General features: G+C 60.5%; 49 protein-coding genes and 1 pseudogene (1 of these 50 running past the window's edge). 13 read left to right on the plus strand and 37 right to left on the minus strand.

All coding sequences use genetic code 11. From position 1 onward, the window contains the following. The first annotated feature begins 593 nt into the window (after positions 1 to 593). Positions 594 to 1,592, plus strand: a complete 999-nt coding sequence (locus FHX16_RS24915; protein WP_259130910.1) for an MBL fold metallo-hydrolase — start codon at positions 594 to 596, stop codon at positions 1,590 to 1,592. Between the two features lie 92 nt (positions 1,593 to 1,684). On the opposite strand, the gene FHX16_RS24920 is transcribed toward FHX16_RS24915, so the two are convergent. Next, positions 1,685 to 2,029: a hypothetical protein gene (locus FHX16_RS24920; RefSeq protein WP_259130911.1), complete on the minus strand. Its 345-nt coding sequence runs from the start codon at positions 2,027 to 2,029 to the stop codon at positions 1,685 to 1,687. Between the two features lie 185 nt (positions 2,030 to 2,214). Beyond that, positions 2,215 to 2,508: pseudogene (locus FHX16_RS24925) on the minus strand (ATP-binding protein); the annotation flags it as partial. 1,200 nt (positions 2,509 to 3,708) lie between these two features. Between FHX16_RS24925 and FHX16_RS24930 the strand changes: the two are divergent. Then, on the plus strand, positions 3,709 to 4,158 hold the full coding sequence (locus tag FHX16_RS24930) for a DUF411 domain-containing protein (RefSeq protein WP_183757403.1): 450 nt from the start codon (positions 3,709 to 3,711) through the stop codon (positions 4,156 to 4,158). A gap of 323 nt (positions 4,159 to 4,481) precedes the next feature. On the opposite strand, the gene FHX16_RS24935 is transcribed toward FHX16_RS24930, so the two are convergent. Then, complete coding sequence (locus FHX16_RS24935) at positions 4,482 to 6,377, minus strand: ABC transporter ATP-binding protein (RefSeq protein ID WP_259130913.1); 1,896 nt, start codon at positions 6,375 to 6,377, stop codon at positions 4,482 to 4,484. Positions 6,378 to 6,390: 13 nt separating this feature from the next. After that, positions 6,391 to 8,199, minus strand: coding sequence for an ABC transporter ATP-binding protein (locus FHX16_RS24940; protein WP_183757402.1), 1,809 nt, complete (start codon positions 8,197 to 8,199; stop codon positions 6,391 to 6,393). Positions 8,200 to 8,639: 440 nt separating this feature from the next. Here FHX16_RS24940 and FHX16_RS24945 point away from each other — a divergent pair, with 440 nt between their 5' ends. After that, positions 8,640 to 10,046, plus strand: coding sequence for an FAD/NAD(P)-binding protein (locus FHX16_RS24945; protein WP_259130915.1), 1,407 nt, complete (start codon positions 8,640 to 8,642; stop codon positions 10,044 to 10,046). On the opposite strand, the gene FHX16_RS24950 is transcribed toward FHX16_RS24945, so the two are convergent. Genes FHX16_RS24950 through cyoA form a run of 5 tightly spaced genes read right to left on the minus strand, consistent with a single transcriptional unit; the run spans position 10,047 to position 15,116 of the window. After that, positions 10,047 to 10,802 carry an SURF1 family protein gene (locus FHX16_RS24950; protein ID WP_259130917.1) on the minus strand — a complete coding sequence of 252 codons (756 nt, stop codon included), beginning with the start codon at positions 10,800 to 10,802 and terminating at the stop codon, positions 10,047 to 10,049. Positions 10,803 to 10,849: 47 nt separating this feature from the next. After that, on the minus strand, positions 10,850 to 11,251 hold the full coding sequence (gene cyoD, locus FHX16_RS24955; protein ID WP_028827810.1) for a cytochrome o ubiquinol oxidase subunit IV: 402 nt from the start codon (positions 11,249 to 11,251) through the stop codon (positions 10,850 to 10,852). Continuing rightward, complete coding sequence (cyoC, locus tag FHX16_RS24960) at positions 11,248 to 11,868, minus strand: cytochrome o ubiquinol oxidase subunit III (RefSeq protein ID WP_183757343.1); 621 nt, start codon at positions 11,866 to 11,868, stop codon at positions 11,248 to 11,250. The genes cyoD and cyoC overlap by 4 nt, the downstream gene beginning before the upstream one ends. A 4-nt stretch (positions 11,869 to 11,872) precedes the next feature. Next, positions 11,873 to 13,876 carry a cytochrome o ubiquinol oxidase subunit I gene (gene cyoB / locus FHX16_RS24965; RefSeq protein WP_028827812.1) on the minus strand — a complete coding sequence of 668 codons (2,004 nt, stop codon included), beginning with the start codon at positions 13,874 to 13,876 and terminating at the stop codon, positions 11,873 to 11,875. Positions 13,877 to 13,922: 46 nt separating this feature from the next. After that, positions 13,923 to 15,116 carry a ubiquinol oxidase subunit II gene (gene cyoA, locus FHX16_RS24970; RefSeq protein WP_183757342.1) on the minus strand — a complete coding sequence of 398 codons (1,194 nt, stop codon included), beginning with the start codon at positions 15,114 to 15,116 and terminating at the stop codon, positions 13,923 to 13,925. A gap of 379 nt (positions 15,117 to 15,495) precedes the next feature. On the opposite strand from cyoA, the gene FHX16_RS24975 reads away from it, so the two are divergent. Then, the gene (locus tag FHX16_RS24975; protein WP_259130922.1) at positions 15,496 to 16,830 is read left to right on the plus strand and encodes an MFS transporter; all 1,335 of its coding nucleotides are present in this window, start codon (positions 15,496 to 15,498) and stop codon (positions 16,828 to 16,830) included. 96 nt (positions 16,831 to 16,926) lie between these two features. Here FHX16_RS24975 and FHX16_RS24980 read toward each other — a convergent pair whose 3' ends face one another. The 10 genes from FHX16_RS24980 to FHX16_RS25025 all read right to left on the minus strand — a co-directional run bounded on the left by FHX16_RS24980 (position 16,927) and on the right by FHX16_RS25025 (position 31,558). Beyond that, positions 16,927 to 17,397: a cyclic nucleotide-binding domain-containing protein gene (locus tag FHX16_RS24980; RefSeq protein ID WP_028827815.1), complete on the minus strand. Its 471-nt coding sequence runs from the start codon at positions 17,395 to 17,397 to the stop codon at positions 16,927 to 16,929. 93 nt (positions 17,398 to 17,490) lie between these two features. After that, positions 17,491 to 20,205, minus strand: a complete 2,715-nt coding sequence (locus tag FHX16_RS24985) for an ABC transporter ATP-binding protein (RefSeq protein ID WP_259130925.1) — start codon at positions 20,203 to 20,205, stop codon at positions 17,491 to 17,493. Positions 20,206 to 20,400: 195 nt separating this feature from the next. After that, complete coding sequence (locus FHX16_RS24990) at positions 20,401 to 21,534, minus strand: glycosyltransferase family protein (RefSeq protein WP_259130926.1); 1,134 nt, start codon at positions 21,532 to 21,534, stop codon at positions 20,401 to 20,403. After that, the gene (locus tag FHX16_RS24995) at positions 21,531 to 22,778 is read right to left on the minus strand and encodes a glycosyltransferase (RefSeq protein ID WP_259131015.1); all 1,248 of its coding nucleotides are present in this window, start codon (positions 22,776 to 22,778) and stop codon (positions 21,531 to 21,533) included. Before FHX16_RS24995 ends, FHX16_RS24990 begins: the two co-directional genes overlap by 4 nt. Positions 22,779 to 22,789: 11 nt before the next feature. Beyond that, positions 22,790 to 23,998, minus strand: coding sequence for a glycosyltransferase family protein (locus FHX16_RS25000; protein WP_183757338.1), 1,209 nt, complete (start codon positions 23,996 to 23,998; stop codon positions 22,790 to 22,792). Positions 23,999 to 24,087: 89 nt separating this feature from the next. Further along, a complete protein-coding gene (locus FHX16_RS25005) occupies positions 24,088 to 25,260 on the minus strand; it encodes an ABC transporter permease (protein ID WP_183757337.1) in 1,173 nt (390 codons plus the stop codon). After that, positions 25,261 to 26,259: an ABC transporter permease gene (locus FHX16_RS25010; RefSeq protein ID WP_016557565.1), complete on the minus strand. Its 999-nt coding sequence runs from the start codon at positions 26,257 to 26,259 to the stop codon at positions 25,261 to 25,263. It abuts the gene before it with no gap. A 3-nt stretch (positions 26,260 to 26,262) separates the two neighbouring features. Beyond that, positions 26,263 to 28,176 (minus strand): ABC transporter substrate-binding protein, encoded by a 1,914-nt coding sequence (locus FHX16_RS25015; RefSeq protein ID WP_259130929.1) that lies wholly within the window; start codon positions 28,174 to 28,176, stop codon positions 26,263 to 26,265. Continuing rightward, positions 28,170 to 30,062 carry an ABC transporter ATP-binding protein gene (locus FHX16_RS25020; protein ID WP_259130931.1) on the minus strand — a complete coding sequence of 631 codons (1,893 nt, stop codon included), beginning with the start codon at positions 30,060 to 30,062 and terminating at the stop codon, positions 28,170 to 28,172. The genes FHX16_RS25015 and FHX16_RS25020 overlap by 7 nt, the downstream gene beginning before the upstream one ends. A 134-nt stretch (positions 30,063 to 30,196) precedes the next feature. Further along, positions 30,197 to 31,558 carry an adenylate/guanylate cyclase domain-containing protein gene (locus FHX16_RS25025; RefSeq protein ID WP_183757334.1) on the minus strand — a complete coding sequence of 454 codons (1,362 nt, stop codon included), beginning with the start codon at positions 31,556 to 31,558 and terminating at the stop codon, positions 30,197 to 30,199. A gap of 466 nt (positions 31,559 to 32,024) precedes the next feature. On the opposite strand from FHX16_RS25025, the gene FHX16_RS25030 reads away from it, so the two are divergent. Next, complete coding sequence (locus FHX16_RS25030; protein WP_259130934.1) at positions 32,025 to 33,365, plus strand: nucleotide sugar dehydrogenase; 1,341 nt, start codon at positions 32,025 to 32,027, stop codon at positions 33,363 to 33,365. Here the strand turns inward: FHX16_RS25030 and FHX16_RS25035 are convergent. Next, positions 33,355 to 34,533 carry a DUF3095 domain-containing protein gene (locus FHX16_RS25035; RefSeq protein WP_183757332.1) on the minus strand — a complete coding sequence of 393 codons (1,179 nt, stop codon included), beginning with the start codon at positions 34,531 to 34,533 and terminating at the stop codon, positions 33,355 to 33,357. The genes FHX16_RS25030 and FHX16_RS25035 overlap by 11 nt on opposite strands. 126 nt (positions 34,534 to 34,659) lie before the next feature. On the opposite strand from FHX16_RS25035, the gene FHX16_RS25040 reads away from it, so the two are divergent. Further along, on the plus strand, positions 34,660 to 35,139 hold the full coding sequence (locus tag FHX16_RS25040) for a class I SAM-dependent methyltransferase (RefSeq protein ID WP_183757331.1): 480 nt from the start codon (positions 34,660 to 34,662) through the stop codon (positions 35,137 to 35,139). Between the two features lie 239 nt (positions 35,140 to 35,378). On the opposite strand, the gene FHX16_RS25045 is transcribed toward FHX16_RS25040, so the two are convergent. Further along, entirely contained in the window at positions 35,379 to 36,263 is an 885-nt protein-coding gene (locus tag FHX16_RS25045) for an FkbM family methyltransferase (RefSeq protein ID WP_259130937.1), read from the minus strand. Beyond that, positions 36,260 to 37,981, minus strand: coding sequence for an adenylate/guanylate cyclase domain-containing protein (locus FHX16_RS25050; RefSeq protein ID WP_259130939.1), 1,722 nt, complete (start codon positions 37,979 to 37,981; stop codon positions 36,260 to 36,262). Before FHX16_RS25050 ends, FHX16_RS25045 begins: the two co-directional genes overlap by 4 nt. Positions 37,982 to 38,171: 190 nt before the next feature. Between FHX16_RS25050 and FHX16_RS25055 the strand changes: the two genes are divergently transcribed. Both FHX16_RS25055 and FHX16_RS25060 read left to right on the plus strand, forming a co-directional pair. After that, the gene (locus FHX16_RS25055) at positions 38,172 to 39,257 is read left to right on the plus strand and encodes a glycosyltransferase family 4 protein (RefSeq protein ID WP_259130941.1); all 1,086 of its coding nucleotides are present in this window, start codon (positions 38,172 to 38,174) and stop codon (positions 39,255 to 39,257) included. Next, a complete protein-coding gene (locus FHX16_RS25060; protein WP_259130943.1) occupies positions 39,254 to 40,069 on the plus strand; it encodes a polysaccharide deacetylase family protein in 816 nt (271 codons plus the stop codon). The genes FHX16_RS25055 and FHX16_RS25060 overlap by 4 nt, the downstream gene beginning before the upstream one ends. 647 nt (positions 40,070 to 40,716) lie before the next feature. Here FHX16_RS25060 and FHX16_RS25065 read toward each other — a convergent pair. From FHX16_RS25065 to pcaD, 13 genes are all read right to left on the minus strand, one after another. Then, positions 40,717 to 41,157 carry a GNAT family N-acetyltransferase gene (locus tag FHX16_RS25065; RefSeq protein ID WP_259130945.1) on the minus strand — a complete coding sequence of 147 codons (441 nt, stop codon included), beginning with the start codon at positions 41,155 to 41,157 and terminating at the stop codon, positions 40,717 to 40,719. 75 nt (positions 41,158 to 41,232) lie between these two features. Further along, a complete protein-coding gene (locus FHX16_RS25070) occupies positions 41,233 to 41,511 on the minus strand; it encodes a DUF1778 domain-containing protein (RefSeq protein ID WP_259130947.1) in 279 nt (92 codons plus the stop codon). 429 nt (positions 41,512 to 41,940) lie between these two features. Beyond that, positions 41,941 to 42,771, minus strand: coding sequence for an MBL fold metallo-hydrolase (locus FHX16_RS25075; RefSeq protein WP_183757322.1), 831 nt, complete (start codon positions 42,769 to 42,771; stop codon positions 41,941 to 41,943). A gap of 345 nt (positions 42,772 to 43,116) precedes the next feature. Further along, positions 43,117 to 43,833, minus strand: coding sequence for an ABC transporter ATP-binding protein (locus FHX16_RS25080; protein WP_183757321.1), 717 nt, complete (start codon positions 43,831 to 43,833; stop codon positions 43,117 to 43,119). Continuing rightward, positions 43,814 to 44,578 (minus strand): ABC transporter ATP-binding protein, encoded by a 765-nt coding sequence (locus tag FHX16_RS25085; protein ID WP_183757320.1) that lies wholly within the window; start codon positions 44,576 to 44,578, stop codon positions 43,814 to 43,816. Before FHX16_RS25085 ends, FHX16_RS25080 begins: the two co-directional genes overlap by 20 nt. Then, the gene (locus tag FHX16_RS25090; protein ID WP_405049318.1) at positions 44,575 to 45,585 is read right to left on the minus strand and encodes a branched-chain amino acid ABC transporter permease; all 1,011 of its coding nucleotides are present in this window, start codon (positions 45,583 to 45,585) and stop codon (positions 44,575 to 44,577) included. The genes FHX16_RS25085 and FHX16_RS25090 overlap by 4 nt, the downstream gene beginning before the upstream one ends. A 1-nt stretch (position 45,586) precedes the next feature. Further along, entirely contained in the window at positions 45,587 to 46,450 is an 864-nt protein-coding gene (locus FHX16_RS25095; protein WP_183757318.1) for a branched-chain amino acid ABC transporter permease, read from the minus strand. Positions 46,451 to 46,544: 94 nt separating this feature from the next. Beyond that, positions 46,545 to 47,717, minus strand: a complete 1,173-nt coding sequence (locus FHX16_RS25100) for an ABC transporter substrate-binding protein (RefSeq protein WP_259130951.1) — start codon at positions 47,715 to 47,717, stop codon at positions 46,545 to 46,547. A gap of 127 nt (positions 47,718 to 47,844) precedes the next feature. After that, positions 47,845 to 48,894 (minus strand): 3-carboxy-cis,cis-muconate cycloisomerase, encoded by a 1,050-nt coding sequence (locus tag FHX16_RS25105; RefSeq protein ID WP_259130953.1) that lies wholly within the window; start codon positions 48,892 to 48,894, stop codon positions 47,845 to 47,847. 15 nt (positions 48,895 to 48,909) lie between these two features. Then, positions 48,910 to 49,524, minus strand: coding sequence for a protocatechuate 3,4-dioxygenase subunit alpha (pcaG, locus tag FHX16_RS25110; protein ID WP_259130955.1), 615 nt, complete (start codon positions 49,522 to 49,524; stop codon positions 48,910 to 48,912). Beyond that, entirely contained in the window at positions 49,524 to 50,273 is a 750-nt protein-coding gene (gene pcaH / locus FHX16_RS25115; protein WP_183757314.1) for a protocatechuate 3,4-dioxygenase subunit beta, read from the minus strand. The genes pcaG and pcaH overlap by 1 nt, the downstream gene beginning before the upstream one ends. Before the next feature lie 3 nt (positions 50,274 to 50,276). Beyond that, complete coding sequence (pcaC, locus tag FHX16_RS25120) at positions 50,277 to 50,690, minus strand: 4-carboxymuconolactone decarboxylase (RefSeq protein ID WP_183757313.1); 414 nt, start codon at positions 50,688 to 50,690, stop codon at positions 50,277 to 50,279. Next, the gene (gene pcaD, locus FHX16_RS25125; RefSeq protein ID WP_183757312.1) at positions 50,687 to 51,496 is read right to left on the minus strand and encodes a 3-oxoadipate enol-lactonase; all 810 of its coding nucleotides are present in this window, start codon (positions 51,494 to 51,496) and stop codon (positions 50,687 to 50,689) included. The genes pcaC and pcaD overlap by 4 nt, the downstream gene beginning before the upstream one ends. Before the next feature lie 148 nt (positions 51,497 to 51,644). Between pcaD and pcaQ the strand changes: the two genes are divergently transcribed. Next, positions 51,645 to 52,568 (plus strand): pca operon transcription factor PcaQ, encoded by a 924-nt coding sequence (gene pcaQ, locus FHX16_RS25130; RefSeq protein ID WP_259130959.1) that lies wholly within the window; start codon positions 51,645 to 51,647, stop codon positions 52,566 to 52,568. A gap of 68 nt (positions 52,569 to 52,636) precedes the next feature. After that, on the plus strand, positions 52,637 to 53,065 hold the full coding sequence (locus tag FHX16_RS25135) for a lipocalin-like domain-containing protein (protein WP_183757310.1): 429 nt from the start codon (positions 52,637 to 52,639) through the stop codon (positions 53,063 to 53,065). A 422-nt stretch (positions 53,066 to 53,487) separates the two neighbouring features. Here FHX16_RS25135 and pobA read toward each other — a convergent pair whose 3' ends face one another. After that, the gene (pobA, locus tag FHX16_RS25140; RefSeq protein WP_259130961.1) at positions 53,488 to 54,660 is read right to left on the minus strand and encodes a 4-hydroxybenzoate 3-monooxygenase; all 1,173 of its coding nucleotides are present in this window, start codon (positions 54,658 to 54,660) and stop codon (positions 53,488 to 53,490) included. 114 nt (positions 54,661 to 54,774) lie between these two features. Here pobA and FHX16_RS25145 point away from each other — a divergent pair, with 114 nt between their 5' ends. After that, positions 54,775 to 55,662 (plus strand): helix-turn-helix domain-containing protein, encoded by an 888-nt coding sequence (locus tag FHX16_RS25145; protein ID WP_259131017.1) that lies wholly within the window; start codon positions 54,775 to 54,777, stop codon positions 55,660 to 55,662. Here the strand turns inward: FHX16_RS25145 and FHX16_RS25150 are convergent. Then, positions 55,659 to 56,414 carry an IclR family transcriptional regulator C-terminal domain-containing protein gene (locus tag FHX16_RS25150; protein ID WP_259130963.1) on the minus strand — a complete coding sequence of 252 codons (756 nt, stop codon included), beginning with the start codon at positions 56,412 to 56,414 and terminating at the stop codon, positions 55,659 to 55,661. The two genes, FHX16_RS25145 and FHX16_RS25150, sit on opposite strands and share 4 nt — an antisense overlap. A 128-nt stretch (positions 56,415 to 56,542) precedes the next feature. Between FHX16_RS25150 and FHX16_RS25155 the strand changes: the two genes are divergently transcribed. Further along, positions 56,543 to 57,391 carry a CoA transferase subunit A gene (locus FHX16_RS25155; protein WP_183757306.1) on the plus strand — a complete coding sequence of 283 codons (849 nt, stop codon included), beginning with the start codon at positions 56,543 to 56,545 and terminating at the stop codon, positions 57,389 to 57,391. A gap of 11 nt (positions 57,392 to 57,402) precedes the next feature. Continuing rightward, positions 57,403 to 57,671, plus strand: the beginning of a protein-coding gene (locus FHX16_RS25160) for a CoA-transferase subunit beta (protein ID WP_183757305.1). It continues 514 nt past the right edge of the window; 269 of the gene's 783 nt are visible here — the first part of the coding sequence; its start codon is at positions 57,403 to 57,405; its stop codon lies beyond the right edge, outside the window.

Consider the following 57,671-nt stretch of genomic DNA (forward strand, 5'->3'; position numbering starts at 1 on the left):
TCTCGGATACCATGAAATCACCTTCCTGAACGTCGGCGAAACGATAGTATTCCGAGACGGAATGACTAGATGGAAATTGCGCAACAGAGTTTTGCGGTGAAGCCACTGATCGCGCTCGGAAGGGGCTAATTTTGAAAAAGAGCCCACCGATCCATGCCACAGTGAGCAGTGCCGCGAGGATCAGTCAACCCGAAACGAGTGCCGATTCCTGGGGACAGGCGAGGGGGCCATTTTGGTCGTCAATCAAGGTGACGGTAGCATTCAACGGATTGATGCAAGAACCAATGAGCTGTTGGCAACGATAGAGGCGGATACAGCCGGCGGCGTTGGCGATGTCGCGGTTGGCGGCGGTTTCGGGCGCATCGCTCGTTCCCATCAACCCAGTATAAATAGTAAACCATGCCTCGCGTCGGTTGTCGGGCCGCGAGGGCAGCCAAGTCCCCGAACGGGCCGTCGAGCCCCTTGATTGAGTCGGCTCATGGTTTTGGGCGAGTTGCAACATTGCAGAATAGCGACAATCCCGGAGGTGGGGTGTAGCATAGCCCTCACTGGTTGCGGTTGTCCTCGCAGTGTCTGCAGGATCGGAGGGTCTTATGGACGGCCTCGAAGCAGTCGATAGTGTTGAGGTTCTGATCCTTGTCGATAACGCGACGGATAACCTCTCCACAGTCCCGTCATTTGTCGAGACCGAGTTTGCCGCACTGGAACGCCGACGCCGCGGAACGTGGGTTATGGGCGGGAAATGCATATGCTGCGCGGCCCATGGCCTTGCATGTCTCATTTCCGTTCGTAAGGGGAGCAACACGAGAACGATCCTGTTCGATACAGGCCCTGAAGACGGCACCTTCGAACAAAATGTCTCCCGCCTGGGAGTGGATCTCGGGCCGGTCGAGGCGATCGTGCTATCGCATGGTCACTGGGATCATGCCGGTGCGGTGCTGCGCGCCTTGCAACTGATCCGCGATCGCAATGGCGGCCAGCTGGTTCCCTGTTACCTTCACCCAGACATGTTCCGGACCCGGGCTATCAAGAGGCAGGATGGGTCGATGAAGCTCATGGAAGCGGTGCCTGGGATCGACGAGTTGACCTCGTACGGGGCGTCGGCCATCAATACGGCTGAGCCGCAGCTGCTAGCAGGCGGAACGGCCTATCTGAGCGGTGAAATCCCGCGGGTGACAGCGTTCGAACGCGGCTTTCCCGGCCAGTGTCGGTTGATCCTCGACGGTATGGGATGGGAACCTGACGAACTGATCATCGACGAGCGTTTCGTGGCGGTGAATGTGAAAGAGAAGGGCCTGGTGGTCTTTACTGCCTGCTCGCACGCGGGTGTGATCAATGTTCTGACACACGCGAAATCTTCCTTTCCCGATCTTCCGCTCCATGCTCTCTTGGGAGGATTGCATCTTGTCGGACAGAACGGGCGAATTATCCCGGAAACGGTCAAAGCAATGGAAGCGTTCGATCTCGACATTATCGCCGCCGGTCACTGCACCGGTTGGCGCGCCATGACCGCATTGGCAAATTCGTTTGGCAACGGCAAGCTTGTCCCCTTATCCGTTGGGAAGCGTTTTTTGTTTTCAGCCGGCGCGTAAGTACCCCACAACGCAGGCCGTCATCCCTTTGGAAGCCGCCAATGTGGGCAAGGGCCGGGTTCCATGTCCTGACTCGGCCGCCATCGATCCGGTCAAACAACGTGCGGCGTGGCAGCCGTTACTCTATGGCCGGGGATTGGCCGCGGAGTAATGGATTTCGCGAGATGCTGCCGCACCAGTTTAATTTTCACAGTAGCATCATGCCGGAGATGGCGCGTCTCTTCGAGCGCGAAGTCGAGCCCCCTGATACCGGTCACAAGGGCATTAGCCAGCAGGATCACGCTTATGATTCCAAGGGCAAACTGCATCGTCACCGCCTGCAATCCGTGTGCCCAGAGGTCATAGACAACGACGGCCGCGCAGGAGAGCGGAAAGGCGACAAAGATACCTTGAATGACGATGTTCATGAGCGTGGTGGCGAACGATCTGTCTTTCATGCTGTGCACTCACGTTGCAATTCATCTTCGCTCTCGAGCGTATGACCGGCAACATGAACTGGGTGTGAAAGGTGCGTTCAGGACTGGTGGGCTCTCTCGCGCTTATGATCCAGTTGTTGTTTCTACGCGGACTGAGCCGGTTTTTTCACCGAGAAGTGAGCCAGCTATTAAGTATGGTTTTCTGATCAGGGTTTGGTCAAGGGATTTGCTTCTTCTCCTCTTTTCCGGGCTGCGGCGGCCGAGCTGGCCTTGAAGCGGAAGCCGTCGTTTCCGGCTTCCTGGATATGGCAACGGTGGGTTAGACGGTAGAGCAGAGCTGTGGTCATCTTGGCTCTGTCGAAGACAGTCGCCCATTCGCTGAAGTGGAGATTGGTCGTGATGATGACGCTGGTGCGTTCGTAGAGCTTGCTCAGCAGGTGGAAGGGCAGCGCTCGTCCCGAGGCACTGAACGGAAGGTATCCAAGCCCATCAAGGATCATCGAGGCGAACCAGCGGCTCAAGGGCGAGTCCAGCCAGGCAGGTGGCAAGTCCCAATCCCCAGAGGCTCACGTGGTCGCAATCGTAACCACAGAAACGTGTCAGCGCAGATCGCTCGTCTTAACTCCTCAATCGGAGCCGAAACGCGTCTTCGCACACGTCCGGACCTGCGCATGAGCCCGATCCCGACCTATGCGATAGTGTGAAATCGACAAGGGAACGTCGGTCGATGACCCGATCCTCGGGGATGGGGATTTGTCTGCGGCCCGACCCCGACCGCATGCCCGGACTTTGGCCATATGGCATCAGTCCGAGAAGGGCCTAGGATTTTAGACATCCGCTCCCGAGGATGGACGGAAGCCTGGCGGCTGGGGATCAGACATCACGCTGATACCAGGGTTCGCTCCTGTCGCCGCGAACAGGGCGGCTCGGAAAACTGGCCGACATGGACCAGGGCCCATCCGGACGATAGCGTTCCCGGAAGGCAGGCGAATATTGAGGCTCCTGCCTGCAATGAATTCACGGAAAGCCACCAAGTGCCTGCGTCGTTCTATAATAAACCTTGGTACGTAATGAGATTTGGATGCTGAATTCTTCAATATATAGCGTTTTCAATCCGTCTAACTTATAGTTTTAAATAATCTACTTCAAGTATACATTGAGTAACTCGAAAATCTTGCTATGGTTATGCCTTCGAGCCAAAGGTAAGACTGGCCCGATGAGGGGAATATCAGGTCAATCAGCAGAACTTTCGAATGGATGTGTCTACATCCATTTTCGAGATTGGTGCGACGATGGCGATCCCCGCCGACAACTGAGCGCATCCCGGCCTGCAAAGCTGCGTCGAGCAGTTGCGGACGATGCTTCAGCGCTATGCGGACGATTGTGAAAGGGCAAGGGCCTCCTTGGGGAAGCCCGTGGCAGCCCCCGCCAATCCGATCACCGAGGAAACTGCACGCAAGATAGCGAGTACCTTGAGAAAACTGAACGGATCGCCGGTCGCGCGGTCACCATGAACAGGCCACGGTGACGCGGGATACCCGCCTCGAAGGCAGAGAGCTGTTGTAAAACAACGTTCATTCCTCCTCGGACACCGGTCGAAGAGCCTTGAGTTGGCGGTTGGGGACTGGCGATATGCCCCGATGGAACGTCGCCTTGGCAATTCTTTGGAGAAGCGTGACATCCGCCAAGGAGAAACAGACATGAAATGTCGAGCGTTTATGTGCATGGCTGCCGCAGGTGTGGTTACCACGTTCGCAGAGCCTTCGTATGCATCAGAAGTCAGGATGGACATCTACAAGGACCCGAGTTGCGGCCACTGCGGAGCCTGGGCCGCCGCAATGGTGGATGCCGATTTCAATGTCGTCGTCCATTCCGAGGAATTCATCGTGATAAAAACCAGGCTCGGCATCCCCGAGAATATGCATGGATGCCATACAGCTGTGGTTGGCGACTACTTCTTCGAAGGCCACGTCCCATTGGAGGCTGTCGAGAGGGTCTTGAAAGAGAAGCCCCAGATTGCGGGACTTGCCGTTCCGGGCACGGCAGAGTGCTCGCTTGCAGCAGAGGACGATTCACCGGTCTACGAGGTTTTCAGCCTGAGCAAGCCTGACATGAGGCCGTCTTTGTACATGCGAATTGATGGCCGGTGATGTCGATCACACTCGAACATGGACTGCAGCGAAATTCAAAATCACGACAAAGGCTGATGTTTGCTAGCTGACCTCCGGTTTCCAAGGTCGTGCACGCGAGGCCCTGGAACAAGCGGCAGCCAGGGCCGGTTCAATCAAAGCCCTTCCGGTGACAAGAACGACATGACTACCGGGGTCTGCTCCTCCCCGGACGATGCAGCACGGGCGAGACTACCCCCGCCCGCCCTCGCGCCAAATTGGAGATCAGATCGGGGTGAGGTGTGAACTGCACGGCGATCCTCCTTTCCCAAACGAAGCGTCTTCCGCGGTAAAGGTGACAACCCCTACGTGGTTGATGCGCTCGTCTTTTCTTCCAGCAGGGCGTCGGGAATGTCGTCGAACGACGCGTAGTTCAGATTGTAGAGCTTAGAATAGAGCTTGCCGTTCTTCATGAGCTGCTGGTGGTTGCCGCTCTCGATCAGTTCCCCGTTCTGCAGGACGATGATGCGATCCGCCTCGCGGATCGTCGCAAGACGGTGGGCAATGACAAGCCCCGTGCGATTTTCGAGGAGCTTGACCAGCGCCTTCTGGATCAGCATCTCGGTATAGCTGTCGATGTTGGCCGTGGCTTCGTCGAGCACCAGGATCTTAGCGTCGGCAACCAGGGCGCGGGCGAAGCTCAGGAGCTGGCGCTGGCCGAGCGAGAGATTGCCGCCGCGCTCGCCGAGCATGCTGTCGTAACGCTCAGGCAGGCGCATGACAAAATCATGCGCGCCCACCGCCTTGGCGGCCTCGATCACCTGTTCGCGCGTTGCCTCCGTCTTATGGTAGCGGATGTTTTCGAACACCGTGCCGGTAAACAGGAAGGGCTCCTGCAGAACCATGGCGATCTGGTTGCCGAGCGAATCCTGCGTCAGGTCACGCACATCATGTCCACCGACCAGCACCTGGCCCTGCTGGACATCATAGAAGCGGTGGATCAGCGACATGCAGCTCGACTTGCCGGATCCCGTTGGTCCGACAAGCGCAACCGTTTCGCCGGGGTTGACCTTGAAGCTGACGTGCTTCAGGACAGGATGTGCGGGATTGTAGCCGAAAACCACATCGCGAAACTCGACCGAACCATCCATGTCGGCGGAAAGTTCCTTCGCGTTGGGCGCATCCCTGATGTCGACCGGAACATCAAGAACCTCGGTCAGGCGCTGACCCGACGCCATGGCACGCTGCATCACCGAATACTGCAGGGTCAGAGAGCGGATCGGATCGAAGAACCGCTGAATGTAGAACAGGAAGGCGACAAGGACACCGACGTCGAGCGCCTGGTTGAGAACGCGTGCACCACCGACGACGATGACGAGCGCCATGGCGACACCGGTCAGGGTATCCACAATCGGCACCATGACCTGCGCGTAGCGGGCAGCCGTCAGGTGGGTCTTCAGGTTCGCCTTCGCCTTGTCGTCGTAGAGCATGAAGTTGACGCCCTGGCGATCCATGCTCTGGACGGCGCGAACACCGTGGATCGCTTCGGCGAGCGCCCCGTTGGCAACCGAATTAGTCTCGTGTGCCGCCATGAAGGACTTGCGCGCCAGCGGCAACCAGAAGAGGCGGACCACAAACAGGATCGGCAGCACGGACAGGGTGAGAAGGCCAAGCTTGAAGTCGAGATAGAGCATGACGAAGACGATGCCGAACAGCAGCACGATATCGCCAACCGACAGGACCGACGTTTCAAGAAATTCCTGCATCGAATTGACGTCGCCCTGCAGGCGAGACATCAGGCGTCCGACCTCGGTCTTGTCCATGAAGGACAGCGAAACCCGCTGAAGATGCTGGAACATCGCCTTTCTGATGTCGAACAGGACCTCCTCGGCGACATTGCCGACCAGCGTTTCCTGGGCGTAGCTGGCGCAGTAGTTGACCAGGATCGCGGCGAGAAAGGCAATCATCGACCATCTCAGTGCCGAATGGTCCCCCTCCGCCCGCATCCCGTGGTCGATCGCATAACGGATGATCAGCGGAATCAGGAGCTGCATCGACGTAAACGTCAGCACCGCCGCCACCGAAAGCCACACCTGTCTTCGGTAGGGATGCACGAAGAACCAGATGCGCCTGATGATGTTGCCGTCGAAGGCCTTGCCGAACATCTCCTCCTCGATGCGGTGCGAGCCGACAACCGCACGCGGCGGCCGGCGTCCATCCTCGCGAACGTCGGAGCGCTCGGTTTCCAGTTCCTCGGCCATGTCATATTCCTTCCTAGGCGCTGAGGGCGTCGTCGCCCGGTCGCACCTGCAGATCATAGAGCGCCTTGTAGCGCCCGCCGGCAGCCAGCAGCGCCTGATGGGTTCCACGCTCGACAATCTCTCCGTTCTCGACAAACAGGATCTGGTCGGCATGCATGAGCGAGCTCAGCCTGTGGGCAACGATGATGGTGACGCGATCTGCCGCGTATTTGCGCATCGCCGTGCGGATGCGCTGCTCGGTCGCGGCATCGATCGCAGCGGTCGAATCGTCGAAGACCATGACGGCCGGCTTCAGCATCAGCGCCCGCGCGATCGTCAGGCGCTGGCGCTGCCCGCCGGAGAGCGAAACACCGCGCTCGCCGACGACCGTGGTATAGCCCGTCGGCAGGCCGAGAACGTAGTTGTGGAGCTGGGCGCTTTCGCTGGCGCGCTCGATGCGGCTCTCCTTGGCCCAGGGATCGCCATAGGCGATGTTGTTTTCGATCGAGGTAGTGAACAGGAAGGAATCCTGCTGCACGACGGCGACCGACCGGCGAAGCGACTGCAGGGTCGCCTTCCTGATGTCCTGGCCGTCGATTGTGATCCTGCCTTCCGTGACGTCGTAAAAGCGCGGGATGAGATGGGCGAGCGTCGACTTGCCGCTGCCGGGCGGGCCAACGATGCCGATGGTTTCGCCGCGCCTTGCCTCGAAGGAGACGTTGGTGAGGACGCCGTGCATCGGCGAGCTCGGGTAGGCAAAGCTTACCTTCTCGAAGCGAAGCGTTCCCTCCGATATCAACAGATCCTTCGCGTCGGGCGCATCGCGCACCGCAACCTCGAGATCGAGCAGGTTGAAGAGCCTAGTCCCGCAGGTCGACGCGCGGGCAAAGGCGTTCACCATCAGGCCAAGCTGGCGGACAGGCATCTGCAGGATCGTCATGAAGGTCAGGAAGGATGCAAGTGTACCGACGGTGATCTCGCCCGACACGACCTTGCCGCCACCGATCCACAGGACGAGGCCCATCGCCGCAAAGAAGGAGAAGGTCATCGCACTGGTGTTGATGACGCGGATGCCGACACGCTGGTGGGCGAGCGCCAGGGCATTCTTCGAGGCCGTCTCGAACTTCATCATTTCGTGCGCCTGGGCGGCGAAGGCCCGAACCACCCTGATACCGCCGAGATTTTCCTCCATGATCCGTGTCAAGACGGAAAGCCGCTCCTGCAGATCGAGCCAGGTCGCGCGCAGCCGCAACTGCGTGACCGAAGAGCGCCAGGCGACAAAAGGCACGAAGCTCAGCGCCAGCAGGCCGAGCAAGAGGTCTGTGGTCAGAAGCATGTAGGCGCCGATGCCGATCAGCATGGTCAGAAGCACCATGCGAACCAGGGCGGTCGAGAAATACATGCGCACGCCTTCAAGGTCGAGCAGGCCGACCGTGATCAGGTCGCCCGAGTGGACGCTGTCATGGAAGCTGAAGGAAAGCCGCTGGATCTTCTCGTAGCAGGCAAGCCTGAGCTCGTAGCCCATATGATGGCCGACACTCTCGCTGTAGTAGTTCTGGACCATCGTGAAGAGGCCGCGAAGGACGCTGGCGCCCAGGAGCAGAAGCGCCGTCGTCAAAAGCGCATCCTGTGCCACCTGTCCCGCCTGGCCGCCAGCCATTGCAACCTGGGTGTGATCGACCGCCTGGCCAAGCAGGCGCGGGATCATCAGCTGGAAGGTCGAGGCAACAAGGGTGGCACTGATCGCAAGGCCAGATTGCCAGGGATGGCGAAACGCCATGACGGTAATGCGGACCAGCGTGAAGAGGCCCTTGCCCCAGCCCGCCGCGGTCGCCTTCGCCATCGAGGCCGATGGCTTCGTCGTGCGTGTTAAAGCATCGCTGCTCACGGTGATGTTCCAATACAGAGGTGTGGTCGGACGCCTGTCCGAACGAGCGGAATCCATGAAGGGATTGATTAGCACCCTTACTTTTGCCGATTCCTTTGGGCCCTTCAAGTCAAGAATTCACCAGTTGGTTATTTTATCGTGAGTAGCAGGCTGGCTTCGCACGGCTCCGATCAGAGCAACCGTAAACGACAAATTGCCATGACATCTCAGACGCTTGGCGTTTCCATTGCGCAGGCGGGGGAACAAAGGGCTTGCCAAAATGCTCTTTTGAAGCTCTCATACACGACCAGTTTGATAGACTATGGGCGGCTTAGAACCGCGGGAACAAAACCGGCGCGGATTGTCCGCGTTGCAACCAATCGAGACACGATGCGCAAAATCGCAGGGGAGTTGAGATGACGGTTCATGGCCTGTTTTCCTCGAAATCATCGGCGTCAGCACGAGCGTCCGCCATCCCGCGCATCGCCGTTGTCGGGCGCGGTTTTTCCGGAATGATGACGGCGATCGCGCTGATGAAGAGGGTGCGCACGCCCTTTCACCTGCAACTCTTCGATCCCAACTCCTCCGTGAGCGGCGGACAGGCGCTCTCCTCGTCGCGTGCCTCGACGATCCTCAATACGCGCGTTCGCGATCTCTCGGTCTCGACAGGCGACGCGGATGACTTCAACGACTGGCTCTGTAGCAACGCGGAATTCCGTGCCGCGGTACCCGCGGCCATCCCGGGGTTCCGCCAGATCTTCGTGCCGAAGACCATTTTCAGCGATTATGTCTATCAGCGCTTTTCGGAAGCACTCTCCGCCCGCAAGGATATCACCGTCCAGGTCTGCCCGGAACCGGTCGTGGCCATCAGGCGCACGCACGGCGCCCGCTATCTGCTCGAGAGCGCCAACCCCTCCAATCCGCTCTTCGATGTGGTCATTCTCGCGACCGGCTACGGATTGCCGGAGGCCGATTATGTCCAGGAAGAGCCTTCGCCGGTGAGGGCCCGGCGCCTGGTGGGGCGTCCCCACACGGTCCTGCTTGGAAGCGGCATCAGGGTCGTCGATCAGCTTCTGCAATTGCGCGATGCCGGCTATGACGGTCAGGTGACCATCCTCTCCCGGCACGGATTCCTGCCGCAGAGCCACACACCGAATTCCGCCGATCCGGTTTTTCCGGCCGACGCAATGCCGTCGAATCTGGCCGACATCCTGCGCTTCATCCGCAAGGCCTGCCGCGAGGCGGAGGCCGATGGCCGCAGCTGGCAATCGGTCATGAACGGCTTGCGCAAGCATGCCCGCTCGCTGTGGCGCGCCCTGCCAGCCCGCGAGAAGCAGCAGTTCAACCGGCATTTGCGGGCGATCTATGACAGCCATCGCAACCGGCTGCCGGAGGCAATTCACGCCCGCCTGCAGGGGGAACTCGCCAGTGGCAACACGGTTCTGCGTCGCGGCACCGTCGGTCGCCGGGGCCTGGGGGGCGTGTTTTTCCGGCCTGCCGGTTCAGGCATGGATGAGACCGTGCATGCCGAGCGTATCCTCGATTGCCGCTGCCGGGGGCCGCAGTTGGCTTCACCCCTGATTGCAAGCCTGCTTAACGAGGGATTGGCGCTGCCTGACGAGTTGTCGCTCGGTCTTGCCGTCGACCAGCGCGGGAGCCCCTGGCTCGACGACGGGTCTGTGGTCGAGGATCTGTTTGCCGTCGGCCCCCTTGGTCTCGGCAGTCTGCCCGACATCGATCTGGTTCCGGAGATCGTCACCCAGGCCTACGCGGTCGCTGAACACGTCGCCGAGCGTGTCTATCCCTGCAGCCGGGCAATCTGATCAGGCCTTTGGCGCCCTGCGCTCGCCTCTGAGCACGAAGACAAGCAGTCCCGCAGACATGAGGGCCAGGGCAAACCAGGTGATCGCATAGACAAGGTGATTGTTCGGGAAGGCGACCTGTGTCAGCCCGCCGACAGGCAATCCGCCTGGATTGGGCGTCGCGTCCGCGTCTATGAAATAGGGCGCAACACCATCGACGCCGCGCCAATCAGCAATCGCGGCCACGTCGCGCGAATACCAGCGGTCGTTCGCCGGATCGTTGGACCTCAGCCACGTGCCTTTCGGCTCTGCTATCCTGAGCAGTCCGGTGACGACAACCGGCGTCGACACCTGGCCATCGATGCGTGTCGAGGGATCGCGTCGGTCCGTCGGGACGAAGCCACGGTTGACCAGGACGACGGTGTCGTCGGTCCGCCTGAGCGGTGTCAGGACCCAGTAGCCAGGGCCGAGTGTCGTCGACGCATAGACCAGTGTCTCCCTGTCATTGTCGAGCATTCCTTTAACCGTCACGCGCCGATATTCGTCATTGGCGCGGTTGACCTTGCCCCACTCGGCCTGCGCCGGGGCGCCAACCGGTTCTGCGTGGACGCGGGCATCGACGCGCGCAATCAGATCCCGCTTCCAGGCCAGCCGCTCGACCTGCCAGATTCCGAGCGCGATCAGCGCGCCGGTCAGCGTCACCAGCAGGCCGCAGAAGATCGCGATGCCTGCGGCGCTGTGCCGTTTTTGTGTCCTGTCTGGGAAGGTGTCGGCCATGCCAGAAACAAACCTGGCGGGCGGCTGAGCACCGCCCGCTCCTGCCATTACGGCATGTTCTTCATCATTTCGGGGGTCATCGGCATCATGTTCGTGTTCAGATGATGCATGACCCAGAGGGAGCCCGCGAGCGCGATCGCCACGATCAGCAGGGTGAAGATCAGCGCCATCATCGTCCAGCCGCCTTCCGACTGCGGATTCATGTGGAGGAAGAAGATCATGTGAACGACGATCTGGACAGCCGCCAGGCCCATGACCCAGGCGGCGGTGACGGTCGAGCTCTCGAAGACGTCGGCCATGACGAGCCAGAACGGAATTGCAGTCAGGATGATCGAGAGCACGAAGCCGATCATGTAGCTCCTGAAGGTCCCGTGGGCGGCCTCATGCCCGTGGCTGTGGCCGTGATGGGCCTCGTGAGCGTCCTCGGTTGCGGGTGCGTGAGTGGTCATCCGAGAACTCCCATAAGGTAGACGAAGGAGAAGACGCCGATCCAGACGACGTCGAGGAAGTGCCAGAACATCGACAGGCACATCAGGCGGCGACGATTTTCCGGGATCAGACCGTGCATCGACACCTGCACCATCAGCGTGACAAGCCAGACGATGCCGAAGGTGACGTGCAGGCCGTGCGTACCGACCAGCGTGAAGAAGCACGACAGGAACGCGCTGCGGGTCGGGCCGGCACCCTCGTGGATCAGGTGCGCGAACTCGTAGAGTTCAAGCCCGAGGAAGGCCAGGCCGAACGCGCCTGTGACACCGAGCCAGAACAGTGTCTCGGTCTTGGCTTTGCGCTCCATCTGCAGCATTGCGAAGCCGTAGGTGATGGACGACAGCAGCAGCATCGAGGTGTTGATCGCCACCAGCGGCAGATCGAAGAGATCGGCCGGCGAGGGACCGGCCGCATAATTGCGGCCGAGAACGCCATACGTCGCAAAAAGCACCGCGAAAATGAGGCAGTCGCTCATCAGATACAGCCAGAAGCCCAGCATCGTGCTGCCTTCCGGATGATGATCCTCGGTCAGATAGAATTCAGGCTTGTTGGCCTTGTCGATGGCAGTATCGCTCATGGTCTTACACCTGCTCGGCAAGCAGCGCCGTCCGCTTGCCCTCTGTTTCGGTGACTTCCGCCGCTGGGATGTAGAAGTCGCGCCTGTAGTTGAAGGTATGGCCGATCGATACGGCGATCATGGCGACGAAGGACAGGACGGCAAGCCACCACATGTACCAGATGAGGCCAAAGGCCAGCCCGATGCTGAGAACGCCCAGAATGACGCCGGTGCCGGTGTTCTTCGGCATGTGGATCGGCTTGAAGCCTTCCAGCGGACGGGCATAGCCGCGCGCCTTCATGTCGTACCAGGAATCATGGTCGTGCACGACCGGCGTGAACGCGAAGTTGTAATCTGGAGGCGGAGACGAGGTCGACCATTCGAGCGTACGGCCGTCCCATGGATCACCCGTCGTATCGCGCAGTTCCTCGCGCTTGAAGAAGCTGACGACGAGCTGGATGATGAAGCTTGCAATGCCGATGGCGATCAGCACGGCACCAAAGGCAGCAATGATGAACCAGATCTGCAAGGACGGATCCTCGAACTGCGAGACACGGCGCGTCACGCCCATCAGGCCGAGCACGTAGAGCGGCATGAAGGCGAAATAGAAGCCGATCAGCCAGAACCAGAAGGACATCTTGCCCCAGAACGGGTCGAGCTTGTAGCCGAATGCCTTCGGGAACCAGTAGGTGACGCCCGCCATCAGGCCGAACACCACGCCGCCGATGATGACGTTGTGGAAGTGGGCAATCAGGAAGAGAGAGTTGTGCAGCACGAAGTCGGCTGGCGGTACCGCCAGAAGAACGCCGGTCATGCCGCCGATGACGAAGGTGACCATGAAGCCGATTGTCCACAGCATCGGCACTTCATAGCGAATCCGACCGCGGTACATCGTGAACAGCCAGTTGAACATCTTCGCTCCTGTCGGGATCGAGATGATCATCGTGGTGATCCCGAAGAACGAGTTCACGCTCGCACCCGACCCCATCGTGAAGAAGTGGTGCAGCCAGACGAGGTAGGACAGGATCATGATGACGCAGGTGGCGTAGACCATCGACGCGTAACCGAAGAGACGCTTGCCGCAGAAGGTAGCCACGACCTCCGAGAAGATGCCGAACGCCGGCAGCACCAGGATGTAGACCTCCGGATGGCCCCAGATCCAGATGAGATTGATGTACATCATCGGATTGCCGCCGAGGTCATTCGTGAAGAAGTTCGTGCCGGCATAGCGGTCGAGGGACAACAGTGCCAGCGTCGCCGTCAGTATCGGGAAGGTGGCGACGATCAGGATGTTGGTGCAGAGCGAGGTCCAGGTGAAGACGGGCATCTTCATGAAGCTCATCCCGGGTGCGCGCATCTTGACGATGGTCGCAATCAGGTTGATGCCCGACAACGTCGTGCCGACACCGGCAACCTGCAGTCCCCAGATATAATAGTCGACACCGACACCCGGGCTGTAGTCGGCTCCCGACAGGGGCGGATAGGCGAGCCAGCCGGTCTGGGCGAATTCGCCGACGAAGAGCGAGATCATGATGATGATCGCGCCGGCCGTCGTCATCCAGAACGAGAAATTGTTGAGGAACGGGAAGGATACGTCGCGGGCACCGATCTGCAGCGGCACGACGAGGTTCATCAGCCCGGTGACGAACGGCATTGCCATGAAGAAGATCATGATGACGCCGTGGGCGGTAAAGACCTGGTCGTAGTGATGGGGAGGCAGGTAGCCGGCCGAGCCGTTGAAGGCAAGCGCCTGCTGCAGGCGCATCATGATGGCGTCGGAGAAACCGCGCAGCAGCATGATGAGGGCGAGGATGACGTACATGATGCCGATCTTCTTATGATCGACGCTTGTCAGCCACTCGCGCCAGAGGTAGCCCCAGAGCTTGAAGTACGTGACAACACCCAGAAGCGCGATGCCGCCAAGCGCGACGACCGCAAAGGTCACGACCAGGATCGGCTCGTGGTAGGGGATCGATTCTAGGGTCAACCGACCGAAGATGAACTTCAGGAGGTCAGGATTCGAAAACATGGATTAACCCGTTCATTGATGTCGTATCGACGCAAAGCGCCAGGTCTTAGTTGTTGTCTGGTTGCGCGGGCGCCGCAGCACCGCCGGTCCCGTGATCCATGCCGGGCATCGCGTGCCCGTCATGCTGCATGTCCTGCGCACCCGGCGCGCCTTGCGTCGCCGGCGCTCCTTGCGTGCCGCTGCCGCCTTCAGCGCCGGCCGGCGTAGCTTCCTCGGGCTTTACCTCTTCAGCGCCGGAACCTTCGCCCGCCACCGGATGCATGCCGCCGAGATGACGGTCGTCGTAGCGCAGCTTTTCGCGATTTTCGGCGCTTTCCTTGCCGCCGCCGCCCATCCTGTCGATGTGCATCATCTCGTTCATGCACATCTTGCCGGGGGCCGCGCACATGTTGAGGATGGCGTCAAAGAGATCCTTGTCGACCGACGAGAAGTAGCGAACCGGCTCCCTCTCGCTCGGCCGCTCGAGCTTCAGATAGGTATCACGGTTCAGCGCCGTGCCCTTTTCCTTGACCTGCGCGACCCATTGGTCGAAGCCCTGCTGGTTCACACCATGGAACTTGAAGCGCATATGGGAAAAACCTGCGCCACTGTAGTTGGCCGAAAAGCCGTCGAAGACGCCTTCCTCGTTGATGACCGCGTGCAGCCTGGTCTCCATGCCGGGCATGGCGTAGATCTGGCCGGCGAGCGCGGGAACGTAGAAGGAGTTCATCACCGACGAGGAAGTGATCCTGAAGCTGATCGGGACGTCGACAGGGGCGGCCATTTCATTGACGGTCGCAATACCGAGCTCGGGATAGAAGAACAGCCATTTCCAGTCGAGTGCCACGACCTCGACGGTTAGCGGCTTGGCATCGGCAGGAACGGCGCGCTCGGCGTCGATCCGGTCCAGCGGACGGAAGGGATCGAGCTTGTGCGTGCTGATCCAGGTGATCGCGCCGAGAGCAATGATGATGGCCAGCGGCGCCGACCAGATGATGACTTCAAGACGTGTGGAGTGGTGCCATTCGGGATCGTAGGTGGCGGTCGTGTTGGACCGGCGGTAACGCCAGGCAAAAAAGAAGATCAGGAAGATGACCGGGACGATGATGAGCAGCATCAGGACCGTCGATACGATGATCAGGTCACGCTGCTGGATTGCGATATCGCCCGATGGCGACATGACCACCAAATTGCACCCTGCCAGCGTCAAAAGCAGGGGCAGAATGAGGAGATGGCGGGAAAACCTTGGCAGTTTTTGCACGTCTCTATGCTCTTGTTGTTTCATCCAAACCGCGACTAAAGCACTGTACCTGATAGCAACATGAGGTGTTTGGTCGCAGTGCAGCACAAATTGCCGCACTGCGGGATAAGCAACGTGGCGCAGGATGTCAAAACCCGATCTGGGCTCGAAAGCGTTTTGCGCGAGATCATTTTGAGGGGCTAATATAACCGGGAACCCCGATCATGCCAGCTTTCCCGCGCCGATTTCTCCGCAGCGGGCGCCATTTTTCGCGGGCTTTCGATTTTCAGCCCACGGGATGAACTATTTAGCGCCTCCGGACTTGATTAGCGCGGTCGTTTGATCAAGATCGCTAGTGAGGCGCTTTGCCACAGGAGTGCCTCAACGAGGGAGGCATAGCATGGCAGGTACCACGACTCATTACGGCCCATCGTCGACATCGATGGAGCAGGATGCGCGCCGCATCCACGCCGACAAGCCGGTTTCACCCGGCAGTATCGCAATCGGCGTCGTCATCGGGCGCATGTCCGAATTCTTCGACTTTTTCGTCTACGGCCTGGCATCCGTGCTGGTCTTTCCACAGCTTGTGTTTCCCTTCGCGCCCGACAGACTGACGGCAACACTCTATTCTTTTGCGCTGTTTTCACTTGCATTCCTGGCACGACCGGTCGGATCGGTCGTGTTCATGACGATCGATCGCATCTACGGGCGCGGTGTCAAGCTGACGATCGCGCTCTTCCTGCTCGGGGGCTCGACGGCCTCAATAGCCTTCCTGCCCGGCTATGCCGAGATCGGCGCATGGTCGATCGCGCTGCTCGCGCTCTTCCGGCTCGGCCAGGGCTTTGCCCTTGGCGGTGCATGGGACGGCCTTGCCTCGCTGCTTGCACTCAACGCGCCCCCGAACCATCGCGGCTGGTATGCGATGATCCCGCAGCTCGGCGCCCCGATCGGGTTTGCGCTCGCAAGCGCGCTCTTCGGATACTTCATCGCGAACCTCTCCAGCGAGGATTTCCTGAGCTGGGGCTGGCGCTTTCCGTTCTTCGTCGCCTTCGCCATCAACGTCGTCGCACTGTTTGCGCGGCTCCGCCTTGTCATGACGCCCGAGTTCGGCACTGCCCTGGAGCAGCATGAACTCGAGGCCGCACCGATCCACTCCGTGCTGCGCGTTCATGGTCGCGACATCCTGCTTGGCGCTTTCGTGCCGCTCGCAAGCTTCGCCATGTTCCACCTCGTCACCATCTTCCCGCTTGGCTGGACGTCGCTCTATGGCACCCAGCCGGTCGGAGCCTTCATGGTGGTCCAGATCGTCGGCGCCGTCGTTGGCCTGATCGCCATCATCGTCTCCGGCATGATCGCCGATCGGATCGGCAGGCGCGCCCAGCTTGCCATCTGTGCCGTCTTGATCGCGGTCTTCAGCTTCGTGGGTCCATACCTTATCGCAGCCGGCCCGAAGGGGCTGGATGCCTTCGTGATCATCGGTTTCGGAGTTCTTGGCTTGTCATTCGGCCAGGCAACGGGTTCGATTTCATCGCGGTTCGGCAGGGGCTACCGTTATACCGGTGCAGCCTTTACCTCCGACCTCGCCTGGCTTGTTGGCGCGGGCTTCGCGCCACTCGTTGCCCTGACGCTCTCGAGCCGCTTCGGCTTGCCCTTCGTCGGCTATTACCTACTTTCAGGCGCCATCTGCACGCTCGCTGCCCTCGCATTCAGCAGGGCACTGGAACAGCGCGACTGAGCACTCGCCGCGCAGGCACCAGAAAGACCCGCTTCGCAGTCGCGAGGCGGGTCTTTTCAATTGACCAGTGCTGTTGAGCGGATCGGCCGGAGGCGACTACATCGCCGCAGCTTGCGTCTGCTTGGCTGAGCGCGCAGCCGTCAGTTCCGCTGTCGTGTGATTGAGGCGGTCGGCGAGCACGCGCATGATCTCGACTGCCATCTCGGGGAAATCGCTGAGCAGCTTCAGAAAGTGTTCCTTGCTGATGCGCAGGACCTCCAGCGACGAGGTGGCGCGCACCGTCGCGGTACGGGAAACGTCGCACAGGATCGCAATTTCGCCGACGATGGAGTTCAGTTCCACATCGGCGACCTTGATATCGCCGGCCGGCGAGTGAACGAGGATGTCGGCGGTACCTGACAAGATGACGTAGGCTGCATCACCCGGATCACCCTGATGGAAAAGATCCTGCCCGGCCTTGTATGACATTCGATCGGATGTGAAAGCCAACAACTTGAGTTTTGCCGGCGCAATCCTTGAAAAGATTGGCACGCGCCGCAGCATTTCGACTTCATCTCTCAAGAGCATATACGTACTACCCCTGCCGCACTTCTCCGGTGCGCGGCGCTAGACCGTGGCGCCTCTCAGGGGGCGCCATCTTTGTTGTCCCTCCTTAGAGTATTACGATAACAGTTCCTTGAACATACCGTTTTGCTCGGAAAGCTCCGGAAAGTTGCCCGCCTCGGCCAGCGTTCCCCTGTCGAAGAGCAGGATCCGGTCGAAGATCTCCGCCAGTTTCGCGTTCGACAGCACCCAGATGATGGCCGGTTTTTCGCCTTCCTTGTGCAGGCCCTCGACGATGTTCCTCGTGATCGCGTCCTGCACGCGCTGATCAAGCGCCGATAGCGGCCTGTTGAAGATCAGGTAATCAGAGCGTTTCAGGAGCGCGCGAGCAAGGTTCAGCTTCTGGCGCTGCACCATGGTGAGCCGCTTTCCGCCGGAGCCGACGTCGAATTCGAGGCCGATCGACATGACGTCGTTGGCAAGGCCGAGCGATTCAAAGAGGTCCCCCATCATCGACCGGATGCTGTCGGACGCATCCGCCTGCTGGTAGGCGATGCGTCCGAAAAGGACATTGTCCATCAGGCTCGCGGACGAGATGAAGTTCTCCGGATCGTAGCGTTCGATCACGGCTGCAAGATCATCCGGAATCTTCTCGTGGAACTGCTTGCGGGCGCTGACGATCTTGTCCATCAGCTCCTCGGTCAGAAGACCGAAACGATGCCGTGGCTCGATATAGGCGAAACTCAGCCGGATGATGGCCGAGCGTTCCTCGGGCGTTGCGTCGTCGAACTGCCGGCTCTGCAGCTTCTGCAGCAGCGCCTGGTAGGTCGGGATGTCATCTGCCGTCATGAAGGTCAGCTGCTGGAAGAACGGGTGGTCTGGCGGCAGGTCGTGGAAGAGCTCGACCGCGTTCTCCGCAATCTCCAGGCCCATTTCCCACAGATCGTTGCTCAGCCCGGTCTCCCGGAACAGCGTCTGGAAATAGGGATGCGCCGCTAGCCTGCGGTTGTTCATCAGCGGCCGCTTCATCGATCCGAACAGAAGGTTTTCGCCGACCGTCGCCTGGGGATTGTAGGCATCGAAATCAAAGGGCACGACGATGTTGCCATTCTCGGACTCCCGCATGCGCTGGCGCAGCGTCTCCCTGAGTTCAACGATGTGCTCGGCAAGCGCGACATGGACCGTGGTGTCGACGGTCGAGCGCAACGCAAGGTCGAGAATTTCCTGCGAAATCAGAACGGCGTCGAGCACCGGGCGGATTGCCGTCAGAATGTCGTTCGGACCCGTCGCACCGGCGGCGTGGTAATCTACCCAGTCGCTGTTGATGTCCATCGTCGGATTGCCGGCCTTGATGGCCTCCTCGGCATGCCACTTCGCCTCCTGGGCGGCCTTGCCATCGTAGTCAGGCTCCTTGAGCGGCGCGTGCTTCAGGCCGTAGAGCAGGTTGTCGCGCAGTGTTCCGTGGAAAAAATAGGCATCGGCGGACGCGTAGGAAATCCGTCGGCCGGTTACGGCCTCCGGCAGGTCGAGGAGATCCTTGCCGTCGATCGTGACGCGGCCTGAATCGGGCCACACCAGTCGACCGAGCGCTTCTGCGAAGGCCTCCGCCCCGCTGGAGTTCGGGCCGACCACGGCAACCGTCTCGTTCGGCTTGATCTCGACCGAAACGTGGTCGACCAGTCGCGCGCCACTGTCGTCGCTGACGGTCAAATTGGTGACGACGAGCGGCGCCGTCAAAGCGCCAACCGCCTCCGGCGATAGGTCCTGGATCCTGCCCTCGATCAGAGGCTCGACATTGAACTGCTCGTAGACCTGCTGGTACTTGACCTGCACGTCCTGGCGCATCTGGTCCCAGTCGATCAGTTCCTTGAGCGGACCCGGCAGGTCCTTGTAGGCGCTGATGACGGCGACGAGCTGGCCGATATCGAGCCGGCCCTGCAAGGCAAGATAACCGCCGATGGCGTAAAACAGGAAGGGTGTTACCTGGGCAAGAAAGTTGTTCAGGAACTTGACCAGGAACTTCCACTGGTAGAGGTCGTAGCGGATCGAGAAGATCAGGCCTAGGCGGGCGGCGATATCGGCGCGCTCGTAGTTCGACGTGTCGTTGCCATGGATCGTTCCGATGCCATCTACGATCTCGCCGACACGACCCGACAGTTCACGCGCCGTCAGCTGACGCTGGCGACCAAGCTCGAGCAGCCGCTTTCTCATGCGCGGGATTACGACCGCCTGGACGCCGACAATGGCAGCCGCAATCATGCCCAGCCAGAAGTTCTGGACGATGATGAAGGCGAGCGCAGTCACAGCCTGACCGCCAAGCAGGGCCGGGGCGACGAAGGCGTCACCGGTGAAGCCGCCCATCGGTTCGACCTCGTCCTTGATCATCGTCGCGATCTCGGCCGACTTGACGCGCTTGAAATGCGATGGCGGGAATCGCAGGACCCGGTCGATCAGCTCAAAGCGAATACGCCGCAGCATGCGCTCGCCAAGCCTGCCCTTGTAGGTGTTGATGTAGAATTTGAAAAGCCCGTTCAGAACCACAAGCGCCAGAAAGACGAGGCTCAGCCCCATCAGCATCTGCAGACGGTCAAGTTGAACGCCCTTGAAGAATTCCACCTCGCCGAAGAAGGGCAAGGTATAGGCGATCCGCATGAAGGTCTGCGTCGCGCCCTCGCCCTCGAAGCCCGCCCCCTGAATAGGACCGTTGACGATCTGTTTCGGCAAGTCAAAAGACAGGAAGTACGGGATCATGGAAATCGCGACAACCGCCAGGATCCAGAGCTGCTGCAGCCGCGTGTTCGACCAGATGTAACGCGCGAGGCTTTTTTCCATTGCTAACCGTCAATTGCCTGGGAAATCTGGGGGGCAATGGACCTGCGGCAGAACGATGAGGAATGCCGAATAGGGACCATGCAACCGGACCGCCGGATTTCAATATGAAAACAAGGCGAATCGACGTGCCGTCGTCATGTCGATTCTCGCCGGGATATTTTTTATATCACATGACTTTCGAAAAGTGCGAGGGTTTCAGCCAGCCAGTGAACGAATGATTGCCGCCGTCTTTTCTGCTCCGGCAAGGTCGAGAGCCATAGGACCGCTCCGGAGCGCCGACAACGCGGTCTCGACGGCCTCGGCAACGATCCCCGGCGTCAACCCGGCCTCCGGCAGGATATCGGCAAGTCCAAGCGCCCTCAGCCGCTCGGCGCGCACCGTCTGCTCTGTCTCGCCGCCGGCAACAAAGGGGACGAGGATTGCCCGGCAGTCCGCCTGCAGGAGATCGCCGACCGTGTTGTAGCCCGCCTGCGAGATCGAGACACGCGCGCCCCGCAGAAGTGACGGAAAGTCCTTGCGGAAGCGCTGGAGCGTGACATTCTGAGGCGCAGCAGAGGCAAGCTCTGCAAAATCACGCTCCGGAAGATTGGGACCGCTGATCAACAGCCAGCGCAACGTTTCCGGAAGCCTTTCCGCCGCCCCGCTTGCCGCCCGAAGCAGGTCGATGCCGACAGCACCACCACCGGCTGACGCGATCACATCGAAGACCTCGGCCGGTTCTGCGGCCCGGGGGGCTGTCACCATGCCGGTGTAGTGCACTTTCGCGGCAATGTCGGCAGCCAGCGGAAATGTCTCTTCCAGCCGCACGAAGCTGGGGTCGCCGTGCACCAGCACACCATCGAAATGATCCCGCACGAGGGCTGCCGTCTCCTCGTTGCGTCCTGGCTTGCGGTTTTCCTGCAGGATATCGCGAACCGAACTCAACAGCTTCGGCCTTGGATGCGACTGCTCGATCGCCTCGATGAGCGGCAGAAGCTCGAAGCGCATCTGGCGCCTGCCGAAGGGAAACGCCTCGACGATGACGATATCGGGCTTCGCGCGATCGTAGGCCGAGAGCAGCATATCCCGACGCCGGCCAAGAAACGCCTCGTCCGCTGCAACCCCGTTTTCATCCGCAAGTCCGGTAAAACCCGCATTGCTCGCCACGACTGGCGGCAGTTCCACCGTGGTGACGCCTTCACCCGGAAAGCCCGGGACCGGCAGGCCGCCGGTGACGACGGTGACGTCGAAGCCGTCGCGAACAAGGGCTGACGCAATGCGGCTTGCCCGGGCAATATGCCCGATGCCAAGCAGGTGCTGGACGTAGAAGAAGACGCTTTGTCTGGTCATGAGGCTTTTCGCCACTCCTCCTCGAAGAGCTGTCCAAGCTGGTCGATGCTTGCCTCGTGATCGAAATGCTCGCGCACGCGCCGCTCTGCGGCATCGCCAAGCTGCATGCGCCTTGTAGGATCGCCAATCAGCGCAGCAAGCGCCGCCGCAAATGCCGCTGGATCCTCCGGCGGCACGACCATGCCGTTGACGCCGTCAATCAGAAGCTCCGGAACTCCCGATACCGATGTCGACACGCAGGGCAGGCGCTGGCTCGACGCCTCCACCAGCACGTTCGGCAGGCCGTCGCGGTCGCCGTCTGAGGCAATGCGACAGGCAAGCGCGAAGACATCGGCCCGCCGGTAATGCTCGAGCACATCTTCCTGGGCAAGCGCCCCTTTCCAGGTGACCCGATCGCCTACACCGAGTTCTCTCGCAAGCGCCTGCAATCTTGAAAGCTTGTCTCCCCCGCCAATATGCTCGAAGCGCCAATTGAGATCAGGGGGCAGCAGGGCAAGCGCTCTCAGGAGCGTTTCGTAGCCCTTCTTCTCCACCGCGCGCCCGACGCTCAAGAGAAGCACGGGATCAGCCGGGTCGCCGCCGTCGCGCCTCGATCGCGCGCCAGCGAAATGGCCGAAGCGTGCGAGATCGAGGCCATGGTAGCTCAGATGCACCGCATCCGTGCGCGGCGTCAGGGTGCGCATGTGGTCATATCCGCTGCGCGTGCAGGTCACGGTCCAGCGGGCGCTGCCGAGTTTTTCGTGCAGGTCCCAGTCAGGCGAGGTCCAGATATCCTTGGCATGCGCCGAGCAGGTCCAGGGAACGCCGGTCAGGATGCTCGCATATTCGGTGACCGAGGCCGGCGTGTGGATGAAATGCGCATGCAGCCAGCCGCCGTTGTCAGGCCATTCACGGCCAAGGACGAAGGCCTGCCCAAGCCGGCGGAAGCGATTGCGCGACACATCGCGTCCGAGGTCCTTCAGGAACCGCTTCCAAAGCGCCTTTATCCCCGGCTTGCCAAAGCTCGCAATAAGGCCCTTCAGGACGCGCAACGGCTCCTCGTGGAGATACTCCGGAAGGTAGATGACGCGGGCCTTGATCTCGTCATGGACCGGATGACGCTTCTTGTCCGTGGGCCGACGCATCGAGATCAGCGTCAGGTCGAAGCCGGCCTTCTCCAGGCCGAGCAGTTCCTGCGCGATAAAGGTTTCCGAGAGGCGCGGATAGCCTTTCAGAACGACGAGAATCTTGCGGCGTTGCATCAGGATCCTGGACTTTACTCGGCCCCGACGACCGACAGGTGGCGGCCGCGGCCATCCAGCCAGCGACCGACGGTCTCAGAGATGTGATCAAGGCCCTGGAGCTGCAGGGTACAGCCGCTTTCTGAAGGCGGTGCGCGATTTGGAAGGCGCTTGAGCGCTTCGGACATCACGGCCGGATCCGCGGACTGGTCCGGCAGAAGCATGTCGATGAGACCAAGTTCGCTCGCCCGCTGGGCGCGCAGCAACTGCTCCTCGCGCGGCTTCACGCGGGGCACGATCAGAGCAGGCTTGTCGAAGGACAGGATCTCGCAATAGGTATTGTAGCCCCCCATGGCGACGACACCGGTGGCACCGACGATCAGCTCTTCCATGTGATTGTCGAACTCGATGACCTCGATATAGGGAATGCGCGAACCCTTGGCGACGAGCTTGGAACGTTCGGCCGCCGGCATGTACGGCCCGAGGACAACGAGCGCCTTCAACTGTAGGCTGGCGTCCTGCTCGTAGGCGTTCATGACATCGTGAACCAGATCCGATCCGTCGCCGCCCCCGCCTGTCGTGACCAGGATGTAGTTGTCGGAGCGCGCATTGATCGACGTCTTGCTCGACGAGACGCTGCGCTGGAGGAAGCCGACGAAATCCATTTTCCGGCGCACACTCGCGGGCACGTCGAGCCCAATCAGCGGATCGTAGAAATCCGGCGGGCCGTAGACCCAGACGGAATCATAGTACTGGTCGATCTTCTGCATGATGCCGTTGCGCTTCCACTCGGCATCGAGCAGGTGCGAGGCATCCATGATCTCGCGCAGGCCAAGCACCAGTACTGTGCCGCGGGCCTTGAGATAGGCAAGCGTTTCCTCGACTTCACCCTTCAGTCCCATCGGCTCCTTGTCGACGATGAAGATGTCGGGCTGGAAGGTTTCCGCAGTATGGCGAATGCTCGATTCGCGCATCTTGAGCGTTTCGTGCAGGTCAATATGGCTCGCCATCGACGTATATTCGCCGTTGCGAAGCTTGATGACGCTCGGAATTTTCACGAAGTCAACGCGTGCACGGTAATCAAACGCACCCGCAATCGTCGCCCCTGAAATGATAAGAATGTTGAGACCGCGATAATCCTCGACCAGGGCATGCGCGATGGCCCGGCACCGACGCAGGTGACCGAGCCCGAACGTGTCGTGGCTGTACATGAGGATACGGGCATCTTCCAGGCGCCGGGCCATGGGCGCTCCTTCTGCGCTTGATGTCATACTAGCACCGCCGGTTTCCGCTCGCAGTCAGCAGACAGAGCGGTGCTCCGCCGGGCTGGCCGCTATTTGTAGGGATCTGCCGCATCACGCAAGCCGTCTCCCAGAAAGTTGAACGCCAAAATTACCAGAACGACCGGTATAATCGGAAATAACAACCATGGATAGAACGCGATGACACTTACGCTCTTCGCCTCGGTCAGGAGAATACCCCAGCTGGTGATCGGCGGGCGCAGACCCAGTCCAAGGAAACTCAGTGCCGTCTCGCCGAGAATCATGCCCGGGATCGAAATCGTCGCCGAGGCGATCAGATGGGACATGAAGCCGGGAACCAGGTGCCTGCCGATGATGCGGGGCGTGCTCGCTCCCATCAGCTGGGCAGCCTGGACATAGTCTTCCTCGCGCAGCGCCAGAAGTTTCGAGCGCACGGCACGCGCCAGTCCCGTCCAGTCGATGATCCCGAGAATCACGGTGATCCCGAAATAGATGACGATCGGGCTCCAGGTCACCGGCATAATTGCCGCAAGCGCCATCCAGAGCGGCAGGCTCGGCAGCGACTGCAGCACCTCGATCAGGCGCTGGACGATCAGGTCGAAGATGCCGCCCCAGTAGCCGGCAAGTCCGCCGATGATGATCCCGAGGCAGAAACTGATGGCAATGCCGATCAGGCCGATCGTCAGCGAAATCCGAGCCCCGTACAAAATGCGTGAGAGCACGTCGCGACCGAGGCGATCGGTGCCAAGCAGAAACATCTGCCCGCCGACCGCCGGGCAGACCAGATGCCGGTCCATGCTCACCAGTCCCCAGAACTTGTAGCCGTCACCGCGGCAGAAGAAACGGATCGGCTGCACATCGTCAGGCTTGTCGGTGTAGATCCGATGGAGCGTGTCGAGGTCGAGCGACATGCTGCGGCCATAGACGAACGGGCCGACGAAATTCCCGTTGTGGAAGAAATGCACCCGCTGTGGCGGCGCATGGATGAAGTCGACATTCTTGGTGTGCAGCCCGTAGGGCGCAATGAATTCGACGATGATGATCATCAGATAGGTGCAAAGCAGGAAGACGCCCGAGGCGAGCGCCAGCCGGTGCTGCTTGAACTTCCACCACATCAGATGCTTTTGCGAGGCGAGATGGATGCGCGACTGCGCAGCCCCCATTCCCTCGGTCGCGGTGGGATCGAAGGGCGCCGTGGAGACGTAGTGTGGCATGGGTGCGCCGGGCGGTGGCAAGGGCGACATCTATTTGGTGCTCCTGCCTTGCAGGCGAATACGCGGATCGAGGAAGCCGAGTGCGATGTCGGAGACGAGAACCCCGATCACGTTGAGGAAGGCGAGGAACATCAGGAACGAGCCTGCAAGATACATGTCCTGGCTCTGCAATGCCTTGATGAGCATCGGGCCTGTCGTTTCGAGAGACAGGACGATCGCGACGATTTCCGCGCCGGAAATAATCGATGGCAAAATCGACCCGATGTCGGCAACGAAGAAGTTGAGCGCCATGCGAAGCGGATATTTCACCAGCGCCCGCAACGGGTGGAGACCCTTGGCACGGGCGGTGACGACATACTGTTTCTGCATCTCGTCGAGCAGGTTGGCCCTGAGGCGCCGGATCATGCCGGCTGTCCCTGCCGTGCCGACGATGATCACGGGTATCCACAGATGCGACAGGATCGATCGCGCCTTTTCCCAGCTCATCGGCTCGTTCAGGAACTTCTGGTCCATCAGGTGCCCGATCGAGACGCCGAACCAGATGTTGGCGAAGTACATCAGGATCAGCGCCAGCATGAAGTTCGGGATGGCGATGCCGAGAAGGCCGAGGAATGTCAGGCCGTAATCACCCCAGCTATACTGGTGGGTTGCCGAATAGATGCCGATCGGGAAGGCGATCAGCCAGGTAAGCAGGATCGTCGAAAAGGACACCAGCATCGTCAGCCATAGGCGATCGCCGACCACCTCCGAGACGGGCAGCTGGTATTCGAAGGAGTAGCCAAAGTCGCCGTGCAGCATGCCGCCGACCCAGTAGAAGTAGCGCAGGATCTCGGGCTTGTCGAAACCGTACTGCTTGCGGAGCTCCTCGATTTCCTGAAGGTTTGCGCTTTCCCCCTGCGCCCGCAGTTCGGCGATCTGGCTTTCGAAGAAGTCGCCTGGCGGCAGCTCGATGATGGTAAAGACGAGTGCCGAGATGATGAACAGCGTCGGCACCATCGCGGCAATGCGCCAGAGGATATATTTCAGCATTCCTCAGGCCTCCTTGAACCAGAAGGAATCCGGCATGTAGAGGCCGAGATAGGAGGTCGGATCGAAGCCATAGAGCGCCTCCGTCGGCACGTTCTGGAGCTTTGCCGAGCTCAGGATCGGCTGCAGGGTGCTATTGATCAGGCCGATCGAGAAGACCTGCTGGGTATAGAGCGACAGCATCTGGTGCCAGATCACCTCGCGCTCCTCGAACCGCATGGTATCGCCCCAATGCTTCAGGAGATCGACGAGCTGCTGGACCTCGGGCAGGTCCGGCGGACTGCCTTCCTGTCCGGCCGAGAGGTAATGCATTCCCCAGAGTGGCCATTGCAGCTGGTCGTCCATGGTCGGCGCGAGCTGGCCCGGGGACATGTCGGCGGTTGCGACACCGTTTTCGATGCCGTACCAGATCGACATCATGATCGTGCCGCTCATGGCGCGGCTGCGGAACACATCGCGCTGCGAAGTGCGGGTGTAAAGGGCGATGCCCACCTCGCGCCAATGATCACGCACCAGCTCCAGGACATCGGTATCGAGGTTGCTCTCGCCAGCCGTCTCGACGGTGATCTCGGCGCGGCGGCCATCCGGCAGGAGACGGATCCCCTCGTCGTCCCGGTCCTTCAGCCCCACCTCGTCAAGGAGCTTGTTTGCCTGATCCTTGTCATGCGCGATGAACGCATCCGCATATTCCTGCCGGAAGAGCGGGCTGTCGGGCAGTACGGTGTCGGCGCTTGCCTTGCCGAGACCGTAGAAGGCTACCATGTTGATCTCGTGCCGGTCGATCGCGAGCGACAGGGCGCGCCTTACGCGAGTTTCGCGGAAGAGCTTGCGCCAGACATCGTCGGCACAGTTTAGGTTCGGCAGCAGCGCCACGCGCGACCCACGCACCTGCTTCCAAAGGTTGACCTTTACGGGGAACCGCTTTTCTGCATCCTTCAGGAAGGTGTAGTCGTTGAAGTCGACGCCGGTGGCCTGCAGGTCGGATTCACCGGCACCCGCCTTTGCCGCGATGATCGAGGACGAGCTGACGTTCAGGATGAACTTGTCGATATAGGGAAGCTGTACTCCGTTCTCGTCAACCCGGTGGAAGAAGGGATTGCGCACGAACACGAACTGTTCCGAGGGCAGGGGGGTGGTGTTCTGCCATGGATCGAGCGTCGGCAGCTCGGGATTCTCGGGGCGCGATGCCCGCGACATCTTGATGTGCAGGTCCGCCCACTTCTTGACCCGGTTCTGCTTCATCAGCGCCGAGAGACGAAAATCGTCCTGGTACTTCTTGTGAAACTGCTTGAGGTAGTGGCCAGGCCCGAAAATCACGAGAGGCAGCGGGCCGGCGAGGGCCGGCATGAACATCGGGTTCGGCCGCTCCCAGCTGTATCGTACCGTCAGGTTATCGACGACCTCGAATTTCGGCAGGTTGCCATGCGGCCTGAGCTCGAGCGCGCCACCGCCCGGTGTCAGGTTCTTGTCGAGGATCACGTCCTCCCACCAGTATTGGAAATCGTCGACCGTGAACGGGTGGCCGTCGGACCAGCGATGTCCCTCGCGCAGGTGGAAGGTGAAGACTGTATCGTCGGTCGATTCAAAACCAAGCAGGATATCGGGCTGGAACACCAGGTGCTTGTCGTAACCGACCAGGCGGGAATAGCCATAGACGGTCATGTAGCGGATGTCCTTCTGGCTGCCGATGATCGTGCGCACCGTGCCGCCATAAACGCCGGGTTGCCGCCCCGCCGCCCTCATGTTGACGATCCGCGGATGTGCCGGCAGCCGGTCCGCCATGGGAGGAATGCGACCGGCCCGTAGCCAGTCCCGCAAAAACTCCGGCTCTATGTCACGGTCTTCCGAGGCCGCCTTCCCGGCAGCGGGAAGGACGGTCGAGCCAATCAGGCCAGTCAGAAATGTGCGTCGCGTTACCATGAGCGGAGCTCCTTTGCGTCCGCACCCTTGCGGGCCCTGACAAGGTGACCGTTGCCGAGATCGGCGTAGTCGAGCTCGGAAGCGTCGTCGTGTTCAGCCGTAAAGGTGACACCCCAGTTCTGCTTGTCGGCGGCGCCGTTCCTTCGCAGCGCCTCGAAGTCGAGTGGCCGGTCGAGGTCGGGGAAGGGAACGGCTGCCAGAAGCGACTTCGTGTAGGGATGGACAGGATCGCGCAGAATGATCGAGCGGGGCGCGATCTCGACAATGCGTCCCTTGCACATGACGGCGATCCGGTCGGCCATGTAATCGACGACCGCAAGGTTGTGCGAAATGAAAAGGTAGGTGAGCCCGAGTTCCTTCTGCAGGTCCTTGAGCAGGTTCAGGATCTGCGCCTGGACCGAGACGTCGAGCGCCGACACAGGCTCGTCGAGGATGATGAGCTTCGGCCCGAGCGCCAGTGCGCGGGCAATGCCGATGCGCTGGCGCTGGCCTCCGGAGAAGCTGTGCGGATAGCGGTTCAGGTAGCGCCGGTCCAGTCCGATCGCCCCCATCAGCGCCTCGACGCGCTGCTTGCGCTCGTCGCTGTTGCCGCGGTCATGGATCTCCAGCGGCTCGCTGAGGATGTTCCGGACCGTCATGCGCGGCGACAGCGAGGACACCGGGTCCTGAAACACCATCTGGACCTTCGTACGCAACTCCTGCAGGTCGTCGCCGTTGACAGAGAGAACATCGATGACGTCCTTGCCGTCGTTGAAGATCACCGAACCGCTATCGGGTGTCACGGCCCGCATCAGGATCTTGCTGACGGTCGTCTTGCCGCATCCGGATTCGCCGACGAGCCCGAGGCATTCACCCCTGCGGATGTCGAAGCTGACATCATCGACCGCGCGGACGACAGCAGCTTCGCGGGTTCCGAACAGGCCGCGATTGCGCGTCTTGAAGCTCTTCGAGAGATTGTTGACCGAGAGCAGCAATTCCGGTCCCTCGGCCTTCACCTTCTTCTTGCCGATCAGGGATTCCAGATTTACGGGAACATCCCTGAGCGCCTTGAGGCGCTCGCCTTCCCGCATGTCGAAATGCGGCACTGCAGCCATGAGCCCTTTGAGATAGGGATGCTGCGGGTTGCGGAAGATCGGACCGACCGGTCCCGCTTCCATGATCTCGCCGTGGTAGATCACCACGACCTCGTCGGCCATGTTGGCGACGACGCCGAGGTCGTGGGTAATCAGAAGCATTGCCATGCCGAGCTTGTGCTGCAGGTCGCGCAACAGCTCGAGGATCTGCGCCTGGATTGTCACGTCGAGCGCCGTCGTCGGCTCGTCGGCAATCAGAAGCGCCGGGTTGCAGATCAGGGCCATCGCGATCATCGCGCGCTGCCGCATGCCGCCCGAAAGCTCGAAGGGATACATGTCGAAGGTTCGCTTCGGATCGGCAAAGCCAACGAGGCCGAGCATTTCCTCGGTCTTCTCGCGAGCCTCCTTCTTGTCGGCTTCCGTATGGATCAGAAGTGCTTCACTGATCTGGTTGCCGACCGTGTGCAATGGCGACAGCGATGTCATGGGCTCCTGAAAGATCGTCGCCATGCGTCGACCGCGCAGGTCACGAATTTCCTCGCTGTCGCGCGAATACCTCAGGATGTCGGTGGTCTTGCCGTTCAGGGGGTCGGTAAACAGGATACGGCCTTCAGCCGTCGCGGCATTCGGGAGGATGCCCATGACGGCCTGGCTGATGACGGATTTTCCAGAGCCGGATTCTCCGACCAGGGCCGTCACCTTGCCTGGCAATATGCGAAGATTGGCGTTTCTTACGACGCGCAGTCGATCGCCGAAAACCGAGAATGAAATGTCGAGGTTCTCGATGCGCAACAGATCCGAGGCGGACGCCATACCAATGATATTCCCCAGTTTTTCTTTGTTCCCGTGCAGGCACACTACCGTACCGCAATGAGGGTGTCCAGTTGATGACGGACACGCAAAAAATGGGGCGTTTCAAGGGATTGAAAAGGCCGGCGACCGGCCCTTTACCGCGCGTCGGGACCCTGCTGGACGAACGTCTCGACAGCAGGCTTCACGGCCTGCCGGCGTGCGTCGCGATGAAGCATGATGACCTGCTCGGCTTCCGAAAGCGCTGCCGGCGCCACCTCGTGAAAGCCTTCCTCGACATGGATCGCCGGTGCCGCAATGCGGGGCTGCAGGACGGTAACCTTCTGGCGGACCCCGCGCAGCTTTTCCTCGCCGAGCGTATGCCATTCGCCGCCGCAGTAGCCGGCAAAAGCCTGGCTCGCCACGACCTCGCTCGAATATTTCTTTGTCAGCGACTGCAGGCGCTGCACTTCGTTGACCGCGGAGCCGAAGGCCGAGAAGGTCAGCCGGTCCTTGAGACCGACATTCCCGAACATCACGTTGCCGACGTGCAGGCCGATGCCGTAGGAAACCTTGCTGAGGCCCTGCTCGAGACGCTCCCTGTTCAGCTCGGCGACACGCGCCTGCGCCTGGTGAACAGCCGTCAACGCCGCCTGGCAGGCAATCTTGGAGGGGTCCTTGTGCCGGCCACAGGGATAGACCGCCAGGAACCCGTCTCCGAGGAAGCTCAGGATTTCGCCACCATTGCGGTTGAAGGGCGCGGCGATTGCGTCGAAGAACTGGTTCAGCGTGTCGATATAGGCCTGCCGGCCCTCCTTCTCGGCATAGACCGTCGATTGCCGCATGTCGCCCATGACGAGCGCGGCGCGGATCGTCTCGCCGTCGCCGCGCCGGATCTGGCCGTTCAGCACCCGCTTGCCGGCATCGCCGCCCAGGTAAGTGGTCAGCATGTTATTGGCGAGCTTGCCGAGGACGGCCATCTTCGCTGCGACGGCCAGGTGGTTCTGCATGCGCAGGAGCGCCTCGATCATGTCGTCGGAAAAGCCTACATGGCTGTCCGTCGACCATGACCCCATCATCCCCTGCACCGACCCGTCGCCGAACGGCTGGACGAAGGCGAGGTAGTCGGTGATCCCCTCCTGCCTAAGGTCGATGAACACCGGAAATTCCGCCGGACCCTCGGCCGGGATGCGGCGTCTTATGTGCTGCAGGTTGTTGTCGAGGAGATAATAATACGGGCTCTGCAGAAAGCGGTCCGGTTTCTGGCCGACGGTGTGGCGATAGCCTTCGATCGTGACGCCGCTCGCACGCCGCCAGGTAAAGCTCAAGGCATCGTAGAGCGGGTGCAGCATCGAGAAGGTCAGGTGCACACGCGCGATCGGCAGGCCAGCGGAGGCGATCCGCTCACAAAATCCGCGAACGATGGTCTCGAGATCATCGCCGGCAAGGGAGGAATTGGTTAGCCATTCGGCAACCCGGTCCAATAAAATAGACGAGACGCTGGATTCGATCGTGCCCATTCTCGGTAATATCCTCATAGAGCACGTCCAACCCAAAAAAACGCCAGAAACCCTGCCTGCAGCATCTTTTGCGCAAGAGGGGGAGGAGGATGGACGAGCGGTAATATAGTGTCAACGATCTGCCGGGAGCACGGCAGTGGCACCTGTCAACCCGTTGATGTGATGGGCAGGGCAGGCAATCCTTTCTCGTTTCGTTACTCCACGTAAATAGGCAGCGCGCAGGTTTCGAACAATGGTCTTGGCGCAGTTTTTGAGGCCCGACCGAATCTCCCGGGACGGGCTGAGTCATTTTTGTCACACTCACCGCAGGCGACAGGATCATCTCGCCGCCCCGGCGCAAGGCCTGTCAGAGTGGCTCTGTCAAAGCCGGTTTCCGGCATCGAACCATGTCGATTGAAGGCGGGTTTCAATTGCCACGGTCTTCCATTAGATCAGGAGAACCTTCAGCATTCACGCGAGATCTTCCTTGCCACGTTCCCCCGCCTATGACGCCCTTTCACGCAAGATTGAAGCACGCACCGCCCGGGCTGGTGTCATCGGGCTCGGCTATGTCGGCCTGCCGCTGGCGATCGCCATTGCCCGTAGCGGCTTTGCCGTCACCGGTTTCGACATCGACCCCGCCAAAGTCGTCTCGCTCGACGCGAAACGCTCCTATATCGATGCCGTCACAAGCGGCGACCTTGCGCTCGCGATCGACGAGAAGCGCTTTTCGCCCACCATAGATTTTGGAGAGCTTGCCGGCTGCGACGTCATCATCATCTGCGTTCCGACACCGCTCACCCGCCACCGCGATCCTGATCTTTCCTTCGTCGAGGCAACGGCCCGGTCGATCGCAGTGCATCTGAGAAGCGGCCAGCTCGTGGTGCTGGAATCGACGACCTATCCCGGCACGACCGACGATGTCGTCAAGGTGATCCTGGAGACCACCGGCCTCAAATCGGGCACCGACTTCTTCGTTGGTTTCTCGCCGGAACGCGAGGATCCGGGCAATCAGCACTTCAACACAGCGACCATCCCGAAGATCGTCGCCGGCGACGGCGCGGATGCCCTCTCGCTGATGGTTGGGTTCTACAGCGCCGCGGTCAAGACCGTCGTTCCGGTCTCGTCCAACGCAACGGCCGAGGCGGTCAAGCTGACGGAGAACATCTTCCGCTCCGTCAACATTGCCCTTGTCAACGAATTGAAGACGGTCTACGCCGCCATGGGGATCGATGTCTGGGAGGTCATCGACGCGGCCAAGACCAAGCCGTTCGGCTACATGCCATTCTATCCCGGCCCCGGCCTCGGCGGGCATTGCATCCCGATCGACCCCTTCTACCTGACCTGGAAGTCGCGCGAATACGAACTGCCGACCCGCTTCATCGAACTTGCCGGCGAGATCAACTCGGCCATGCCGCGCTACGTGGTCGCCAAGCTCGCCGAGGCGCTCGACATGCGTGCCGGCAAGGCGCTCAGCCGCTCGCGGGTGCTGGTTCTTGGTCTCGCCTACAAGAAGAACGTCGCCGACATCCGCGAAAGCCCGTCGCTGCGCTTGATCGAGGTCATCGAGGAGCGTGGCGGGAAGGCTGACTATCACGATCCGCTGGTCGGCGAGATTCCCTCGACACGCGAATATCAGCATCTGAAGGGCCGCGCGTCGGTCGACCTCACCCGCGAAACCATCGCGTCCTATGACGCAATCCTCGTCGCGACGGATCATGACCAGCTCGACTATGCAGCGATCACCCGCAACGCGCCGCTGATCGTCGATACGCGCAACGTCTTTGCGCGGCTCGGCCTTGCCGGAGACCACATCATCAAGGCGTAATGTCGGCGGGGGAAAGCGTCTTGCCTGAGATCTGGCTTGCGGCGACAGCGTAGCCGCCGCTGGCCCCATCGATGAAATGCACGTGGTCGTGCGACATCGGCGTCGGCACGAAGCAGGTCATCAAGGCGGAGGACTGGCGATGCAGCCCATAGCGGGCCACGCCCTTTGCCTCTCCCTCCTCGAGCAGCGCCTCGATCCGGGCAAGGTGCGAAGCATCGACGTCGATCGTCATTTTCAGGCCGTCGTCGAACTTGCGGAAATCGGAATTGCCGGACACCTCCTCGGTATAGCGGCGGGCGTCGAAACGGCCAAGCTTCAGGCCGAACGTGTGCAGCAGGACGATCATGATACTCTGGAACAGGATGAAGAGCTTCGTCCAGAGCCGCTTTCCAGGCGCTGCCAGGGCACGTGCCTCGCGATCGAAACCCTTGAACGAAAAGGAAAACTCGGGGCCACCTGATGGAACCGGGTGGCCGCCGCGCCCCTGTTCTGCCGCCAGCGCAATCACCTCCGTCACGAGCTTGCGGAATTCCGGGCTCGGCCTGCCATCTTCTGCCGGTATGGCTATGATCGAGACGATCTCGCCGTTGTGGGCCTTGATCGGATTCCACCGGCAGGACAAGCCGGTCAGATCGGGCCGAGCCCCTGATGGCGCCGGCTCGATGCCATAAAGACCGTTCTTCATCTGCCGCTCGGCCCAGGACGCGCCGCCGCCGGCAAACATCGCATAGGCGACGTTTTCGCTCGCCGCATGGCGCGCCACACGCACGTCGAGACCCTCCTTGCGAATATCCGCAAGCGGCACGATCGCGATTCGCAGCGCAAGGTCGAGTTCTTCATCCACCCATCGCTGCGTTGCCGCCAACGCGGCGCGCGCTGCCGTCTCGAACTCCTGTGGGAGTGCGACAACGGCACCGTCGCCGCCGAACACATAGGGATAGTCGCCCCTGTCCACCGCGTTCAGGACCGCGGAAATGACGCTGGCGCCGGCCATGTTCACGTCCTTGTAGCGGCCAGCGCCGATGGCCTTGGTCGATCCGACAATGTCGGCAACCGCCAGGAACCAGCCCTCCGGCAGCGGTCGGTAATTGCTCGTGTCGGTCACCCGCTCGAAGTCGGCAAAGACTGGCACGTCGGCGTAGAATCGATCGTTGGAGAGGTCGCTCATCTTCAAAAACCTAGCACAGACCCATGCTCTCACCGCAATGCGATTTTGCATCTACGGCAATCGACGGCCTGGGGTTTCATATGATAGCACCAGACCGAAAATTTAAGTGAATGGACAAGGGCATAGATGAGCCGCCTGGACAGTTTCATCCGCCGCCTGACGGCTCAGCGCGACATTTTGAATGCCGTGGTCGACCTGGTGAACGGGGCACAGGGCCCTGTGCTGGAATTCGGCCTCGGCAACGGACGGACCTATGATCACCTGCGCGAGCTTTTCCCCGACCGGCGCATCATCGCCTTTGACCGCGAGGTCCGCTCCTATTCCTCCTCGACACCACCGGAAGAAAATATGGTGACGGGCGATATCCGGGAGTCCGGCCAGGCCTTTCTCGGCATCGGCGCAGCACTGGCGCATGCCGACATCGGCACCGGGCATGACGAGATCGATGCCGTCACACTGACATGGCTGCCGCAGCTGATGGTGGGCGTGCTTGTCAAAGGCGGGATCGCTGTGAGCGGCCTTCCGCTTGACCGGCCAGAACTCGAGCCCATCGCACTGCCGACTGGTGTCAAAGAGGGGCGCTACTACCTTTACCGACGGATCTAATTAGCGCTGCTGGTTTGAATCTGTCGAGACGCCGCCGGATCTTTGCCATATCTGATGCCCGCCGAAGGTGTTCGGCGAACTCGCAAAGTGCAGCCGCGAGGGTATTACTCAAGTTCCAGCGTGGCAGCACGATGCCACTTACAATCAAGATGAGTTTGCAGGATAGTTCGCAACATCCACAATCGCCCCGGCACCGGTCTTAACCAAACGCACCGGGAGCGTCGATCGCTCGTCCTGGATCAGGGAAGGAAGAGTATGTCGTACTGCTCGACGCCGCCGGGGAGATCGACGACACGCATCTCGCGGGGCAGTTGCTCGTCGTCGAAGAAGACGAGGCAGGTCTCGTAGTAGCCTGCGAGCATCTCTACGAATTCTCCAGTCTGCTGCGGGCCGTAAAAGAGCGGCGTGAACTCCATGTAGAATGGCACGCGCCGGGACAGGAGAGGTGTCATGGACCGGCAGGCGACAGGTTCGTAGCCTTCAATGTCCATCCAGACGAGACCGATATCGGCAGGATTGATCAAAAGCTCCTGGAGAACCTCAGTCACCGGCCTCACCGGGACACTGATTTTTCGGTCGCTGGGGCTTTTCCTGAAGGCACTGCTCTTGCCGTGGTTGTTTTCGTTCATGAAGAAGTCGATCCGGCCCGTGGTCGCTCCCGCGGCACAGTTGACGACCGTCACCGTCCCATCGAGGCCGTTCTGGTCGATATTCTTCCGAAGCAATTCGACGTTGCGCGGGTCGGGCTCCATGCTGACGATGCGCCGGTAAGCCCCGCTGAGCGCGAAGTAGACGGTCTGCGTGCCGATGTTGCCACCGATCTCAAGCAGACAGCTTGGCTGGTGCGAAAGTCCGCGTTCCCGCAGCACCGCCAGCAGCCGGTCGACATGCTGGCGCTCGAAATGTCCCTTGCGAAACACCTTCCGCCCGATGTAGTCGGCCGGCGAAAACGTCATCAGATGATCGCCAGCATCAACCGTCATCGACACCACTCGCGGGCCGATGTTCTCGATCAGCAGCCGCCGTCCGGTGCGGGTGTCGAAAAGCCTGGTCAGGACAGCATTGCGCGCCTTGCGAAGGCGCCTGCTCCAGAATTTCGCCGTCAGCCAGACGCGGCCGCTCATCTGTCTTTTCCTTCGATGAGGTTGACGGCCTTGTCGCTCGAAATGACGTAGACTTTCAAGGGCAGGGCGCGGCCGCGGACGCTGATTTCGCGGCTTTCCGCATGGGTGGTGTCGGCACCCGCAAGGCTTGCGACCGCATCGGAAATGACGATCGCAGCGTTGAACTCCTTGGCAGCAGTCTCCAGGCGGCTTGCGACATTGACCGTATCGCCGATGGCCGTGACGCTGCGCGTGCGGCCATAGCCAAGGGTTCCGACAACGGCGGGCCCGGTATGAATGCCGATAGCAATGTGAAGTGGCATGATGAGCTCGTCTCTCAGCTCCGCATCGAGCTTTGCGATGTCACGGACGATCGTGGCAGCCGCTTCGATCGCCTGGCGACACGCGTCCTCGGCCGAGTTGCCGATGCCGAAAAGCGCCATGGCGCCATCACCAATGAACTTGTCGATGCGCCCGCCAACCTTTTCGACGGCATTGCCGACAAGGGCGAAATACCGGTTGAGCAGAAAGACGATATCGAAGGGAAGCCGTGTCTCGGTGAGCGAGGTGAAGTGGCGGATGTCGCAGAAGAGGACGGTGATCTCACGCTCACGCCCCGGGCTCGTCTCCTGGGTGTTGGGCGGTAATGTGTTTTCCGGCGCGGCCACCAGCAACGGCGCGACGGTGATGTCGTGTGTGGGCCGCAACTGGCAGGCAAGACGCACGTCAGAGGCCGCCTTGATCCTCTTGAGGGTCGACTGCTCCAGCTTATCGGGAGGCGGCAGGTCGTTGTCGTCGCTGAGGATCTGGACGCGGCAGGTCGAGCATTGCCCCTTGCCGCCGCAGACAGAGTAGTGCGGAACTCCGCCAAGACGGCTTGCCTCCAGAACCGTGAAGCCGCGCGGGACGCTTATCGCCTCGCCATCTGGATAGCGCACGGTGATCTGGTCGACGCGCTCGCGCCACCGTCTCAAGGTCCTGGCACCGACAACGATCAGGAGCGCTGCGGAAAACGAGCCATAGAGACCGGCCCGGATCATGGCGATCGTCTGCTGCGCCTCGGGGTTGGAGTAGTAGCGCGTGTTGAGGTTGTCGCGATAGCGATCGGTATTGACCATGCCCTCGTAGGCCGGCTCGGCGATCGTTCGACCCATTTCGATAAAGCCGAGAATGGCGAGTACCGGCAGCAGGATCGCGACGGCTAGGAGCATCGCGGCGACACGGTCATACCAGGGCCGGTAGCGCAGCCAGAAATGCAGGCCGATGCATCCGTGGGTCCAGACGAAAAGAAGGGCGACGACCTGTCGCCAGCCGGCGCCCGGAGAGGTGACCCAGAGCAGGCGAACGATCGTCTCGTAGTCATCGCGGTAGTGGAAGAGGGTATGGGCGATCCGGGTACCGATCACATGGTCCATCAACAGCAGCGGAATGGCGAGCCCGAGCACCATCTGCGCCATCTCCGCTGCCGGCATGACCAGGCTGCGGCGCTTGTAGACGGAGCGAAGGACAAGGCAGATATGGACGAACACCGCAGTGTAGAACACGAAGGTGCCCACGGGGTTGCGCCAGATCGCCAGGAAGATGCGTCGCCCGTCGTCTGCGGCCGACACTGAAATCAGTCCGAGCGCGTGGTTGGATAGATGCAGCAGGACGAACAGGAACATGACAAGCCCGGAGCCAAGCCGGGCCCTTCTGATCGAGCGCTCTGAAAAAATACCGGTGGCAGCGACTGTCGCCATTCATTCCCGTTCTTGAATACCAGGTGCCAAATACAATAGAGATGACGGAATTGAGGTTGAATTGCCGCCGCTGCGATTGCGAACGCCTTTCACTCTATCAGCAGAAAGCAGGCATGCTGACAATAACGTATTTTCCGGCGGCAGGCCCGAGCATCTGTTGTAAACAGTGTGTCTCGGCGGAGACATGGTGATGCGGGTTGCATTCTACGCGCCGCTGAAGTCCCCGAACCATCCCGTGCCTTCAGGCGATCGCCTCATGGCACGCCTCCTTGTGCAGGCTCTCGAGCTCCGCGGCCATTCCGTCGAGGTCATCTCCGAATTTCGGAGTTTTTGCGCGACCCCGGAAGAGACCGTCAAGCGTCAGGCTGCCGCGCGCCAGGAGCTGGCGCGATTGCGCAATGTCCTGTCTGGCGGCCTTCGGCCCGATCTCTGGTTCTGCTACCATCCCTATTACAAATCGCCGGATCTTTTCGGACCAGTCCTTTGCCGGGAGTTCTCGATCCCCTATGTCACGGCCGAGGCGTCCTATTCGAAAAAGCGCGACGAGGATGCATGGGCCTCGTTTCAAAGGCTGGTTATCGATGGTCTCGGACAGGCTTCCGTCAACATCTCGCTGACCGAGCGTGACAGGAGGGGCCTGTCGGAGGCTTTGCCCTCCGGTTCGTTTGCCATTCTCAGGCCCTTCATCGATACCGCACTTTTCCAGGGATCGCCGCATGCCCGGGAGCCTGGACGTCTGATTGCCGTTGCAATGATGAGGAGCGGCGACAAGATGCGCAGCTATGTCATGCTTGCGCAGGCACTGGCCGGTCTGCAGGACCGTCCCTGGACACTGGCGATCGCCGGCGACGGGCCGATGCGCAGCGAGGTCGAGCAGCTCTTTTCCGGCTTCGGTGAGCGCATTGAATGGCTGGGACAGCTTGGAGCACAGGAAGTTGCCCGCGAATTGTGCCGCTCCGGTCTCTACATATGGCCGGGCGCAGGGGAGGCCTATGGCCTTGCCTATCTCGAGGCACAGGCAGCCGGCCTTCCCGTGGTCGCCCAGAAGACGGCGGGTGTTCCCGAGGTGGTCGTCGACGGCGAGACGGGCCTGTTGACAGCGGACGGCGACATCGAGGCGGTTTCTGCAGCGATCGCAAGGCTGCTCGACGAGCCCGACAGGCAACAGGCGATGGGCGCAAATGCCCGCCGCTTCGTTCTTGAAGAGCGGTCGCTCGAGATTGCGGCGCAAATGCTTGACCAGATCCTGCAGACCTGTTTGACACGACAGTCATGAGCGATGACCAAACCTTTGCGGCCTTGCGCCAGGAACTCGACCGCTGGCGGTCCGCCGGCCGGACAGCGCGCCTGTGGCTGCGGGACGACGATGCCGTCGAGGTTACGGACGCGCTGGAACAGTTGCTCGATACCACCAGGCAGGCCACCGTTCCGCTGACCCTTGCCGTCATTCCGGCCTTCACAGGCGAGGCGCTGGTGGCACGGCTTGCACGGGAAGATCATGTGCTTGTTGCCGTTCACGGCTGGTCGCATGAAAATCATGCGGGTCCAGACGAAAAGAAGCAGGAACTCGGAAGCCATCGGCACGCCGACGTCGTGTTGGCACAGCTCCGCAACGGTCTGGACAGGCTCCGGCTCCTTCACGGTCCGAAGCTTGTTCCCATGCTGGTGCCGCCATGGAACAGGATCAGCGCGGAGCTTGTCCCACGCCTTGAAGAGCAAGGCTTCGAGGTGCTGTCTGTGTTCGGCAGAATGAGGGACAATAGCCCGATCCGGCTCCTGAACACGCATGTCGACGTCGTCAATGCCCGGGGCCAGCGGGGCGACCGACCGCATGCGGATCTCGTCAGGGAACTGGTTGGCGAATTGCGGACCCGTTTTGCCGGCGGAGAGGACCCTTGCGCGCGGGAGCGGCCCGCCCCGGTTGACGAGCCGATCGGCATCCTCACCCACCATCTTGTCCATGGCGCCTCAGAGCGGGCGTTCCTTGCCCGTCTATTCGAAGAGACGGTGGATCATTCGGCCGTGTCCTGGATGTCCGCGACGGATCTGGTCGGGGGGCTGGCCCTTCCACAAGGGCGGGTAGAGTGAAGGGGAAGCCACGCCCATATCGGCCTTTCTGTCGATGTGCCTTCGGGCATGGGGTAACTATCCGGTCAGGACCGCAGCAGCCTGGGCACTTTGCCGTGCCTTTTTTGACACCGGCTCCCGCGGAGTCGGGTCGCAAATGCCACGTGTGTTGCGAACAATCTGCTGAAGGGATCCCGCATTGGGTGAACAGGATTATGTGCTCGCTGAGGTCGGAGGCCGGATAGTGGTCACATGCACAGAAGCGGCCGTCTTCAGAAAACATCTCAGTCGAACATTCCCGCAAAAAGCTTTCGTCCTTATCCGACCGAGCGTGGGAATGGAAGGATGGGGTTCGGCAAATGGTCGCCGGGGGTCTGCAGATTGCTGCGTCGCAACTGCTGGCTCAGAATACCCAGGAGCGCGCTGGGGAGAGTGAGATGTTTGATGGGCTGCGTATTATCGAAAAGCAGCGAAGTGAGAACGCCGCCGCTCGTACTCCCAAGCTGAGGAAGCCCGCAAAGCGCAAAGCGAAGCCGCAGGAGGGCCGCGGCTCCTAGAAGACCACAGATCGACTAATCCTAGGTTCCTGAAAGTTAAAGGTTATCGGCACTCAGAAACGCGTCCAGATCAGCAACCAGGGACAGAATGGGTGCGCTTTCTGCGTGGTGTTAGCCTGTGGCCTCGTTCAGAGAAGCTGCCATGTCCTTAGTCGGCAGAATGAGACGCCGCTCCATGTTCTTCGTCTCCTGAAAGCCGAATTTTTTATAGAAAGTGACGGCCTCATCATCGAGAGCGTGGATTATCACGGCGCGAAAAGCGACTACTTGCGCGGCGGACACCACACTCATGAGCGCGTTTCTGAGGAGCGCTTTTCCAAGGCCATTACCTTGATGTTCGGCATCGACCGCAAGTCGGGCTAGAACTGCAATCGGAATTTCGGTGGGAGCTTTTGACCCCTTCACCGATCGGGAAACATCGCTTCGGTGTATCATGCCCGCACAAACCGAATGGTAACCTACGACTTTGAAGTTTTCGTCCGCAATTACAAATGTACGGGTGTATCCCTGCTCCTGATTATGTAAGGCCATTTCCTTTAGCCACGAATCCAAGGAGGGCTTCCCCGACGAGAAGCCCTCAATGATGTGCTGATTTGCAATAGGGCAAGGTTTCCGATACGGCAAACGTCAGTCCATCCAATCTACTTTGATCTGAAAAAGCTTGACCAAGTTGTCTCTGGCGACGCCTGGAGCAGCAAGCTGCTCACTTACAGCTTCAAACACGTCAGCGGAAACGCCTATGAATCGTTGATCTAGCAACTCTTCTTGCGCGGCATACACAGAGGCTTCGGTCATGAACGCAGTTATGCTCTTTCCACAAACCCCAGCAGCACGTGCAATTAGATCATGCGTTTCCGGTTCAATCCGAAGATTGACGGTTTTGGTTTTCCTAAGAGCGGACATCATACTTCTCCATCAATCGCACAGTTGATTTTGATTTGTGCGACGTACTTGATGAACGTTCGAATACGATCATGTGTAGTCAATGTACATACGTTTCTATAAGTTTCAATTACTGAAAAGCTTGCATTTCCGCTAATGCGCTGAATCCATTTCTGGATTTTTGTCATTCCGTAGCTTCGCGCGCCGACTATATGAGCACAGAGGAGGATACTGATTTCAGACATCAGCGCTTGTACTTCCCTGGTGCTTCCCCGGAACGAAGTCAATTTTTCGTCACGACCCAAGCCAATCCATATGGAATTGATTTTACAGGCAAGAATTTGGTGGAGCTAAGCGGGATCGAACCACTGGCCTCTTGCATGCCATGCAAGCGCTCCCCATCGATACCGACCAGCGAACGGGTCCCGAGATGCGCCGCGCGCTTTGATTAGCTCAGATCTCGACGAGCTGATTGTCATGCGCCGCAAAGGCGCCCGAAAATTCCGCCCTGGCATCGCATTCCATCTGATCCAGCTGTGTGTCCGTGCGCGAGGGCGCATGATGGAAAAGCGCGAACTTCTTGGCGCCCGCCATCTTCGCGAGTTCGACGCCGTGTTCCCAGGTGGAATGGCCGAAACCCTTGAAACGCTGCATCTCGTCTTCGTTGTAGGTGCAATCGTAGACGACGAGGTCGGCGTCCTTCATCATCTCCAGCGCAACCGGATCATGAACGCCCGGGATATGCTCGATGTCGTAAATCAGTGCGACCGAGCGACCGTTCCACTCGACGCGGTAACCGATCGCCCCACCCGGATGGTTCAGTGTGTAGGTCTTGATCTTGACGCCGGGACGCGGTTCCAGCGTCTGGCCGGCATGAAAATCGCGGAAGTTCATCGTCGCCTGGCAGATGTCGGTCTTCACAGGGAACCATGGCGGGCTGATGAACTGCTCGATCATCTCGCGCGTGCTCATCTTGCCGTCCAGGTGCCCCGACCAGATCGTCAGATCGATGGTCGGGTAGTAGATCGCCTTGAAGAACGGCAGGCCAATGATGTGGTCGTAGTGGCAGTGGCTGAAGAACAGGTCGACGTTGTGGACGTCCTCGCTGAGCATGGCAAGGCCGGCTTCGCGTACGCCCGATCCGGCGTCGAAGATCATCCGGTATTCACCGCAGCGGATTTCGATGCACGAGGTGTTGCCACCGTAGCGGACGAATTCGGGACCCGAGACCGGGATGCTGCCGCGAACGCCCCAAAACTTTACCTGAAACTGATCTTTACTCATCGCGTTTTCAAAATGGGCCGACCTAACAACGCTATCGTAATCCTATCACGATTAGCAAGCGACGCGTTGTTTTCCATGGACTTCCCTGTGTCGTTGGTACCGTTTCTAACCCTATCCGGTGAAGTGGTAGATTTTCCTAAGCAATCTGTTTTCGTTCCGGAAAGCAACTGCCTATGGTTTGTATTCGGTAAACGGACCCTGATGCCCGGCAAGGGACGCGGCAGGGTTCCGCAGCCTTCCTGCATTAAATGGTTGCTCGGCCCTGAAAATACAAATCCCGGCTCCTTACCCATTCGTCTTACCGGATCACGGCAGTATCGATCTTCGCCGGATGCCGCCGTCGTCTCAGTGCAACCCGCCGACACCTAGAAGACGCTCAACTGCATCCTGATCCTCAAGCAACGTTTGCGGCGCACCGGTAAACGCCAGGCGGCCGCGTTCGAGGACGATCACATGGTCGGCAAAGTCAAGCGCGCTCTGGATCCGCTGCTCGACAAGCAGGATTGTCATGTCGCCCGTGCGTGCCAGCTCGGCGAAGGCCGTCATCAGCTCCTCGCAGATGACGGGCGCCAGCCCCTCAAGCGGCTCGTCGAGCAGAAGCACCGACGGCCGGCCGAGAATGCTGCGTGCCGTCGATAGCATCTGCTGTTCGCCGCCCGAGAGCTGACCGCCGAGGTTGCGGCGCCGCTCCTTCAGGCGTGGGAACATCCCGTAGGCTTCCTCCAGTGCGCTTCTCGGGCGCCCCTTCAATCCGACGAAAAGGTTTTCCTCCACGGTCAATGTCGGGAAGATGCATCGTGCCTGCGGCACGTAGCCCAGTCCGGTGTGGGCGCGTGCTGCACTCGCCATTGCGGTCACATCGGTAGCACCGATGCGGATCGTGCCCGCGTAGCGCCTGGTCTGGCCGGCAAGTGTGGCAAGCAGCGTCGTCTTTCCCATGCCGTTTCGACCGAGGATCGCAAGGCGTGCGCCGGCCGGAACCTTGAACGAAACGTTTTCGAGGACGCGGGTCGGCCCATAGCCGGCCGACAGGTTCTCGACGTCAAGCGGCGTGGCTGGCATTGGCATAGCTCCCGAGATAGGCCTCGCGAACGCAGGCATCCTTGGTGACGTCAGCGGGCGACCCGTCGAAGATGATCGCGCCTGCAGCGAGGACGACGACGCGTTTGGCGAAGCGGAAGACGAGGTCCATGTCGTGCTCGATCATCAGGACGGCGAGATCGGCGGGCAGGTCGGCGAGCGCCTGCTCGATCCGTCCGGTATCGCTTTGGGGAACGCCGGCCGCCGGCTCGTCGAGGAGCAGTACCTTCGGCCTGAGAGCCATGGCAACGGCGATTTCGAGAAGCCGTTGCTGGCCATAGGCGATCTCGTTCACCCTGCGGTGCATCAGATGCGCAATGCCGAGTGTGGAAAGAAGGTCATTCACCTCGTCCATCACATCAGGCATGGAAAGGAAATTCCCGAACATGCGACCAGAACGTCTGCGGCGCTGGAGGATGGCAAGGGCAACGTGCTCGGCGGGCGTCATCTCCAGGAACAGCCGGGTGACCTGGAAGGATCTAACCAGGCCACGCTGGACGCGGCCGTTGGCGCCAACCCTGGTGACGATTTCGCCAGCAAGCCGGACATCTCCGGAATCGGGCTTCAGATTGCCCGTCACCAGATTGACGAAAGTGGTCTTTCCCGCGCCGTTTGGTCCGATCAGCGCCACCCGGTCGCCTGGCTCCATCGACAGGGAGACGTCGTTCGTCACAGCAAGCCCGCCGAAGGACTTCCTGAGGTTGATGACTTCGAAGACGGCGCTCATTCTCCCGCCTCCCTTCTGCGGCCGAGCAGGGCTGCAACGGAACCGTAAAGCCCCTTCGGCGCAAACAGGACCACCGCGATCAAAAGCACGCCCACCATGGTCAGCCAGTGAAACGGGTTTGCCGCCGAGACATAGTCCTCAAACAGCATGAAGATGACGGTTCCCGAAAGCGCGCCGAACAGCGAGCCCGTTCCACCGAGGACAAGCATGACCAGCGATTCGGCCGACAGCGTGAAGGAGAGACTGTCCAGACCAACCACCTGCGTGGTGATGGCGTTCAATGCCCCTCCGACGCCCGCAACGGCGCCGGAGACGACGTACATCTTCAACAGCGCTGCCTTCGGCGAGGCACCCATGGCGCGGATGCGCACCGGATCCTCCTTGATCCCGCGACACAACATGCCGAAGGGCGAGCGTACGAGAAGGCGCAGAAGCACGAAGACGAGAACAAGCAGGACGATCGCGAAAACATAGGCGGTGTGGCCGTAGAGATCGAATTCGAACGTACCGAAGATCGGGTCAGCGGAAATGCCGGACAGGCCATCACTGCCGCCGGTCCAGCTTGATGTCTTGTTGGCGAATTCGTGGAAGAGATGGATGAGGGCGATAGACAGCACCAGTTGGGGAAGGCCATGGCCACGCAGGATGACCACGCCGCTGACGAGCCCGGCGAGCGCGCCGCCGAGGACGCCTGCCAGCGTCATCAGCAGGGGATCATTGATGCCGTAGTGCGCCGACAGGATGCCGGCCGCATATGCGCCCGATCCGAAGAGGGCTGCATGGCCGAGCGTCGCGATGCCACAATAGCCGGTGACGAGGTCAAGCGACAGGACAAGCAGGGCGACTGCGACGATGCGGGTGAGCAGGGCCAGATTGTCTGGGAAAAGCAGGTAGCCGATGACGGCAGCAATGGTAATGACGGCAACGCCCGCCAGATCCCGTCCCGCCTGACGGCGCGGGCGGGCTTGAGCAAGCAGGGCTCTTTCGGTGTTCATGACGGCAGCCAATCTATTTCATCCTCCCCGCAAGGCCACGCGGAAAGATGCAGATGATGGCGATGACCGCGAGGTAGAAGAAGAATTCGCCGAATTCCGGCATGAGGTAACGCCCGGTCGTGTCGACAGCACCGAGAAGCAGGCAGGCAATGAGTGCGCCGGGGATCGAGCCCGCGCCGCCGACCGAGACGACGACAAGGAAGGTCACCATGTACCTCAGGGCATAGTAGGGTTCGACGGGCAGCAGTTCCGCGCCGACCACGCCGCCGAAGGCGGCAAGGCCGACGGCAACGGCAAAACTTAAGGCATAGATGATTTCGGTGCGCACCCCGAGTGCAGCCGCCATGGCGGCATTGTCGACGGAGGCGCGCAGCTTGACCCCGAAGCTGGTTCTTTCAATCGCATACCAGAGACCGGCGGCGACAGCGAGCCCGCAGAAAATCGCGAAGAGTCGGTGAACGGGAATTGTCCGGAACCCGAGATCGGCCGAGCCCTGAAGATCTTGCGGCAGGGGGATCGTCTTCAGCGTCGGGCCGAACACATAGTTGGCAATGCCTATGATGCAGAAGGTGATGCCGATGGTCATCAGCACCTGCGTCAGCTCAGGCGCTCCGTAGATGCGCCGGTACAGAAAGCGTTCGATAGGAACCGCGATAATGACGGTGCCGACAACCGCCAGAAGGACAGCGATGCCGTAGCCAAGCCCGAGGTCGCGCGCAGCATAGGAGGCAATGTAGCCGCCGATCATGGCGAATGCGCCGTGCGCGAGATTGACGACCCGCATCAACCCCATCGTCACCGACAGACCGATCGAGATGACGAACAGTACCATGCCATAGGCGAGCGCATCGACGGCTATGCTGAAGACAGTTTGCATGAGGCTATCCCGATGCTGTTTGGGCGCGGCAGGCAAGCCCGCCTGCAGCTTTTGCGCTGCAGACTTTCCTCTCCGGCCGCAGGATCAAAGGCCTTTACTTGGCGGCCGCAAGGCCAGGGTCGCCCTGCTTTTCGAACGTCTGGATCTCCTTGTTGTAATAGGTGCCATCGTCGGCCTTCGTCACCTCGCGCAGGTAGATGTTCTGTGTGATATGGCGGCTCTCGGGATCGATCGTTACCGGACCGCGCGGGCTGACCCAGGTCAGGCCTTTGACCGCTTCGACGGCCTTGGCCGCATCCTGCTTGCCGCCGGTTGCCTCGATCATCTTGTAGATGACATTCATGCCGTCATAAGCACCGACGGCTGGAAAGGAGAGTTCCGCCTTGTTGCCGATCGCCTTTGCCGCAGCCTCGACGAAGGCCTTGTTCTCGGGCGAGTCGTGCGAGACGGCATAATGGAAGGTCGTCTTGATGCCGAGAGCGGCATCGCCGAGGGCCGGAAGGTCGGATTCCTGCGTCAGGTCGCCAGGAGCAAAGAACTTGATGCCGGCAGCCTTGAGGCCGTTCTCGTTGTAGGCCTTGACGAAGCCGAGCGTAGTCGGGCCTGAGGGCAGGAACGCAAACACCCCTTGGGCGCCCGAGTCCTTGATCCGCTGCATGATAGGACTGAAATCATTGGTCGAGAGCGGCATGCGGATCGCCTCGACGACCCTGCCGCCTTCCTTCTCGAAGGCAGCCTTGAAGGCGTTCTCGGCATCGACGCCCGGACCATAATCGCTGACCACCGAAATAACTTTGCTGACGCCGTCGTCATGGGCAACCTTGGCGATCGGTGTCGAGGTCTGCCACGTGGTGAACGACGTGCGCACCACCAGTGGGCTCTTCGTGACGATGGCCGATGTTGCCGCATTCATGATCACGAGCGGCGTGTTCGCCTGCTTCAGGATCGGTGCCACGGCCATGGCGTCGGGCGTGAAATAGAAGCCAGCAAGGTACTGCACCTTCTCCTTGACCACCAGTTCCTGCGCCAGGGCCTTCGACTGCGCGGGATCGGCGGCCGGCAGGTCGCGATAGATCACCTCGACGGTGTTGTCTGCGACCTTGGCGCCGTTGATCGCCATATAGGCGTCAATGCCGGCCTTGAAATTCTTACCCTGCAGGGCAAACGGACCCGAGAACGGACCGACCACGCCAACCTTGATGGTCTCTGCATAGGCCGCCGTGCTCATGACGATCGCCGCGACGGCAGCCAGGACAAACCGTTTCATAAAATCCTCCCAATAACGATGGCGCACTCCCACGCCGGATTAGCAAAGAGCCAAAACCGTGGCGATAGTGTCTCACCCAAAACGGTGATGTAAAATGAAATAAAAGCCGCAAATCATAGTTCAGGGGTTATGGTTTCGCGCCGATCCTTTCGATAGTTCCTGCCAGTTGAAGGCCGAGCCGAAGGGATGCGGCCGATGCCATAACCATTTGCGGCAGGATCAACCATTCCAGCATCCAGGCAGCACCCGAGCGCTCCTGTTCGTGCACCAGCGACTGGTGGCATCCAGACAGCAGGGTTGCATTGAACCGCGCAAGCGCCACCAATGCTTCCGCAGCCACCGGGTTCTGCTTGTGCGCCATGGCGGAGGAGCCGCCTCCGCCCGAAAGCTCGATCTCGTCGCCCGCCTGCGCAAGCAGCGCGACATCCTGGCCGAACTTACCGAGGCTGCCCGAGATCAGCGACAGCAGACCCGCATAGTCGGCAATGACAGCGCGCTGGCTTTGCCATTGCGGGATGTCGGAAAGGCCGATTTCCCTGGCAAGGGTCGCGCGGATCGCATCTGCCCTGTCATCCAGCCTGTCCAGCGTGCCCGCGGCACCCCCGAACTGCAAGGGCAGACGCTGCTCGGTCAACCTGTCGCGATAGCAGTCGATGGGTGCCCGCCAGGCGCAGATGCGATCCGAAACGGTAATCTTTATCGCCGCCTGCATGCGCGTCCGCCCCATCAGCGGATTGTGTCCAAAGGACCTGTCGAGATTGTCAAACGCGGTCGACAGGTCAGAGAGCCGGTTGGATAGCAGGAAGGCGACAGCCTTCAGGCGGACCATGAGGCTGGTGTCGATGACGTCCTGGCTGGTGGCGCCGAGATGCACGAACTCGGAATAGGGATCGCCAACGACCTTCCGGAGCTGTTTGACGAGATCGGCAACGACCACGCCGTCGCGGGCTGTCGCGACCCTCAGCTCCAGAAAATCCGGCCTGAAGGTCTTGCAGGCGTCGCCGATGTGGTGGGCAGCTTCATGCGGAATGAGGCCCTCGGCCGCTTCGGCCTTTGCCAATGCAGCCTCGAAGGCAAGCATGGTGCTGATATCGGTCTCTACCGAAAAATAGTGGCCAATTTCTTCGTCGCCGAGAAGCCCGGACAGCAAAGGGTGGTCAAAGGCTGAGACGGTCATCTGTGGTTCCCTTCCTCAAATATCGAGGAACACGGTCTCCCGCTCGCCCTGGAGACGGATATCGAAGGTCAATGTCGACCCCTCCCTCGTCGCGATCAGTGTATCGACACGGTCCCGGTGCTCGATGCGCAAGAGCAGCGGGTCTGCCTGGTTCGCCTCGACCTCCTCGGGAAAATACATGCGCGTGTGCAGGCCGATGTTGATGCCGCGAGCGACAATCCAGACGGTTAGGTGCGGTGCCATCTTTCGTCCGTCCCTGAACGGGACGACACCTGGCTTGACGGTTTCGAAGGTGAAGACGCCATCCTCCGCGCGGGTTGCGCACCGGCCCCAACCGGTAAAGTTCGGATCGGCAGTGCCGCGCATTTCCGAGGGGCTGTTGTAGAGGCCGGCGCTGTCGGCCTGCCAGATTTCGATGACGGCATCGCGCACCAGCGCGCCCGCACCGTCGAACACGCGGCCTGTCACCGTGATGCGCTCGCCGAGCGTCTTGTCGTTGACCATGACCGTGCCGAGGTCGGTGTCGTAGACCCCTTCGATCGCACAGAAGTTGGGGGTGAGCCCGATGTGAACGTAAGGGCCCGCCGTCTGCGACGGCGTTTCCTTGAGGTAGCCGAGTTCCTGTACCATCAGTTTCCCTCCGGGCGGTTTTCGAACATCGTCGAGCGGCGTCCGCGCAGCACGATGTCGAACTTGTAGGCGCGAGCGTCCATCGGGATCGTGTTGCCCCAGTCGAGCGGCGCAATCAACTGCTCGATGGCGCGCTTGTCGGGGATGGTGCCCACGATCGGACATTTCCAGATCATCGGATCCCCCTCGAAATACATCTGGGTGATCAGGCGCTGGGCAAAGCCGTGGCCGAAGATCGAGAAATGGATATGGGCCGGCCGCCAGTCATTGACCCCATTCGGCCACGGATAGGCGCCGGGGCGAACGGTCCTGAAGGCATAGCGCCCCTCGTCGTCCGTTACACAGCGCCCGCAACCGCCAAAGTTCGGGTCGATCGCGGCAAGGTAGGTTTCCTTCTTGTGTCGGTAACGGCCGCCGGCGTTGGCCTGCCAGAACTCGACGAGGGCACCCGGTACCGGGCGCGCGCGCTCATCGAGGACACGGCCGTGGACGACGATACGCTCGCCGATCGCACTTTCACCCGGCCGGGCATAGTTGTGGATCAGATCGTTGTCGAGCTCGCCGATCATCGATTGCCCGAAGACCGGGCCAGTTATCTCGGAGATCGTTCCTTCGAGCGACAGGAGCGCGCGCTGCGGCGAGCGCAGGACGGAGGTCTTGTAGCCCGGCGTGAGGGCTGGTGCATGCCAAGCCCGGTCACGGGCAAAGAAGGCGCCTGTTTCCGGCTTGCGATTGGTGAGGTCGGACATCCCTTAAGCCTTTCGGACTGCCGTTCCGGCGTCCATCTGTTCGAACACGTGCTTGGCAATCTTGATTGCGTGATTGGCGGCCGGGACACCGGCGTAGATCGCCACATGCAGCAGCGCCTCGCAAATATCGTCGCGCGATGCGCCGGTGTTTTCGGTGGCACGCACATGCATCGCCACCTCGTCGTCCTGACCGAGTGCTGCAAGCAGAGCGATGGTGACGATCGACCGCTCGCGACGCGACAAGGTCGTGCGCGACCAGACATGTCCCCAGGCAGCTTCCGTGATCAGGTCCTGGAACGGCTTGTCGAACGGAGTAGCGTTTGCCTCGGCCCGGTCGACATGGGCATCACCGAGGACGGCGCGGCGCGTGGCCATCCCCTGCTCAAACCGTTCTGAGGGCTGGTGGGGTTCGTTCATGGGCTCGTTTCTCCATGCAATGCGCTATCGATGAATGCCCGGATCAAGACCGCCAGGGCCTCGGGCTGCTCTACACAGGGGATATGACCGGCGTCGTGAATGACCTCGAAGCGCGCGCCAGGAATGAGTTTTGCAGTCGACTTCACCAGATCAGGCGGAGTTGACCCGTCCTCTTCCCCGACGACACAGAGCGTCGGCACCGTGATCTTTGCCGCAGCATCGGTGTAGTCGGCATCGCGGATGGCCTCGCAGGTGGCGATGTATCCCTCGACGGGCTGGCGAACGAGCATGTTGTGGTAGCCGCGGTAGGCGGTGTTCTCCGGCCGCCTGAAGGCCGGGGTGAACCAGAGCTTCATGACGCCGTCGACGATGCTTTCGATGCCCTTGCTTTTGACCGTCGCAATCCTTGCGTTCCAGCTCTCGGCCGTGCCGATCTTGTGCGCGGTATCGCAAAGGATCAGTCCCTGCACGAGGTCCGGCCGCGTGCTGTAGAGCGCCTGCGCGATCAGTCCGCCGACGGAAAGTCCGCAGATGATCGCCTTCCTGACCGATAGAAGCTCGAGCAGGCCAGCAAGGTCAGAGGCATGGTCTTCGATCGAATAGGGAACCTGGCCAACGTCAGAAAGTCCGTGCCCACGCTTGTCGTAGACAATGATCCCGTAGTCACCGGCCAGGCGCACGATCACATCCCGCCAGATGCGGAAATCGGTGCCGAGCGAATTGGAAAAGACGATGACCGGCTTGTCGGCGGGGCCGCCGATCAGCTGGTAGTGGATCGCGATGTCGTTGATGCGGGCAAACTGCACGGCTTTCTCCTCCCTACGGCAATCCCGGGCAAGCCGCGGGTCGACTTGATGGAGGATCTGCGCGGGCCCGGGATCAAATTGGATGTTTAATCTGGTTAGGTAAAATGATATTTCATGGCATTCCGATAACCCACAAGTTATGAGAACCATGATCGACAACCGGGTCAAGTTTCGTCATCTGCAGACATTTGTCGAGGTCGCGCGCCAGAAAAGCGTCATGAAGGCGGCTGATCTCCTGAATGTCAGCCAACCCGCTGTGACGAAGACGATCCGCGAACTGGAAGAGGTGCTGGGCGTTGCCGTTTTCGAGCGCGATGGTCGCAGCATCAGGATCACCCGTTACGGCGATGTGTTTCTCAGGCATGCGGGCGCAGCACTGACCGCGCTTCGCCAGGGTCTCGATTCGGTCAGTCAGGAACGCTTCGGGGAAGCGCCGCCAATCCGCATTGGGGCACTGCCAACAGTGTCGACGCGCATCATGCCGCGAGCGATGGAGCTGTTTCTCAAGGAAAACACCTGGAGCCGCATCAAGATCGTCACGGGCGAGAATGCGGTTCTTCTCGAGCAGCTGCGCGTGGGCGACCTTGACCTTGTCGTCGGCCGGCTTGCCGGGGCCGAGAAAATGGCCGGGTTTTCCTTCGAGCATCTCTATTCGGAAAAGGTGGTGTTCGCCGTTCGGGCGGGTCATCCGCTGCTGAAGACCAGACAATCGCTGTTTTCGAGCCTCAGCGAGTACACGGTGCTGATGCCGACGCGGGCATCAATCATCCGCCCCTTCGTCGAAAGCTTCCTGATCGCCAACGGAGTCGCTAGCCTGCCGAACCAGATCGAAACGGTTTCGGATTCCTTCGGGCGCGCCTTCGTGCGCACGAGCGATGCCATCTGGATCATTTCGACGGGCGTCGTTGCCACCGACATTGCCGATGGCCTGCTTTCGGTCCTGCCGATCGATACGAGCGAGACGCAAGGGCCGGTCGGACTGACAATGCGTACCGATGAAATCCCCTCACTGCCGCTGTCGATCCTGATGCATACCATCCGTGAAGCGGCAACCGAGGCAACCGCAGCCTAGCCGGCCTGTTCCCTGGAATGACCGCGTGTTATCGTGACACGCATGCAACTGCGCCGGGGAGCCAGACGATGGGAAGTGCAGCCGCATTACATGGGACATGGCGAATGATTTCCTGGACGCGTCGGGCCGTCGCGACTGGAATGGTCACGAATGCGATGGGACCGGATCCGGTCGGCTATCTCTCCTACCATCCGGATGGGAGGGTGATGGCTGTCGTGGTTAGCCGCGAGCGGCCGGCGATCAAGGGAGAGGTGCCTACTGACGCGGAAAAGGTTGCGCTGTTCGATTCCATGCTCGCCTACGCCGGCACCTACACCTTCGAGAACGGACGCGTCGTGCACCATGTCGATGCAAGCTGGAACCCCGCCTGGGGCGTTAGCGACCTGATCCGTCCGTTTTCAATCGACGGCAACAGGCTGAAGATCAGCGGCGCCCCCGGGGTCGATCCGAAGACTGGCGAGGAAGTTGTCTACGAACTTGAGTTCCGCAAGGTATGATCTCGGATCCGAATGAAGTTCATCTTCAGAACTGAACACCATTCGCGCTCAGACGCTGCGATGGATAAACTGCTGTTTGCGCAGAAGAAGGCTGATGACGTCCTTGGCATGATCCGGGCCGGGGCAGCACTCGTTCCGCTTTCAATGCAATAAGACCGATCCCGCTGTCGTACTATCGGCACAGCCCGTGGAACACCGACTCCAATGGGCTAAGGACCCGCGACGGGAAAGAGAGACGCTTCCCAAACGGCACTCAGTTGATCCTGGTTGAAATTTTGTTTTCCTAAAGCAACTGCGCAGTGCAGGGCATCGCCGACCGCTCATTCAGTCGCGCATCTGGCCCTGTTACCGGGGCGAGCAGCGGTGGGACGCATTTACCACCGCCGCTCTCCATGCACCCTTCCGTGGATGTCGGAAGGGATCTAGTAGGGAAGGCCGACGTAGTTTTCCGCAAGCGCAGTCGCTGCTGCTCTCGAATGCGTCAGATAGTCGAGTTCGGCTTCCTGAATCCTTTGGTCGAAGTTACCGGCGTCGGGAAACCGGTGCATCATTGTTGTCATCCACCAGGAGAACCGTACCGCCTTCCACACCCGAGCAAGCGCTCGCTGGGAATAGGCGTCGATGCCTGCGTTCGAACGATCCTGGTAGTGTTCGAGGAGGCCCGAGAAGAGATAATGCACGTCGCTCGCGGCGAGATTGAGACCTTTTGCACCGGTCGGCGGAACGATGTGGGCGGCATCGCCGACCAGGAACATTCGGCCGAAACGCATCGGCTCGGCAACGAAGGAACGCAGCGGCGCGATCGACTTTTCGAATGAGGGCGCCGTCTGAAGTGCCTCTGCATGGTGTATTGGGAGCCGACGACGAAGCTCGTCCCAGAACCTGTCATCGCTCCAGTCTTCAATCCTCTCGGTCAGCGCACACTGGATGTAATAGCGGCTGCGGTGCGTTGAGCGCATCGAACAAAGCGCAAAGCCTCTGGCATGGTTGGCGTAGATCAGTTCGTGGCTGACGGGGGCAACCTCGGCCAGTATTCCAAGCCAGCCGAAGGGATAGACCTTCTCGACCGTGCGCAGCGATCGCTCCGGCGCCGCCTTGCGGCTGACGCCGTGGAAGCCATCGCAGCCGGCGATGAAATCGCAGTCGATCCGATGAGAACTGCCGTCCTTCTCGTAGGTCAGGTAAGGGCTGGCGCCATCGAAATCATGCAGGAGGACATTCGCTGTCTCGTAGATTGTCACAGCCCCACTTGCCTCGCGTCGCTTCATCAGGTCGCGGGTCAGTTCGGTCTGACCGTAGACCATGACCTTCTTGCCGCCGGTCAGGGCAGATAGATCGATGCGGTGATCGCGTCCGTCGAAGGCAAGGGAGAATCCTTCATGCGGAAGGCCTTCAGCGTGCATGCGGGCGCCGGCCTTCGCCTGGTCGATCAGGCCGACGGTTCCTTCTTCCAATACCCCGGCGCGAACGCGGCCCAGAATGTAGTCTTTTCCGACGCGGTCCACGATGACGTTGTCGATGCCGGCCTCGGTCAAAAGCTGCCCGAGAAGAAGGCCAGACGGGCCCGAGCCGATGATGGCGACCTTCGTGCGCATGCTCTCCTCCCGCACTTGCCTTTGGTCAAATTTTGACGATGCAAGGCGCGGTCAGCAATGGACAATTCCATCATCAGATTGCACAGTTCGAACATGCTGAGGGAGGCGGCCGGGATGGCGCGGAATATTCCGACATATGAGCTGTACGGCGAAATGGCCGCCGGAAAGCCGGATTTCTGGCTGCATTGCGAGACTATCGTCTCTCGCAGCAGTCTGCATCACTTTGAAATTCGACCGCATCGCCACGACAGTTTCTTTCAGATCCTGTACATTGCCGGCGGTACGGGAGAAGCGATGTTCCAGAGCCTCTGGCACCCGATCAGGCCGCGATCGGTCATCACGGTTCCCCCTGGCGTCGATCATGGCTTCCGGTTCTCAAGGGATATCGACGGTTTCGTCATCACGGTTTTGAACTCGCATCTGAAGGCGATCCCGGGCGACCGCAGCCGGCTTGGTGCATGGATGGCATTGCCGCATCTGACTTCGCTTGATCCGGATGACGAGGATGCCGGGCATATCGCCGCCTGCCTGATGCGGCTCGGGCATGAATTCCCGCATCGGCGGGCCGGGCGCAACGATCTCCTGGAATCCTATCTGACATCGGCCCTGCTTCTGACGGCACGACTTTCTTCCAAAGTCCGGGAAGACGATACTGCTGCCAGCGAGAACGAGCGACGTATCGAGGCGCTTCAAGACCTCATCCACCGGCATTTTCGATCGCATGAACCGGCTGCCTTCTATGCCAGGGCAATCGGAATTTCGCCGACGCACCTGAACCGCATCGTGCGCGCTGCGACCGGCCTTGGCCCTCACGAACTGATCGCGCGCAAGCTTCTCGATGAGGCGAAGCGCGAACTCGTCTTCACCTCGGGCAACGTGCAGGAGATCGCCTATCGGCTTGGCTTCTCCGATCCTGCCTATTTCTCGCGGTTCTTTCTGAAGGAGACCGGCAGGACCCCGCGCGCCTGGCGCATAGCGGAACGCGCAAGGCTCGGGGTCTAGCGCAGCACCAAGCGCAGCGCCTGTTGGCTCTCCTTCAGCAGCGGCAGATACAGTGCCGGCATGTCGGCGGCCGGCACGTGGGCGGCCGGAGCTCCGATATTGATGGCAGCGACGGTCTGGCCCCCGTTATTCTCGACAGGCACCGCAATCGAGCAAAGTCCGATCTCCAGCTCCTGGTCGATCACGGCGTAGCCCTGTTCGCGTACGCGCCGGAACTCGGCAACCAACTCCTCGATATCGGTCTTGGTATTCTTCGTATTCGCCTTGAGCTCGGTGCGGGAAAGGATTGCCCTTGCCTCCGTCTCCGGCAGTGCCGCAAGCAGGACCCGGCCCATCGACGCACAGTAGGCGGGCAGGCGGCTGCCGGGGGTCAGGTTGATCGACATGACACGACGCTGGGAAGCGCGCGCGATATAGACAACCTCGGTATTTTCGAGGACGGATGCAGAGGCGCTCTGGCCTGCCTTTTCGGACAATTGGTCAAGATGCGGCTGGATCAGAACGGGCAAGGGCGTCGCCGAAAGATACGCATGCCCGAGCCTCAATATCCTTGGCGTCAGAGCAAAGAACTTGCCGTCATAGTCCGCATAGCCGAGTTGGGCGAGCGTCAGCAATGACCGCCTCACCGTGGCGCGGTCGAACCCGGTCAGCTTTGAGGCCTCCGCAATCGACAGGCGCTGGCGCGTCTCCTCAAAGGCCTCGATCACCTTTAGTCCCCGTGCGAACCCGCTGACAAAGTCGGTCTCTCTCATGGCGTCCTCCGTTCGCTTCAATTTGTGCGATATACGAACAAATGTCAAATAGCGCACAAAAACATTTGACGGTTGCCGTCGCAGGGCGCTTATTGACCCGCATTCAAGAGCTCACTGCGGGAGGCCATATGGCGAAGATCGTATCGTTGAAGGAAGCTGTCGCCGACAATGTCAGGGATGGCGACACCGTCGCCATGGAGGGCTTCACCCACCTTATTCCCTACGCGGCCGGCCACGAAGTAATCCGTCAGGGCAAGAAGGATCTCTTCCTGATCCGGATGACACCCGATATCATTTATGACCAGCTAATCGGTGTAGGTGCTGCGCGCGGCATGAAATTTTCCTGGGGCGGCAACCCCGGCGTCGGCTCCCTGCACCGCTTTCGCGATGCGGTGGAGAACCAGTGGCCCCGGCCGCTTGAAATCGAAGAGCATAGTCATGCCGCGATGGCCAACGCCTATGAGGCTGGTGCCGCAAACCTTCCGTTTGCGACGTTCCGTGGCTACCTCGGCGCCGATCTTCCGAAAGTCAATCCCAACATCAGGTCCGTGACATGCCCCTTCACGGGCGAGGTGCTTGCCGCCGTTCCAGCCATTCGGCCCGATGTCACGATCATCCATGCGCTTCGCGCCGATCGTAAGGGCAATGTCCTCCTGGAAGGCATCGTCGGCGTCCAGAAGGAAGCAGTCCTTGCCGCCCGACGCTCGATCGTGACGGTCGAGGAAATCGTCGACGAGCTCGACCCGCCGTCGCCGAACTCCGTCGTGCTGCCTAGCTGGGCTGTCACGTCAGTTGCCCATGTGCCGGGGGGAGCATTTCCGTCCTATGCGCAAGGCTACTACGCCCGCTCGAATGCTTTCTACATCGCATGGGACGCGATCGCGCGTGAACGCGATGCCTTCCTGACATGGATTGATGAAAATGTCCTGCGGGCAAGTCCTGACGATTTTGCCAAGCATGCGACGAAGGTTGCGTAAGGAGACCCGGGATGAGTGACTTTACCCCCACTGAGATGATGACCATTGCCGCAGCCCGCGCGCTCACAAACGACGACGTATGCTTTGTAGGCATCGGCGCGCCGTCCGCCGCCTGTAATGTCGCCCGCCTGACGCATGCCCCTGACATCACGTTGATCTACGAGAGCGGCACGGTTGGCACCAAGCCCGACGTTTTGCCGCTTTCGATCGGCGATGGCGAGCTCTGCGACACCGCGCTGTTTACCGTCTCCGTGCCGGAGATGTTTCGCTACTGGCTGCA

This window comes from Rhizobium sp. BK661 (genome assembly GCF_024808825.1).
Lineage (GTDB): Bacteria > Pseudomonadota > Alphaproteobacteria > Rhizobiales > Rhizobiaceae > Rhizobium.

Excerpts from the sequence above, each read along its gene's own strand:
- FHX16_RS24990 (WP_259130926.1), bottom strand. The coding sequence starts at position 21,534 with ATGACCAGACAAAGCGTCTTCTTCTACGTCCAGCACCTGCTTGGCATC.
- FHX16_RS25135 (WP_183757310.1), top strand. The coding sequence starts at position 52,637 with ATGGGAAGTGCAGCCGCATTACATGGGACATGGCGAATGATTTCCTGG.
- FHX16_RS25080 (WP_183757321.1), bottom strand. The coding sequence starts at position 43,833 with ATGCCAGCCACGCCGCTTGACGTCGAGAACCTGTCGGCCGGCTATGGG.
- FHX16_RS25070 (WP_259130947.1), bottom strand. The coding sequence starts at position 41,511 with ATGATGTCCGCTCTTAGGAAAACCAAAACCGTCAATCTTCGGATTGAA.
- FHX16_RS24920 (WP_259130911.1), bottom strand. The coding sequence starts at position 2,029 with ATGAAAGACAGATCGTTCGCCACCACGCTCATGAACATCGTCATTCAA.
- FHX16_RS24985 (WP_259130925.1), bottom strand. The coding sequence starts at position 20,205 with ATGGAAAAAAGCCTCGCGCGTTACATCTGGTCGAACACGCGGCTGCAG.
- FHX16_RS25055 (WP_259130941.1), top strand. The coding sequence starts at position 38,172 with ATGCGGGTTGCATTCTACGCGCCGCTGAAGTCCCCGAACCATCCCGTG.
- FHX16_RS25085 (WP_183757320.1), bottom strand. The coding sequence starts at position 44,578 with ATGAGCGCCGTCTTCGAAGTCATCAACCTCAGGAAGTCCTTCGGCGGG.
- FHX16_RS25040 (WP_183757331.1), top strand. The coding sequence starts at position 34,660 with ATGAGCCGCCTGGACAGTTTCATCCGCCGCCTGACGGCTCAGCGCGAC.
- FHX16_RS25035 (WP_183757332.1), bottom strand. The coding sequence starts at position 34,533 with ATGAGCGACCTCTCCAACGATCGATTCTACGCCGACGTGCCAGTCTTT.
- FHX16_RS25105 (WP_259130953.1), bottom strand. The coding sequence starts at position 48,894 with ATGACCGTCTCAGCCTTTGACCACCCTTTGCTGTCCGGGCTTCTCGGC.
- FHX16_RS25005 (WP_183757337.1), bottom strand. The coding sequence starts at position 25,260 with ATGTCGCCCTTGCCACCGCCCGGCGCACCCATGCCACACTACGTCTCC.
- FHX16_RS24940 (WP_183757402.1), bottom strand. The coding sequence starts at position 8,199 with ATGGCGAAGGCGACCGCGGCGGGCTGGGGCAAGGGCCTCTTCACGCTG.
- FHX16_RS25095 (WP_183757318.1), bottom strand. The coding sequence starts at position 46,450 with ATGCAAACTGTCTTCAGCATAGCCGTCGATGCGCTCGCCTATGGCATG.
- FHX16_RS25100 (WP_259130951.1), bottom strand. The coding sequence starts at position 47,717 with ATGAAACGGTTTGTCCTGGCTGCCGTCGCGGCGATCGTCATGAGCACG.
- FHX16_RS25060 (WP_259130943.1), top strand. The coding sequence starts at position 39,254 with ATGAGCGATGACCAAACCTTTGCGGCCTTGCGCCAGGAACTCGACCGC.
- FHX16_RS25145 (WP_259131017.1), top strand. The coding sequence starts at position 54,775 with ATGGCGCGGAATATTCCGACATATGAGCTGTACGGCGAAATGGCCGCC.
- cyoD (WP_028827810.1), bottom strand. The coding sequence starts at position 11,251 with ATGACCACTCACGCACCCGCAACCGAGGACGCTCACGAGGCCCATCAC.
- pobA (WP_259130961.1), bottom strand. The coding sequence starts at position 54,660 with ATGCGCACGAAGGTCGCCATCATCGGCTCGGGCCCGTCTGGCCTTCTT.
- FHX16_RS25000 (WP_183757338.1), bottom strand. The coding sequence starts at position 23,998 with ATGGCCCGGCGCCTGGAAGATGCCCGTATCCTCATGTACAGCCACGAC.
- FHX16_RS24915 (WP_259130910.1), top strand. The coding sequence starts at position 594 with ATGGACGGCCTCGAAGCAGTCGATAGTGTTGAGGTTCTGATCCTTGTC.
- pcaG (WP_259130955.1), bottom strand. The coding sequence starts at position 49,524 with ATGGTACAGGAACTCGGCTACCTCAAGGAAACGCCGTCGCAGACGGCG.
- cyoB (WP_028827812.1), bottom strand. The coding sequence starts at position 13,876 with ATGTTTTCGAATCCTGACCTCCTGAAGTTCATCTTCGGTCGGTTGACC.
- FHX16_RS24980 (WP_028827815.1), bottom strand. The coding sequence starts at position 17,397 with ATGCTCTTGAGAGATGAAGTCGAAATGCTGCGGCGCGTGCCAATCTTT.
- FHX16_RS25020 (WP_259130931.1), bottom strand. The coding sequence starts at position 30,062 with ATGGCGTCCGCCTCGGATCTGTTGCGCATCGAGAACCTCGACATTTCA.
- cyoC (WP_183757343.1), bottom strand. The coding sequence starts at position 11,868 with ATGAGCGATACTGCCATCGACAAGGCCAACAAGCCTGAATTCTATCTG.
- FHX16_RS25025 (WP_183757334.1), bottom strand. The coding sequence starts at position 31,558 with ATGGGCACGATCGAATCCAGCGTCTCGTCTATTTTATTGGACCGGGTT.
- FHX16_RS24930 (WP_183757403.1), top strand. The coding sequence starts at position 3,709 with ATGAAATGTCGAGCGTTTATGTGCATGGCTGCCGCAGGTGTGGTTACC.
- FHX16_RS25155 (WP_183757306.1), top strand. The coding sequence starts at position 56,543 with ATGGCGAAGATCGTATCGTTGAAGGAAGCTGTCGCCGACAATGTCAGG.
- FHX16_RS24935 (WP_259130913.1), bottom strand. The coding sequence starts at position 6,377 with ATGGCCGAGGAACTGGAAACCGAGCGCTCCGACGTTCGCGAGGATGGA.
- FHX16_RS25050 (WP_259130939.1), bottom strand. The coding sequence starts at position 37,981 with ATGGCGACAGTCGCTGCCACCGGTATTTTTTCAGAGCGCTCGATCAGA.
- FHX16_RS25075 (WP_183757322.1), bottom strand. The coding sequence starts at position 42,771 with ATGAGTAAAGATCAGTTTCAGGTAAAGTTTTGGGGCGTTCGCGGCAGC.
- FHX16_RS25015 (WP_259130929.1), bottom strand. The coding sequence starts at position 28,176 with ATGGTAACGCGACGCACATTTCTGACTGGCCTGATTGGCTCGACCGTC.
- FHX16_RS25150 (WP_259130963.1), bottom strand. The coding sequence starts at position 56,414 with ATGAGAGAGACCGACTTTGTCAGCGGGTTCGCACGGGGACTAAAGGTG.
- pcaC (WP_183757313.1), bottom strand. The coding sequence starts at position 50,690 with ATGAACGAACCCCACCAGCCCTCAGAACGGTTTGAGCAGGGGATGGCC.
- pcaQ (WP_259130959.1), top strand. The coding sequence starts at position 51,645 with ATGATCGACAACCGGGTCAAGTTTCGTCATCTGCAGACATTTGTCGAG.
- FHX16_RS24945 (WP_259130915.1), top strand. The coding sequence starts at position 8,640 with ATGACGGTTCATGGCCTGTTTTCCTCGAAATCATCGGCGTCAGCACGA.
- pcaH (WP_183757314.1), bottom strand. The coding sequence starts at position 50,273 with ATGTCCGACCTCACCAATCGCAAGCCGGAAACAGGCGCCTTCTTTGCC.
- FHX16_RS25010 (WP_016557565.1), bottom strand. The coding sequence starts at position 26,259 with ATGCTGAAATATATCCTCTGGCGCATTGCCGCGATGGTGCCGACGCTG.
- FHX16_RS24975 (WP_259130922.1), top strand. The coding sequence starts at position 15,496 with ATGGCAGGTACCACGACTCATTACGGCCCATCGTCGACATCGATGGAG.
- FHX16_RS25045 (WP_259130937.1), bottom strand. The coding sequence starts at position 36,263 with ATGAGCGGCCGCGTCTGGCTGACGGCGAAATTCTGGAGCAGGCGCCTT.
- FHX16_RS24950 (WP_259130917.1), bottom strand. The coding sequence starts at position 10,802 with ATGGCCGACACCTTCCCAGACAGGACACAAAAACGGCACAGCGCCGCA.